Genomic DNA, 50,165 nt, shown 5'->3' with positions numbered 1-50,165 from the left:
TCAAAACCACTTGCCCTTGCAGGGAGCTTAAAACACACTCCGAAGTCGTGGTTTTTTACTTTTATATTTTTATTGTATTTCTAATGTAATGAAATTTTAATAATATATCCGATACATTACCAATTCTAATCACTATCTTTTACAGCATTTACTAAGGTTGCGTTGATAAAGAATGCTCCTTTGGTGGCAATAGTCTGTTCGGGGGCTATAGGTTTTACAGGGGCAATGGCAGTATACCCACTTTCGGAAGCTCCTTTTACTACCTCCACTTTCTCAAAAGAGGTTTCTTTATCCGAAGTTTGGGTTACCAGAAAAATGTAGGATTTACCAGCATCCTCTACGATAGCCTCGTTAGGTACAGCAGGGGTCGTTTGTTTGTCAAGACTGATAACCCCTGTTACGTTCATTCCGCTGATAAGCCCTTGTTTGTCTCCCTCTACGTGGCAATGTACAATGATGCTTTTGCTTTCGTTTTCAAACGAAGCCGCAATGTTATACACTTGGGCATCATATTCGCGAGAGGTGTTATTGGTAGGGTTGAAGTGCACTTGTTGTCCTACCTTAATGTAAGGCAAGTCACGCTCATACACTTGCAAGTGCAGGTGTAGCGAACTGTTGTCGATGATTTCCACAATAGGGGTGGAGGCATCTATATAAGCCCCTTTGTTAGTATATACCGCACTGATATTCCCACTAATAGGAGCCACTATCGCCAAAGTAGATTGCATTCCCTTATCGGTGAGTGTTTGAGGGTTTAAGCCCATTAGGCGTATTTGTTCTTCAAGCGAAGCTTTTTCGGTACGGAGAGTGCGTAGCTGAGTAGTAGCGGCTTGTAGGTTCTTACCAGTACCAGCATTCCCTTCATAGAGGGTTTGCTGACGGTCAAGTTCTTGTTTAGCAAGTTCTATCTGACCATTAACGGTGAGCAAGCGCTGTTGTTGTTGCAAGAATTCTGGGTTAGAAACAGTAGCGATTACTTGCCCTTTTTGCACATAACTGCCTATCTCTACCTTTACGCTCTTGATAATCCCCGCATATACAGTCGATACCTTCGCCTGATGGTCGGCAGGCACGCTCAGTATTCCATTGGCTTTGAGGGTAGCGGCAAGACCTTTTTCTTCTATATGTCCCAAACGAATATCTACAGTTTGGATTTGAGCTTGGGTAAGGGTGGTGAGGTTGCCTCCTTCTTCGTGGTGTTCTTCGCGCTCTTCGAGCTTTTGATTATTGGTAGTTGTAGGAGTGCCATTGCAGGCTGATAGACTAATTCCTATAAGGATAAAAGCGATTTTTATACCATATTTTTTCATTTGTTTTACTGGTTTAAAAGGGATTGTATTTCTATTACTTTTTGATTAAGCGCCTCGATACTCTCAAGGTATGCCAAGCGGGTATCTACGGCTGTCTGTAGGGTGTAAAGGTACTCCACATAGCTTATTTCACCTGCGCTATACCCTAACTGATTGGCTCGGATAATGCGCTCGGCTTCAGGTAGCGCTTCTTGTTTGTAAAACTGATATTTTTGCAAATTCAGTTGGTATTCCTCTTGCAGATTTATCCATTGAGTTTTAAGCTGTTTTTCTGTTTGTTGAGCTGCTTCTATAGCTGCTTCTTTCTGATATTTATAAGCTTTCACCTTGGCACGGGTAGCGGTAAAAATAGGAACTGAAAGCCCTATGGTGGCAAAGTGAAAACGTTTACTTCTATCAGTATAGGTCTCTACCCCTCCAATGGTTTGCATTCCTATAAGAGACTGATTGGTATAGCCCAATGTAAGGTCGGGCAGGGCTTGGGCACGCTCTAGACGTTTGTTGTGCTCAGCTATGTTTGCTTCTTGATAGCTGAGTTGTACCAAAGGGTGCTGAGAGAGTTGTACATCCGAAGGCTCACTGAGTAACAAAGGCTCATACACGGGCGACTTGGTAATGGTAAATGCTTCTTCTGTTTGCATTAACGTACGCAAGTTGCGATAGGTAGCTTGTTGTATAGTTTTGTTCTGTTGAAGTAACAAACTTATTTCTCCTTTCTTCACTTGGGCAGTGTTAATATCTATCTTCTTGGTATCCCCTGCTTTATAGCGTACTTCAGCAATGCGAATAAAATTATTGTAGAGACTATCAAGCTGCAAGAGCTGTTCCTCTTTAAAAGTCAAATATTGCAATTGCTGATATGCGTTGCGCACTTGCCGCTTCAGTTCATTCTGCTGAAGGGCTAATTGCCCTTGTTGTAATTGTGTCTCTGCTTGATAGAGCTTTTTGCGAGCAGCAAATACTGTAGGCAAAGGAATAGACTGGGATATACCTACTGAGAGATCTTTCTCGGGGCTGCTATACTGGCCAAACTGCCCTGTAAGTTCGGTTTTGGGAAGCTCCCAGGCGGTGCGCTCTTTGGCGGTAGCCTCTTGTAGTTTGAGTCGTTCCGCCTTGATAAGCCCATTGTTTTCGAGGGCTATTTGCTCTATTTCTTGTAGCGAGTAAGACTGCTGAGCGTGTAGCGCTATAGGACTGATAAGCAATAGGGCTATCGTGAGTACTTTAGCTGAAGGACGGCGCCAAGAAAAGGTACTATTGAAAGCGATGTAAAGCAACGGAAGCACGAAGAGGGTGAGGAAGGTAGCCGATACTAACCCCCCAATAACCACTGTAGCTAAGGGGCGTTGTACTTCTGCTCCTGCTCCTTGACTGAGTGCCATAGGTAGGAAACCTAAGCTCGCCACCATAGCCGTCATTAGCACAGGGCGTAAACGCATTTCGGCACCCGTAATCACGCGATGCAAAAGGTTGGTCATTCCTTCTTTTTTCAGCTGGTTGAAAGTGCCAATAAGCACTATACCGTTGAGCACTGCTACCCCAAAGAGCGCGATAAAACCAATACCCGCACTAATACTAAAAGGCATTCCCCGAAGAAGCAAGGCAAATACGCCCCCAATGGCACTCATCGGGATAGCGCTAAAGATGAGTAAGGATTGTTTTATAGAATGGAAAGCAAGGTATAACAAGAAAAATATTAAAAGTAGGGCTACAGGCACGGCTATGAGCAGTCGGTCGGTGGCTTGTTGTAGGTTCTCAAACTGACCGCCATAGGTAAAGTAATAGCCCGTAGGGAGCTTTACGCCCTTTAATTTTTGTTCTATATCACTCACCACACTCTGCACATCGCGCCCTTGCACGTTGAAGCCAATGACGATACGGCGCTTGCCTGCTTCACGGCTTACTTGTGCGGGGCCTAATTCATATTTGATAGTGGCCAATTGGCTCATCGGCACCTGCCCATTTTCGGTAGCTACCATCATATGCTGTACATCGTCAATTCCGGTACGATGGAGGCTATCGAGGCGTACCACAAGGTCGAACCTTCGTTCGTTCTCGAAGACAACCCCAGCCTTCTTACCAGCAAAGGCGGTACTGAGTACCTCATTGACCTCTTGCACCGAAAGTCCGTAGTTGGCCAAACGCACACGGTCGTAAGTAACATTGATTTGCGGAAGTCCGCTTACTTTTTCGACCTGTGGGGCGGTACCACCTTCTGTTTTCTGGATAAGTTGACTTACTCTTTGGGCGTAGTGGGCGAGGGTATCCATGTTTTCTCCAAAGATTTTTATCGTTACATCCTGTCTGACACCTGTCATCAATTCGTTGAAATGCATTTGTATAGGCTGGCTTTTCTCAAAGAAGACCCCAGGAATATCCTTGAGCCGCTCAATGATGGCATCTCCTAATTCCTCATAGGAGCGACCACTTTTCCATTGGTCTTGGCTCTTGAGTACGATCACAATATCGGAGGCTTCCAGCGGCATAGGGTCGGTAGGTATTTCGGCAGAACCTGTTTTGCCTATCACCATTTTCACCTCGTCGAACTCACGAATCAGGCGAGAGGCCTGCATGGAAGTCTCCAAGCTCTGCTTCAGGGAAGTGCCCGGTGGCAGAATACATTCAAAAACAAAATCGCCTTCTTGTAGTTGTGGAATAAACTCACCTCCCATACGGCTGAAAATGCCTACCGCAAGAACGAACAGTGCCACGGTACTGCCTATTATCCATCCCCTAAGGCGGATAGAACGGACAAAGAGCGGTTGGTAGTGACGGTAGAGCCAGCTTATCATTCGCTCGGCAAAACTGCGCTTGTCACTTACTGTTTTAGGTAGGAGCAAAGCGCTCATGGCAGGGATATAAGTCAGGGAAAGGATCAGGGCACCCAAAATAGCAAAGACGACGGTTTGTGCCATAGGGCGGAACATCTTGCCCTCTACTCCTACCAAGGTAAGAATGGGAATATACACCATCAGGATGATAATCTCTCCGAAGGCGGCACTACTGCGTATTTTGGAAGCGGAATGGAATACCTCCTCATCCATTTGTGCTTGGGTAAGTCGTTGGTGGTTCTTTCGGATCGCCAAGTGGTGCATCACTGCTTCTACCACGATAACCGATCCATCTACGATAATTCCGAAATCTATCGCTCCCAAGCTCATCAGGTTGGCACTTACTCCAAAGAGGTTCATCATTCCTAAGGCAAAGAGCAAGGAGAGCGGAATGGCCGTGGCAACAATCAGTCCGGCACGCAGGTTTCCTAAGAAAAGTACTAAGATGAAGATGACAATCAGCGCCCCCTCTAAGAGGTTTTTCTCTACTGTATGGATGGCGCGTTGTACCAAGTCCGTGCGGTCTAAGAATGGCTCTATCACTACATCTTCAGGTAGGGATTGCTGTATGGTGGGCAGTTTTTCTTTGATACGACTGACTACCTCGTGGCTGTTTTCGCCCTTGAGCATCATCACTACCCCACCTACGGCATCCACCTCGCCATTATAGGTAAGGGCACCATAGCGGAGGGCACTGCCCAAGCGTACCTCGGCTACATGCTTGATAAAGAGGGGAGGGGTGTGCTTGCCTACGGCTATATTGCCTATGTCTTCAAGGGAGCGAGCCATGCCTATTCCTCGGATAAAGTAGGCATTGGGGCGCTTGTCGATATAGGCACCTCCTGTATTTTGGTTGTTCTGCTCCAAAGCAGTGAAAATATCACTGACACTCACCCCCATGGCACGGAGGCGATCGGGGTCTATAACCACCTCATACTGCTTGAGTTCGCCTCCAAAGCTGTTGATTTCGGCTATTCCTTTGGTACCATAGAGTTGGCGAGCCACGATCCAGTCCTGCATGGTGCGGAGGTCTTTGGCGGAATATTTGTTTTTGCTCTGTTCCGTAGGGCGAATGATATACTGATATACCTCCCCCAGTCCGGTACTCACGGGTGAGAGTTCGGGCGAGCCTATGCCTTGAGGGATTTGCTCCTGTGCCTCCTTGAGCTTTTCATTGACTAGCTGGCGGGCAAAGTAGATGTCCATATCCTCGCTAAAGACGGCTGTGATGACCGAGAGGCCAAAGCGGGAAATACTGCGTGTTTCCTCCAGCCCAGGAATATTGGCGATGGCTTGCTCAATAGGAAAAGTAACCAGTTGCTCTACCTCTTGTGAGGCCAAAGTAGGGGTAGAGGTGATGATTTGTACTTGGTTGTTAGTAATATCTGGAACGGCATCAATGGGGAGCCTTGTAGCACTCCATACGCCCCAAAAAATAAGCATAAGGGTCATGAATCCTACAAATAGCTTATTTTTGATGCTAAATAGTATGATTTTGTCTAACATTTCTAATAAGAATTAATGATTAGTTAATGACTAATGATGGGTGAGATGACTAATGAACAATCACTTGAGATGAAGAAAGAAAAGACTATATCTTGGGAGGAGTCCAGATATTCCCATAGCAGTTCGAAGACCATACGGTCAGGGGATAGCTATAGGAGGGAATGGTTGCGGTGGCTTGAGCAATGGTTAAGGCCTCATAAGTAGTGGGCGTGCTGATTACCATTTGGCAGCAAGTGCAAATGCAGAAAGGTGAACAGCTATCCAAATGAAAATGAGAGTGTTCCCCAGTTGGGGCTGTTACAAATTCATAAGAAGCTGAAGACTCCTCACCTTCAAGCATATCCGTACAAGGCAGCCCAGTGAGTGCCAACAGATATAAGCTAAGTATGAAGGTGAAAAATCTCATATTGGGGGCAAAGATACATTTTTTTTCAATCTGACAAAATTTTTTTGATTTTGTCGCATTCTATTACATAATTAAAAATAACACATCTGACACATTACCAGCTCCACGCAGACGTGTAGCAACGCACGTCTGCGGGTGCAAAGGTAAATTTTTTTGGTTATCTTGTCAAGATGTTGTACCTTTGCACCCTGAAGTTACTGAGAAAATAGGTATAATCAAATGAAATAAGAGCTATTACTAAATCATTACCTAATCTTCTTGTAATTCCTGTATCTTCTTTATTTAAAATAGATTATAAAAGTAGTTTCAATTTTGGGGCAAACTTTGCAAAGTTAATATGAATATTAAATCTTCACTTTTAAACCTACAAACACGGTGCGAGGTAGCGAAGGACCATAGATGTAATCGGCATCGCGTTCAGCGCCTTTGTCGAAGTCTTTTTGATATTGGTTGAAAAGGTTTTTGATACCGCAACTTACTTCTAAGGGGAAGAAAGTTTGGAATTTAAACTCATAAGCGGTGTTCACGCCTACGTCCCACATTGCAGGAGTGGTCTCCAAACGCGTATCGGCTATATAACCTTTCAAGTGAGTGGTTTTCATACTACCTGTATATACGGTTACAAAGTTGATATCCCAATTAGGGCGTGGTTTATAGGTTGCCATCAGGTTGCCATACACATTAGGCGTGCGGAGAATTTCATCGGTGTAGACGTTTTCTTCGGGATTTTGCACACTATTGTATTTAGAACTTTGGATAGTGGTGGCAAGTTGTACCATAAATTTGGGATTAGGGCTGTACTTCACTTCTATATTTACTCCCTTCACTACGGCACCATCGGAATTGCGTTTCTCACGGATAGGCAATCCGTTTTCTAAACCTGCATCTTCGTAAGTAAAGCGGTCGTGCAAAGCCGTGTAAAACCCTTCTATCATTGCTACAAATTGGTGGTTGTCGTGAGCGTGGTTATACTCAAAAGAAGCGGTAAAGCTATCGGAGGTCTCTTTTTTAAGATCATCGGCGAGTTTTACGCGTCGTGCTTCACCTCCTTGCAATTCGCTGTGTACATCTTCTGAATAGAAGAAAGGCGCTCTAAATCCTCTTGAATACGAACCTCGAGCGATAAAGTTTTCATCGATATTATAAAGCACGCTCGCACGAGGGTTGAGTGCTGTAACACTTTTCTTCATTATATCGGAATTGACATTGTCGAATCGGACACCCCCGAGCACTTTGATTTTGGGAGAGATACGCCAATCGGCTTGAGTGAAGAGACCAAATGTATTCGCTTTTTGGTTTACGGCAAGCACATTAGGATTCTGACGCTTTTCGGCTATCTTGTCGTATTGATATTCGGTGCCCGATGTCCATTGCAAATTGCCGTTGCCCGTAGGCACATAAGCCGTATGCTGTCCGCCGAGTAACCATATATTCTCTTTGGTAACCCCATAGTTACCAGAAGAGGCTACTATATCAGTACCGTCGAAACTGCCGTAATAGTTATCAGCGCGAGTACGTTCGGCACTGGTATAGGCAGTAAACTTATGATTATAGGCAGGTGAGAAATACTCGAAATTAGCATTACCTCCTAACATTTGCGTACGAATACTTTCGGCAAGGTCGGCAAGGTGTTCGGGTTCGTCGAGTTTATTACCTCCGCGACGGTTTTCGTTGCTCACGTTCAGTTCGGCGGTGAGCTTATGACGGTCGGTGAAATCGTTAAAGAGTTTTGCACCAGCATTGAGATTGCGCAAACGAGTGATTTCGGTAAAATCATCGCCATTATCATCATAAGACTGACGTGTGCGTTGCATAGCGTGGAAAGAAATACCGCGCATATAGTTCTCACTCACAAGTGAACCGTTAAAAGAGCTTACCACATCGGCTGATTTACCGCCTATGAGGTTGCCCACAATACTTGCTTGTGCCTCGTTTTTGGTAGGGTTTTTAGTAATCACGTTGATAGTACCGGCAATGGCATTAGAGCCAAAGAGGGCAGAACCACCTCCACGGATTACCTCTATGCGCTCAATCATATTGGCAGGGATTTGGTCTAAGCCATACACACCATTAAGCGAGCCAAAGATAGGACGGCTATCGATGAGAATTTGGGAATAAGCACCCTCCAAACCGTTGATACGCACTTGGGAAGTACCACAGTTCTGACAGTTTACTTCGGTGCGCAAACCCGGTTGGAATACCAGACCTTCCATCAAGGTATGGGCTTTGACGTTTGCCAGTTCACGATTGGTAGTAACACTCACCAGTACAGGAGCATCCTTGCGGTTTTCTTTGGTTTTGGTAGCGGTTACGACTACTTCGTCTATACCGAGTACATCTTCTTTAAGAGCGACATCTTGAGTAAGGGTTTCTTCCTGAGTAATGACCACTTTATCGTTGTAAGGAATGTAGCCTAAGGAGCGAATTTTTAATCGGTATTCACCGGCTGGTAAGGAAATAGAATAATGACCGTTGCGGTCGGTGGTTGTCCATTTTTTTAAAGATTTACTTTCGAGTTGGACAGTTACGGCTTCTAAAGGTTCATTATCCACCGTGATAGTACCTTTGATAGTTCCGTTTTGAGAGAAACATAAAGTACTGAAAGCTATAGCAATAGCTGATAAAAAAGTTTTCATATAATATTAATTTGTTTAGAAAATTTGGTGCGAGCCACTCGGGCAATTTTCTTATTACCTTATTGAGGCAGGCACAATTACTTATTATTTCGGCGCAAAGGTAATTCATTTTTAGATAATGTGAAAATTTTTAAAGAAATATTTTTAGTTTTATTTAAAGTGTTTTATTAGAGTTCCGTAGTTATAAGGTTTTCAAAAGTCGTAGAAATGAAGAGGTACAAACAAAAAAAGCGACTCAAAAAGAGTCGCTTTTTTTTTTTTGTTAACTATTATTTGTTACTTGATACTATGGCAATAGCCTAAAACATAATCCTCTATAAAAATGAAGTGGACTTCGTATTTACCACGCCCTACGAGTATCTCGGTAGAGCTATCGGTAGGGAAGAAATCGCGTACTTTTACATCGTTGAGGGTGAGTTCAGGATTGCCGTGAATTTTGAAGCCTACTTCTTTAGCGCACCACGTCATTGTGAGTTTTTGTATGATACTTTCTAAAGAGAAAGAGGCTGCTCTAAAGTTCCATTGGGTGAACTTATGTGCTATAGCTACTATTTTTTGGCGTTTTTTCTCTATATCTACCCCTACTTTTCTATCGCTGATAATCACTGCTACTTTATTAAAGGAATGACTGATAGAAATTTGTTTTCCATCGCTAAGGAAAGGTTTTCCGTTAGGATCGTAGAACAGAGCAGTAGGTGTATAACCGATATTTTTGAGCAATACGCGTGTAGCAAGGAAGTTCTTTTTGCCTTTCTCATTGTGAATGGCATTCAAACTTTCTTGTTGTTGGGGTGTGAGTACGACCGCTTGCTGCAAATCAGTGAGCCTCTCCTCCACATCCCATAAGTAAAGTTTGGTCTTTACATCAATATCAAATGTTTTAATCAATGGCATTTTTGTTTTCTCTCATCTATTTTATACAAAGGTAGTAAAAAAAACTTCAATATAGACAAGTTCTATTTAGAGAGCAAAATGTCTGTTTTGTAATTTAACATAATAAATATGTTAATGAAAAAAGTTTTGGACTTAATTTTTAATGGTTTATTAGTATTTTGGCTATGGGAATATGTTAAAAACTCTTATTTTAAGTTATCAGAAGTTTAACATTGTAAAAATGAGAGTTTAACAAAAGTTTAACGGTGTAGAGCGCAAAAAAAGTCTTCACGAAAAAGAAAATCGTGAAGACTAAAAAATAAAATATAACTTTTAAAAAATAAAAATGATAGCAAATTCTTATTTATAAAGTACTTTTTTTACAGCTTTTACTACGTCTTCGGCGTTAGGTAAGAACTCTTTGAGCAATTCTGAAGAGAATGGCGCAGGAGTATCGGTGGTAGTAATACGTTGTACAGGAGCATCGAGGTAATCGAAAATGTGTTCTTGTACTTGGTAAGTAATTTCGGAAGAGACACTGCTAAAAGGCCAAGCTTCTTCTAAAATTACTAAGCGGTTTGTTTTTTTCACTGATGTGAAAATGGTATCGAAATCGAGTGGACGCACGGTACGCAAATCGATGATTTCACATTCGATGCCTTCTTTGGCTAAAATATCGGCTGCTTTGTGAGCTTCTTTGATGATTTTACCGAAAGATACAATAGTTACATCGCTACCAGCGCGTTTAATGTCGGCAACACCAAGAGGAATAGTGTATTCTTCTTCAGGTACTTCACCTTTATCACCGTACATTTGCTCAGACTCCATAAAGATTACAGGGTCGTTATCGCGGATAGCCGATTTGAGCAATCCTTTAGCATCATAAGGAGTTGAAGGAACTACTACTTTCAAACCAGGACAGTTAGCGTACCAATTCTCAAAAGCTTGAGAGTGGGTAGCAGCAAGCTGACCAGCAGAAGCGGTAGGACCGCGGAATACGATAGGAATATTAAATTGACCACCTGACATTTGCCGCATTTTAGCGGCATTGTTGATGATTTGGTCAATTGCTACCAACGAAAAGTTAAAGGTCATAAACTCAACGATTGGGCGGTTACCATTCATAGCTGCCCCTACTGAGATACCTGCAAAACCACCTTCGGCGATAGGGGTATCGATTATACGTTTAGGACCAAACTCATCGAGCATTCCTTTAGAGGCTTTGTAAGCACCGTTGTATTCGGCAACCTCTTCACCCATCAAATAAATAGACTCGTCGCGACGCATTTCTTCGCTCATCGCTTCGCAAACGGCTTCTCTAAATTGTATTGTTCTCATTTATATTATATTAAATAAGGTATATAACTAAAATTTTTCAGTTTGAAAGTACAAAAGTAGAAATAATTATTTAATTTCCCAATTTTTTTAAGTGATTATTTTTAGAGAAAATTTTTAAAATGTTGTTTATTAACGGTTTAAGTTTCTAATTTTTTTATACGAAAACTAAAGAATATCGGACTATTTGGAAGTGGCTAACAATCAATAACTAAAATTTGCTAATTTAGCAATTACGTTGTATCTTTGCCGTCTGAACACTTACTATCTAAAGTACTATGGCAAGAGAAATCAAAGCAACGCCCATACTTGAGGGGCAAGATGTAATAGAGTTCTACAAGAAATTAGCAGGGTTTAAAGAGAATTTTAAACGTTTAGGCATTACACGTGAGAGTATTGAGAAAGATGCTGCTAAATTAAGAGCTATTTTCAAGGAAAGTAGAGAAGAAAAATAAATAGAACAATGAATTTAGATAATTTATCTTTTTTAAGAGTTACTAAAGGATTTGTGTTTAAACCCTTTAATTGTGAAGATGATGATTTGAATGAGTTTCTTTTTGAAGAAGCTATTCCTTATCGAAAAGAATTACTCGCTACCACTTTTGTGATTGAAGATGACACCCGAACTTTAGATTATTATAGCTTACTAAATGATAGCTTACAACTTAAAGAGGAAATGTTTTCTTCAAAAAGTCAGTTAAAAAAGTTTTTAAGAGATTTAATACCTTATCCTAAAAGACACTTAAAAAATATTCCTTCTGTAAAAATAGGTCGCTTGGCTGTTGATAAATCTTGTAAAGGAAAAGGATTAGGAAAAATAATGATTCATACTATTATAAGTAATTGCCTTATGTTGAATGACAATCAAGCTTGTAGGCTTATCACTGTTGATGCCTACAAACAAGCTATTCCTTTCTATCAAAGAATGGGTTTTGAATTCCTATCAGATAATGACAAAGAGGACAGTACCCGATTGATGTTTCTTGATTTAGCAGACCTTGAAGAGTAAATAATATTAAAAGAATGAACAATAAAAAGTCATCAAAGATTATTAAAAATAAACCCTATCTTTGCAATACTTAACACCCCTAACATCAGAAATCTAACATACAACATATATGAGAAAAATACAAATGGTTGACCTTCAAGGTCAGTATGAAAGAATTAAAAATGAAGTACAAGCTTCTTTTGAAGAAGTACTCAACACCACCGCTTTTATCAACGGTCCCCAAGTACAAGCCTTCCAAAAAGAATTGGAAAACTATATGGGGGTAAAACACGTAATCCCTTGCGCCAACGGTACTGATGCCCTTCAAATAGCAATGATGGGGCTCGGTCTCAAAGAAGGCGATGAAGTTATCACTGCCGATTTTACCTTCGCTGCAACTGTGGAAGTGATTGCCCTACTGAAACTCACCCCTGTATTGGTAGATGTGTATGACGATACTTTTGACATCAACATCGAGGCTATTGAAAAAGCGATTACTCCCCGCACGAAAGCTATTGTACCCGTGCATTTGTTCGGTCAGCCAGCCAATATGGAAGCTATTATGGCTTTGGCTAAAAAACACAACCTCTTCGTGATTGAGGACAATGCGCAAGCCATTGGTGCCGATTATACTTTTGCTGACGGACACAAACAAAAAGTAGGCACTATCGGTCACGTGGGGGCAACATCTTTCTTCCCTTCTAAGAACCTCGGTTGCTATGGCGATGGAGGAGCTATCTTCACTAACGACGATGACCTCGCTTACACTCTTCGCGGTATCGTAAATCACGGTATGTACGTGCGTTATCACCACGATGTAGTAGGGGTAAACTCTCGCCTCGACTCTTTACAAGCAGCTGTGTTGCGCGCTAAACTCCCTCACCTGAACGATTATAATGCCCGTCGACGTGAAGCCGCTCGCAAATATACAGAAGCGCTGAAAGGCAATCCTCATATCATTACCCCTATAATCGCAAAAGGTAACGACCACGTGTTCCACCAATATACCCTCCGCATTACCAATGGCAAACGCGATGAACTCGCTAAGGTTTTTGGTGAAAACGGAGTGCCTTTTGGTATTTACTACCCTATACCATTGCACGCCCAAAAAGCCTATACCCGCAGCTCTTATAACGAAGCTGATTTTGGCGTTACCAATAAATTAGTACAAGAAGTCATCTCTCTGCCTATGCACACCGAGCTTGACGACGAGCAAATAGCGTTTATCACAGAATTGATAAAGAAAACAGTGTAATTGTAGGTCGTGGTACGACAAGCAGTTATTTGCGTCACACACTTTGCCAAAGTTCTTAACACCTACCCGTGCTACGGTCTTTGGCAAAGTTGAAGAATATAACAGAAAAGTAATCTTTTTATGGAAATCACTAATATCAACCAGTTAGACCCTCTATATGGAGTGTACTCGTATGCCGATTATCTATTGTGGAAATTTAAAGAGCGCGTAGAACTTTTTAAAGGAAAACTCTTCAAAATGTCTGCGCCTTCAGCGGTACATCAAGAAATATCAATGAAATTAGCAGGAGAACTCTATCAGTTTCTTAAAGGAAAAGACTGCAAAGTGTTTCACGCTCCTTTTGATGTGCGTTTGCTCAAAGAAGCACAAGAAGATAAAGATATTTATACGGTTGTGCAACCCGATATTTGTGTAGTATGTGACCCTGAAAAGATAGACAAACGCGGTTGTGAAGGTGCCCCCGATTTGGTGATTGAAATCCTTTCACCTGGCAACTCTAAAAAGGAAATGAAGTTCAAATATGCCCTTTATGAGGAAGCTAAAGTACCAGAATATTGGATTATTGACCCCGATCACCAAAATATTTTAGTTTATATACTGAAAGGTGATAAGTACCAAAATCCTATCAATGTAGTAGATGATTATATCCCTTCAGAGAAATTTCCTACTCTTAAACTACATACTAACGATATTTTTTAAACAACAACCTTATGGCAAAGACGGTATTGCAAATAGCTATTGATGAGGAAGACTTACCTATTTTTGAATCTCTTTTTGAAAAGTTTGAGGTAGAGAGTTCTGTTATAGAAGAAAAGACTAAACCTCTTTTTACGATTGCTGTAGAAGATATACAATCTGTTGCTTTAGAGCGATTAGGCAGAACACTCAGCGATGATGAATTACTCACAGCTAAAAAGGGGTTAGAATGGGGATTGCTTACAGATATTGATGCTGTTTATAGTGCTATTTTTGATGAAGTGATAGAAAATAAATAAGTTTTGCAAAGTCTAAGAACATTTTTATGGAAGCAAAATTGAATCAACTCAATGATAAACAATTAGAAGCTGTAGTAAGTGAAAGTAAACGCTTATTAGTACTCGCTGGAGCTGGCTCTGGAAAAACCAAAACTCTTTTAGAAAAATTATCCTATCTAATGAATATTAAAAGAGTAAAACCTGCTAACATCTTAGTGATTACTTTTACCAAAAATGCTACTAATGAAATGATTGACAGACTCATTTTTTCAAGTGAAGAAGGAGGCTTGTATCAATCTTTTATGAATAATACTAAGATTAGTGATGCCGAAAAAAATACCTATCGAGATAATTTTGTGAAAGCAAATAAAAGACTGTCCAACCTTTCTATAAGTACTTTTCACAGTTTCTGTTATAAGGTACTTCGCAAATATGGTGTAAGTGAGTTCGATAACCAATTTAAAGTTTTAAACGATAGTAAAAAAAGTAAAGGTGAAGATGATTTTGTTTATGAAAATACTCCTGAAACCGACTTTGAAATCGCAAGCAAAATTCTCAAAGAAAATTCTAACAATAGAGAATACTTATTAGACTTAAAACGCTATATCCTTGATTATTTTGTAGATAACGGCTATTTTCATTCCCATAAAAAAGAAGAGGGGTTTCACGAAGAACAAAAGTATTATACTTCACTCAACGGAACAAAAGTGCGGTCTAAATCTGAACGTTATATAGCCGATTGGCTCTATAGACACAATATAGATTTTGCATACGAACCGTATCTCAACTGTAAAGATTTCTATTTTCACCCTGATTTCTATATCCCGCAAGCCGATATTTACTTAGAGCACATCAGCAATATGAGTGCTGCTGTTAAAGAAAAAGATGAACAGTACAAAAAGGCTAACAAAACTCTTTTTAAAACATACGAAGAGGTTGAAGCTAAAGATACTACACTATTCAATTCGGCTTTAGATAAGATTGTTAAAAATAGATTACCTGCCAATTATCACAGTGATGTCGCTTTGAGTTTTGAAGAGGAATTCAATGCTTATCACAAAGAATTAAACGATTTTATCACTCAGTCCTTACGGGTAATTAAGATGATTAAAGCTGAAAATCTATCACCCGAAGAAGTGTTAGTTAAAGCTCTCACCGACCCACATCAGCGTATCAGAGATTTTTATAATTTGGTGATTCCGCTAATGGAAAAATATCAGGATTATTGTGTGAACAAATCATATCTCGATTTTGAAGATATGATTATTAAAACCATTGATTTGTTCAACCACCGACCCGAAATAGCTGAACAACATCAACAGATGTATAAATATATTTTGGTAGATGAATTTCAAGATGTAAACAACCTACAAGTAGAATTACTGAAAAAACTCTTAACTACCGATAATCAACTTTTTTGCGTAGGTGATGATTGGCAAAGTATCTATGCGTTCAGAGGGTCTAATGTAGATTATATCATCAACTTTGAAAAGTATTTCCCTAATGCCGAAGTAATTAAACTCAATCAGAATTACAGAAGCACTGAACATATTGTTGGAGCCAGCAATGAAGTGATAAAACACAATAAATTCAAAGTAGAAAAAGAAATTTTTGCAAATAAAAAATCGGAAACAAAAGTAAATATTTTTGCAGGTAGCAATGAAGATGAAAATATTGATTTTGTAGTGAGTGAAGTTAAAAAGCTTCTCAATAAGGGTTACAGAAAGGAAGATATACTATTTCTATATAGGCGTAGCAAAATGTTTAGCAATTACTTGAGCCGATTTAAAACCCAACGCGTTTTTGTACAGGCTAAAACGATGCACTCAGCAAAAGGATTAGAAGCCAAAGCTGTTTTTATCATAGGGCTCACTCAGGGTAAAGGAGGATTCCCTGATATTTGGTTAGAGGACAGAATTTTCCAAGTTGTAAAACCCACTCAACACGATTTGCTAATGGAAGAAGAAAGACGTCTTTTCTATGTAGCTATTACAAGAGCTAAAGACCAACTATACCTAATAACCGAAAAGAATAACGAATCGATGTTTTTAGAAGAAATTCCTGATAACTTTGTTGCGAAAACTATAATTTAATAAACTGAATAACTAATAACTAAAACAAAAATAATGAGTCAAAAAATTCCTTGGCAAGAACGCCCTGCGGGTTGTACCGATGTAATGTGGCGTTATTCTGAAAACCCTATTATCGGTAGGTATGATATCCCTACCTCTAACAGTATTTTTAACTCGGCTGTTGTGCCTTTTGGCGACGGCTATGCAGGGGTTTTCCGCTGCGACAACAAAGCAGTACAAATGAACATCTTTGCTGGCTTCAGTAAAGATGCTATTCACTGGGAAATCAACCACGAACCTATCGTGATGAAAGGTGGTAATACTGATTTCCTTCATTCTGAGTATAAGTACGACCCTCGCGTAACGTTTATCGAAGACCGCTATTGGGTAACTTGGTGTAATGGCTATTGTGGTCCTACTATCGGGATTGCTTATACTTTTGATTTCAAAGAGTTTTTCCAATGCGAGAATGCCTTTTTGCCTTTCAACCGCAACGGGGTACTCTTCCCTGAGAAAATCAATGGTAAATATGCAATGCTTAGCCGCCCAAGTGATAACGGACATACACCTTTCGGTGATATTTTCATCAGCTATAGTCCTGATATGAAATACTGGGGTGAACACCGCTGCGTGATGAAAGTAACGCCTTTTATAGAGAGCGCTTGGCAATGTACCAAAATAGGAGCAGGAGCTGTGCCTATCAAAACAAAAGACGGATGGCTATTGTTCTATCACGGGGTGATCAACACTTGCAATGGTTTCCGCTACTCTATGGGGGCTGCACTATTAGACCTCAACGATCCAAGCAAGGTAATCGCTCGTACACAGCCTTACCTCTTGGCGCCTGCCACTCTCTACGAAACTACCGGCGATGTGCCTAATGTAGTATTCCCTTGTGCTGCCTTACATTCTATCGAAGAAGACAAAGTAGCAGTGTACTACGGTGCTGCCGATACAGTAGTGGGCGTTGCTTTCGGACGTATTTCCGAAATCGTAAAATTCACTAAAGAAAATTCTTTATAAGTTATCAGGTGTTAGGGGTCAGGGGTCAGGGGTCAAAATCCTACCCTGAAACCTAACACCTATTCCCTGAAACCTGAAACAAAATGCCTTTAGCTTTATTTAATTCTATCACTTCGTGGTTTTTAAAACGCCGCATCGACCAAATACAAGAGTTTGTACTCGACCCTCATAGGGTACAAGAACGCGTGCTTTTAGAACTAATCAGCAATGCCAAAGATACTGAACTCGGCAAGCAATACAACTTCGCCGAAGTAAAAAACTACCAGCAATTTGTGCGTGAAACGCCTCTCACTACCTACGAGAACTTTGAGCCTTATGTTGAAAGAGCTCGGCGCGGTGAACGCAATGTGTTTTGGCATACACCCATCAAGTGGTTTGCTAAGAGCAGCGGGACTACCAATGCCAAAAGCAAATTTATACCCGTGAGTGAGGAGGCTCTGCAATTGTGTCATTATAAATCAGGGAAAGATATGCTTTGCTTATACCTGAACAACAACGAGGACTCGAACCTTTTCAAAGGAAAGAGTTTGCGACTTGGGGGTAGCAAGCAATTATACGAACAAAACGGCACCTATTTTGGCGATTTATCGGCAATTTTAATTGAAAACTTGCCTTTTTGGGCAGAATGGAGTTGTACTCCCAGCAACAAAGTATCACTGATGAGTGAATGGGAGAGCAAACTACAGGCAATTGTAAAAGAAGTAAAAACCGAAAATGTTACCAGCATTGCAGGAGTCCCCTCTTGGATGCTCGTATTGCTGAACCGCATTTTAGAAGATACCCAAAAACAACACCTATTAGAATTGTGGGAAAACTTAGAAGTGTATTTCCACGGTGGAGTGAGTTTCATTCCTTATCGCGAACAATATAAAAATATTATCCCCTCGGATACTTTCCGCTATTACGAAATATACAACGCTTCCGAAGGCTTTTTTGCTATTCAAGACCGCAATAATTCGGACGAGATGCTGCTAATGCTCGACTATGGTATTTTCTATGAATTTATCCCGATGGAGACCTTTGGCACTTCCCAACAAAAAGCTATTCCGCTGAGTGAAGTGGAGATAGGCAAGAACTACGCAATGGTGATTAGCACCAATGCAGGTTTGTGGCGATATATTATAGGTGATACCGTGCGATTTACCTCAGTAGCACCTTATCGCATCAAGATTACGGGGCGCACCAAGCACTTTATCAATGTATTTGGCGAAGAACTTATCGTTGAGAATGCCGAACGCGCTTTAGAAAAAGCCTGCGAACAAACTAATAGTCATTTGATAGATTATACTGTAGCGCCTATCTTTATGCAGGACAAGCTAAAAGGCGGACACGAGTGGGTGATAGAATTTGAGTCGGCTCCAGAGAGTTTAGAGCAATTCACCGAGATATTAGACCTCGAACTCCAGAAACTCAACTCCGATTACGAAGCCAAGCGTTACAACAATATGACCCTCAACAAGCCCAAAGTACACAGCGCACGCGCGGGACTTTTCCACGATTGGCTCAAGCATAAAGACAAACTCGGCGGGCAAAACAAAGTCCCCCGACTTTCTAACAGTAGAGAATACGTAGAAGAATTGCTAAAATTGCGTGATTTATGATAAATCACGCAATTTTTGCTTCGGGCTTCTACCGAATTTCTTCTTAAAGGCAGTAGAGAAATGCGATACATACTCATAGCCACAAGCAAATGCTATCTCACTGATATTCTTATCACTGTGGAGAAGTAGTTGCTGTGCTAACTCCATTTTATAATCGTATAAATAGCCGAAAACAGTAGTGCCAAATACTTCTTTAAAACCGTAGCATAATTTCTTTTCATTAGTACCTACAGCACGCGCTAACTCAGTTATAGTGGGTGTAGTGTTTAACTGAGCCGTAAGCAGATCGCGCACTTCGTACATCTTCTGTATATCGGTTGGGGTTTTACAATATTGGTGAGGTTGCGACTGTTGTTGCTCGTATTGTTGGAGTTGTAAAAGGAGAAGTTCCTGCACTTTCAGGTCGGTATAGGGGCCGGCAGCCTTGCCCAAGAGGGTTGCGTGTTGCAACTGACAAAGTGCTGTTTGTATCGCAAAGGTGGTAGGCAGGGAGTGGTCGGGGGATAGGATAAAATTACCCCCACGCTCATAGCGCTCATACCACGCCATAAAGATTTCGGGGTATTGAACAGCCATTTGCGCAAAATTTTCGGCACTAATCGCTACAGTAATCACCTCTATAGTATCATCTCTGTGCAAAAAGTCTTTCCCTAAACACTCTTCACACCCAAAAAATATATTATGTGTTCCTGCTTTGGCGGTAGCAATACGCTTGTCAATCTCTATTTGTATACCTTTATGGGTTTGGGTAACAAAATAAAGGCGCAGTGAGGGAATATCCATATACCCTTGAAAAGCAGTATCTTCTTTCATTTGTGCTTGCCAACGGTAATAGGTGTGATCGCCTAAGATCTGTTGCTCTAACTGGAATTCAGCTATTTGCTCACTTACTCCTCCATAGTACATTTGTATCTCTTCTTCATTAGTTACCAATGGTAATGTTACTTCATTTATCATAGCTATTCAGATATAAAACTTTGCTAAGGATATTAAACAATTGTCTTCTTTTTTACTGTACTTTTGCCTCCTGAAATTCATTTGTTTAGAACAAAAGTAAATAATATATTTCAAACTACCAAATTTTTAGGGGTCAGGTGTCAGGTATCAGGTATCAGGAGATAAGGGTTAGATACTGATAGTTAATGATTTAATGGATAAAAACCAATATTTATGTTATACAAAACTTTTCTTTTATTACTGCTCACTACTTCTTCTTTATGGGCTCAAAATACTGCTGAACTTTCGGGTAAAATTACCGATAAAGCCACCCAAAAACCACTCATAGGCGCCGATATCTACCTCAAAGAATTGAAGAAAGGCACTAATGCCGATGCACAAGGCAACTATTATCTAAAAGGCGTCCCCGAAGGCAATTACACTGTAATAGGTAGCTATCTCGGTTACCAAACGTTTAGCAAAAAAATCTATCTAAAAGGACAAGAGCGCTTGGATATCAGCCTTAAAGAACAAGCCGAGGAAATAAGCGGGGTAACCGTTTCGGGCAAGAGCATCGCTCACCAAAAGAAAGAAGAGAGTATGCCTGTAACGGTGATTGATATGAGCAATATGCGGGGCACAGTGAGCAATGTGCAGGACATTCTCGCCAAAACCGTGGGGGTAACCTTGCGCACCTCTGGAGGTGTGGGGAGCAGTTCACGCATTTCAGTACGTGGTTTGGAAGGCAAGCGCATTGGCTTTTTTATCGATGAATTGCCAATGAGCGAACAAACCGACTATTTAGATATCAACGATATTCCTATTGATATGATAGACCGCATCGAGATTTACAAAGGCGTGGTACCTGCCCGCTTTGGAGGTTCGTCTTTGGGTGGGGCTATCAATATTGTAATTCGCGAATACCCCGATAAATATGCCGACCTCAGCTATGGTTACGAGAGCTTCAACACTCACAAGGCGCAAGGGGTCTTCAAACGCAACCTTAAAGCACGCGGACTCGTTTTTGGTATCGGTGGGGGCTATACCACTTCCGATAATAACTATACTTTCGATTCGCCCTATCGCGAGGGTTTGCGCATCACCCGTAATCACGATAAATACCACAAATACATCGTTGGGGGGAGCTTTAAAGCTAAAAAATGGTGGTTTGACGAGGTGGAGTTAGAGCCCGTAGTGGTAAAGACTTACAAAGAAGTACAAGGTATAGAGTACGATATTCGCGAAGCCTATAGTGAGAGCCTTATGGCGGGCTTGGCTAACAAACTCAACAAAGATAATTTCCTTACCGAAGGGCTCAACTTTGATATGTTCAACGGATTGGTACTCACCAAAATGAACTTTATCGATAAAGCTACCCGCCGCTATGAATGGGACGGCACCTCCTACCCTACCCCATCGCGTTACGGAGGCGAGGTAGGCTACAACTTCCCTTCAGATTCCGATGACCAAAAACTATCGTTTATCAATAAAACCAACTTGGAGTATATCATCAATGAGCGTCATTCGTTCAACTTCAACAGTGTATTTTCCATAGCCAAAGGAACGCCAAAGGACGAGCTCAAAACTCTCAGCTTAGGCAAGCAAGTGAATTTCGATTCGCGTATGCACAGCTGGGTGAGCGGACTTACTTACGACTTGCGGTCACTTAACGATGTATTTCTCAACTCGCTTACTGTACGCTACTACCAATACACTATGCACACTCAAATGGCACCATTATTTGTGCCTGGTAAGTACGATGTTGATTTAGAAAAGAACAATTGGGGGGTGAACAACTCTATGCGCTACCGCTTTTTGCCTTCGCTAATGGGAAAACTCTCAGCAGGTTATGAAGTGCGTATCCCCTCAGAAAGTGAGCTTTTGGGCGACGGTATCGGTGTAGTGCCCAGTGCCGACCTCCTACCCGAACGCAATGCCAGTGCAAACCTCGGTTTATTGTTCGACCTCACGGGCAAACACCCTACCAATGCACAAATAGAAATGAACTTCTTCTATATGTATTTGCAGGATATGATACGCTACACCGCCGGACTTATAGGCGCACAATATCAGAATTTTGGCGAGATGCGCACCCTTGGGGTAGAGTTTGAAGCTAAAGCCGATGTACTCCCCTCGCTCTATGCCTACGTGAATACTACTTACCAAGACTTGCGCGACACCCGCGACTACGAGCCCGCCAGTACCGTGCCCAACCCCACTAAAAACAAGCGTATGCCTAACATCCCTTACCTAATGGCAAACGCCGGAATGGAATTTCACCGCGAAAACCTCTTTGGAGGTAGCGGTCAGAACACACGCCTTTTTGCCGATGTGGCTTTTGTAGAAGAATATTTCTATGATTTTGAATTGACCCAATTACAAAAACGCCGCATCCCACGAAGCACCACTATTGATATAGGCTTTGAACACAGCTTTTTGAATAACAAACTCTTTATATCGGGCAAATTGCGCAATGTAACGAACGAAAAGACCTTGTCGGAATTTAATCGTCCACTCCCTGGTATTAATGGGGGAGTGAAGATTAGAATGATATTTTAGATTATGAATAAAATCCCTGAAACAATGCTCATAACCCTATGGGCAAAAGCAACCGAACTAAAACAGCGCAATCCTTTGTTGCGCGATGAAAAAGCTGCTGAGATTATCAGCAAAATAGACTATGATTTCAGCAAGTTTAAGAAAGCTAAATTCTCTCAAGCAGGGGTATGCGTGCGCGCGAGCCTGATTGATGAAGAGACTCGCAAATTTATCGCTGCTCACCCCGATGCGGTAGTCATACAACTCGGTGCAGGACTCGATGCCCGTTACGAGCGTTTGGGGTGCCCAAAAGTAACCCATTGGTACGACCTCGACCTACCTGAAGTGATGCAATTACGCCGTCAGTTTTTTGAAGAGACGGAACAGAGGAGTTTTTTGGAAATGTCGCTTTTTGATAGAGAATGGATACCTATTGTAAAAGCACATCACAAACCCTTGCTCATTATCGTGGAGGGAGTGCTGATGTATTTCAGCCAGAGAGAAGTAAAAGATTTTATGATCAATCTCTGTGATGAAATAGACGAAGCTACCTTTTTGTTTGATATGCTCGCCTACGCCTTAGTAGGGCACGCCAAAAAACACGATACACTCGGCGCGATGGACAAAGACCAGCGTCCTGAATTTAAGTGGAGTGAAAAAGAAAGTGCTGTAATGGAAAGTTGGCATCCCAAAATCCATTTGGCTAAAGAGTACTATATGAGTGAGTATGACCAAGGTCGTTATCCTTTTATATTCAGAATGCTTTATAAAATTCCTTATTTTTATAAACGATTCAACCAGAGGGTTGTTAATTTGTCAATTTGCCAATGAGGTACGAGCCGTACAGGCAATTTGGTGCGAGCCGCACGGGCAATTTGTCGCAAACTTAAGACTAACAAAACTATGATAGAAAATCTCAAATATATTACAACTTTTCATCCTAAGCAGATTCTCAAAAGTGTGTTGTGGGAAATTGTACACAGCGGTTTTATCACAGCACCGTCGGGTATTTTGCTCATTATTGTATGGGAACTTTTCAAAGAACAACCTAACACTTCTCTCATCTGGTTGATGGTAGGGCTGATGTGCCTCTTGCTCTGTTTGCAGTTCTTTGTCGCCTCGCGCACTTTGGTCTCTTCTAATCTCTACGTATACGACATTGCTAAAGAATTGCGTATAAAGTTGGGCAATCACTTGCAAAAGCTCTCTTTGGGGTTCTTCAAAAAGCGTGACCCTGGAGAGATTGGCTCAGTAATTATGCAAGATGTTGCCTCATTCGAACATATTTTTAGTCACAGTTTTGGCAATCTGGCGGCTGCCCTTTTTGGTACCGTAATGCTATCGAGCTTCTTGTTTTATTGCGATTGGCGACTCACCCTCTGTTTATTAGCTGCCTTACCACTTATCATTCCTTTTTTAAAGCTCGGCACTTTCATCGTCGATAAATGGGGGTTGAGCAGAGCACAAGTGAAAGCCCGCAACGAGGTGTCGGCTAAGTTCTTAGAATATGTACAAGGCATCCGACATTTAAAATCCTATGGACTTACGGGCGACAATTATAGCACTCTCGAAAAAGCCTACGCCGACCTCCGCCAAAAGAGCATCCGTTTAGAGGCCATCCCAGGTCCTACGGTTACACTTTCGTTTATAGTGCTCGAAATTGCTTTTATACTGATGCTCGCCTTGGGCTTGTACTACCTCACACACGGAGAGATTACTGTACCTATACTAATGGTATTCCTCATTTTGGGGTATAATCTCTATAGTCCTATCAAAGTAGTATTGGTGGACTACTTGATGATTCGCTATATGAACGAGAGCCTCAGTAGGGTGATTGAAGTATTGCAAGAACCTACTATGGAAACTGATAAAAACGAGTTCCCTACCCATTTCGATATTGCTTTCCACGATGTGAGTTTCGCTTATCTACCGGATAAAACGACTCTCAGTCATCTGAATTTCACAGTGCCTGAGCACAATATGGTAGCTTTGGTAGGGCATTCAGGTTCGGGTAAAACCACTATTGCCTCACTCATCGCCCGCTTTTGGGATGTAACCAAAGGCAGTATCACCATCGGCGGAGTAGATATACGCCATATTCCGCAAGAACGTTTCTACGGACTTATCAGCGAGGTTTTTCAAGAGGTATACCTCTTTGATGATACTATTTACAACAACATCAAAATAGGCAATCCACACGCTACCGAAGCTGAGGTTATAGCCGCTGCCGAGCTTGCCCAAGTACTGTCGTTTGCGTGGGAACTGCCTCAAGGAATGCACACCCCCGTCGGTGAAGGGGGCAACCGACTCTCAGGAGGTGAGAAACAACGCATCAGTATTGCTCGTGCCTTGCTGAAAAACGCGCCCATCATCTTATTAGACGAAGCCACCGCCAGCCTCGACCCCGAAAACGAAATTTTTATTCAGCAGGCTATTCAAGAGCTTGTAAAAGATAAAACCGTGGTGGTGATTGCCCACAAGCTATCCACTATCAAAAATGCTGATAAGATACTCGTGTTAGAAAATGGCAAAATCGCCGAAGCTGGTACGCATAGCGAACTCTTAGCACAAAAAGGTATTTACCAGCGCCTTTGGACACTCCAACAGCAATCTGGAGGATGGAAATTGCCAAATTAGCAAATATGAAAATTAGCTTATTATGAAACGATTACTCCAAATAGCAGGACAACGCAAGACTTTACTCTTAGCCTCTTGCACCTTAGCCGTCATACACAGCGTGCTGAGCCTTGTACCTTATGCCTTAGTGTTTTACATTATTAAAGAACTCACCCAATCACAACCTAATTTCACCACTATCCAACAGTATGTGGTATATGCTATAGTGATGGTAATAGTGAGTATGGTAGCCTTTTTGCTTTCGGGTATTCTCTCGCATATCGCCGCTTTCAATATTCTCTATGGCTTGCGCAAAACTATTACTGAGAAAGTAGGCATCTTGCCTATGGGTTATCTTTCACACCGCAATTCGGGAGCTTTCAAGAAAATAATTTCAGACGATGTAGAACGTATCGAAACCTTTGTAGCTCACCAAATCCCCGATTTTGTAAAAGCCGTTGCCTTGCCTCTGCTCACCTTGGGCTATCTGTTTAGTGAAGACTGGCGGTTAGCACTCATCAGCTGTTTGCCGCTACTCGTATTGGTGGTGATAATGCCCCTGATGTTTGGCAGTAAAAACCAAAATCTCACCCAAAAATACCACCATTCACTCGAAGAGATGAGTGCAGGCATTGTGGAATATGTACGTGCTATGCCGGTGATGAAAATCTTCCAGCAATCAGCTGAAACTTTTGATAAGTACGGCAAAAAAGTGCTCACCTTTCATCGTTTTGTAAGCGACTGGATACGCCATAGTTCACCCCCTTTTGCTATCTTTATGAGCTTTGCCAGCAATGCGATGTTGCCCGTTTTAGCATTGGGTTTATACCTCTATTTTCACAATGGGCTCACCCTCGCCACCCTGCTCTTCTTCCTAATTCTGGGCACGGGTTATATGCGCCCCGTGTTTGCGATGAGCAATATGGCAATGCAACTACAACTCATCGAGCAAGGCGTACAGCAAATAGACAAAATACTCGAAGCTCCCGTCCTACCCGAAACACACACTCCACAAGAGCCCTCTCATTACGATATTCGTTTCGATAAAGTATCGTTTGCCTACGACGGCGAACATTACGTACTCAACGACATCAACTTTATTGCCAAAGAAGGCTCTATTACTGCTTTGGTAGGTCCTTCAGGTGCTGGCAAGAGCACGGTGGGGCAATTGTTGTCGCGTTTTTGGGATGTACAAGAAGGAAACATCAGCATTGGTGGAGTAGATATTCGTCAGTTATCTACTGAAAAGCTGATGCAGATGGTCTCTTTTGTATTTCAAGACAGCTTTATGTTTGCTCAAACAATGTACGAGAATATCCGTATGGGGATGAACAAAACCAAAGAAGAAGTGATTGCTGCTGCCCAAGCCGCTCAAATACACGACTTTATTATGAGCTTGCCCAAGGGCTACGACACTCTTTTCGGGCAACAAGGAGTACACCTCAGCGGAGGTGAACAACAGCGTTTTCAGTTGGCACGTGCTATCTTGAAAAATGCTCCTATTCTCGTTTTAGACGAAGCCACCGCCTTTGCCGACCCCGAGAACGAATACAAAATACAACAGGCATTTAGTGAGCTTATCAAGGGAAAAACCGTGCTTGTTATCGCTCACCGCCTTTCCACCATCACCACTGCCGACCAGATTATCGTTTTTGAAAAAGGTGAAATCAACGCCATAGGTACTCATAACGAGCTCTTGCAAAGTAGTGAACTCTACCAACGAATGTGGAACGCCCACAACAGAGCTAAAGAATGGAATATCTAACTAATAAATTAACCTATAAATATACATTACAATGAAAAAAGTAATCTTAACCCTCAGCAGCCTCGCTCTGCTCATTGTGTCTTGCAAAAAAGACGACAACAACAAACCTGCTCCTTCTAATGAAGGCGGTGGAAAGTATTTGGTGAAAACTACCTTTAAAAACCCCGACGGTAAAAGTGGTAGTTCTTACTTACAACTTACTAATGACCTCAATACCACTACTGTTTTAAACAACAAACAAGCTATACAAGTACCCTATATGTCGAGTGTAATGATATATGGCAATGAGGTATATTCATTAGATGCTATTGATGGTAGTTATGGTGTGAGAAAATTTATTTACAACCCTACTACCCAAAAACTTACCGAAAGTAAAAAATTCGATACCCCTGCACACTCTATGCCCTGCAACTTGATAAAGGTGAGCGATACCAAAGCCTATTTGCCTTTATACAACGTACCAAAGGTATTGATTATCAACCCACAAACAATGCAGAAAACAGGTGAAATAGACATTCAAAGGTACGCCCACAGCGACAGCAGTCCGGATGCAGGCTACGGAATAATACGCGATGGGTATTTCTACCTACCCCTATTGCAATTAGGACCTGATTATGCTCCTTTTGCCGACCATCTCCAAAGTGATGTACTCATCATCAATGTACAAACTGATAAGGTAGAAAAGGTAATATCAGAAACCACTACTCACTTGGCTATGCCTTCTCAACCCTCATATAAAACTTGTATTTTCGCCACCGAAAACAAAGATATATATATAATGTGTGCTGGTTATTTCGGGTTCAATCCCGCAAATACCCATTCAGGGTTTGTGTGCATACCTCAAAGTACTACTGTATCGGCTACCGAGTTTGATAGCAGTAAGAGTTGGGATATATCCAACACTACTATTGAAGGTACTACCTATAAACCTGCAACTATCTATAGTGTGGAATACTTAGGTAATGGCAAAGCAGTAGGTTTTGTAGGTGCTGCTGAACTGAATGTAAAAGACCCTTTCACCGATAAAAATGGAATTGCCGTATTGATAGACCTCAACGCTAAAACTATCAAGAAGATTGATGGTATCCCTTATACCGATAGCCATAGTGTGTTTATCGGTAGAAACAACAACGAAGTGATTTTTGGTGTATCGGGTACAGACAAAAGAGGTTTGTTTAGCTACAACCCTGCTACCGGTATCAGCAAGCAAGTGCTGAATACAGAGGGAGGCGCCGACTTCTTCTACGCATTTTAGTGCGAGCCTCATAGACAATTTATAACGTTGCAAACTTTGGCAAAGTTCTTGGACTTTGCCAAAGTTAATCATAAATTATATATGAAAAAAGGATTTATTTTAGGCTTAATAGCCTCACTTATTACCTTTTCCGGTGATATGTTATTGGGGTACATTCAGGTAGAAAACCCCGAAAAATCACTGATGAACTTTTCACTTACCTTACCCCTATCGCGCATTATGTGGGGAGGATTCTTAGGTGTAATTGGCATCCCTTTGCAATGCATAGGATATTGGCAAATTTACAAGTTGATGAAAGAAGGTAGTAAAACGCTCTCAAAACTTTACAATGTAGGTATCTGGGGGTGGTTAGTAATGGCAGCTTGTGGGGTGCACCTTAATTGTGCTGTGGTGATGCTTATCTACAAACAACTTTACTCCACCGATGCAATCTTAGCCCATAATGTAGCTACTACCTTTTCTAACAATGTATTAGTGCCTTGCTATTACATTTTTATCGTCTTTTTTCTACTGATGAACATCTCACAGTTCATAGCTTTTGTAAGGAAAAAGACTGTTTATCCTCGCATAGCAGCCCTTTTCAATATGTTTATAGGTATTGGCATCATTCATCTTATAGCCTATTTGTCGCCAGATTCGGCTATTAAAAACGGATTGAATGTATCGGCTATCAGCTTGGGTAATACCCTGATGTTTATAGGGTTGCTTCTTTTTAAAGGTCAGACAAGTCTAACAACTAATAATAATAACTAAAAACTAATTTTATGTATTCAAAAGTATTTTTAACAGCGTGCTCATTAGCATTGCTATTGGTCTCTTGCAAAAAAGACGACAACAACAATTCAGAATCGGCTATCATTTCTAAAAGTTCAGGAAAATACCTTTTAGAAACTTCAGTGAAGAACCCCGATGGTATGAGCGGTAGTTCGTATATACAGCTCTTTAATACCCTCTCAGGAAGTCTCAACAATAGCCAAGCTGAGCAAGTAGATTTTGGCTCTTCAGTACAAGTAGAAGGCAATGATGTATACCTCTTCGATACTATGAAAGGGGTAGGTGGTATAGTTCGCTGGACGTACGACCCTACTACCCAAAAACTTACCAAAGGAGCTACCCTTCCAGGAATTTCTAACTCAATGGTAGGTCACCTTGAGAAAGTAAGCGCTACCAAAGCCTACGTGCCTATGTATACCCAAGGTGTAGTGTGGATTATCAACCCACAAACAATGCAAAAAACAGGAGAAATCAATCTCGCCCAATACGCTCACGGCGACAGCAGTCCTGAGCCTGCTATGGGTATCCTCCGCGATGGCAAATACTATCTATGCCTCAACCAAATCGACCCTGGAGCAGGTTGGCAGCCTTATGCCAATTATCAGCAGTGTGACGTAGCGATCATCAACCCTCAAACTGATGTAGTAGAAAAAGTAGTCTCCGAAACCACTACCAAACTCACCTTCCCTACCCGCCCAATGGCGCAATGCAAAGGAATGCTCTTTACCAATGAAGCAGGTGATATTTATATCGCTACTGCAGGCTATTTTGGGTATTCTAAGGACAATACCAAATGCGGTTTTCTCTGCATTCCCAAAGGCAGTACTGAGTTTGATAGCAGCAAATCGTGGGACATCTCCACTACCACCATCGCAGGCACTACCTACAAGCCTGCCAGCGTGTATAACTGTCAGTATATAGGCAATGGTAAAGCAGTAGCTTATGTGGGTATAGTAGAACTCGGTGGGTCAAACCCCTACACCGCTAAAAATGCAATGGCTGTACTCATCGACCTCAGTGCTAAAACCATCAGTCAGATAAATGGTATACCTCTAACCGATGGGCATAGTATTTTCATCACCAAACACAATGGCAATATACTTTTCGGGGCTTTCGGCACTGATAAGATAGGACTTTTTGCCTATAACCCTACCACTGGAGCGGTAGAACAAGTACTCACCACCACTGGCAACCCTGCCTTTTTTCACGCATTTTAAATGAAAGAAGAGCCCGTTAGTGAAGTTACTAACGGGCTCTTCTTTTATAAACAAGCATTTTTATGCCTCCTCTTTCAAGGATTGCCAGCTTTGCTTTATTATTTAATATTCGCTTGAAAAGCTGCTTCTGTAATTCTCTTATAAACTTCTACAGTTTTTCTATTCTGCCAATTCTCCAAAGTATTAGTAGTAATAGTAAGTTGGTCGTTAGTTATTTCAAAAGTAGGCAGAGCTCTCTCTTTTCCGTCGTTTATCATAAAACTATTATTCCCTAATAAGGTATATGCCTTAGCTTCTACATTTCCATAACTACATTGCTGATTGTTATAAGTAAAGTTATACTCACGAAGCTTGTCGCGACCAAAAACCAACATCGAACGTTGTGTACATTCGTCTAAGGTAGTCGCTACTCCATTCACTGTTTTAGATACTATTTGCCAATACCCTACCAAAGGATTGTTTTGAGAAGGTTTATATTCCATTTTATTAATTTCCTCCAATTCACTTTGAGTAAGTTTTCTAAATACAGCTACCCCTTCATTATTGTTTTTATCTCTATATTTTAAGGTAAGTTTATTCCCGCTAATAGAAAAAGTATAGATATCTTCTCCTTTTTTTAGTGTGTTACCCGATACAGTATAGTTAGTAGGAGTGTTTTTTTCAAATGTACAGTTACCAGTATTATCGGTATCAAAATCATACGTTTGTTGCTGGGTGCCGTTGTATATTCGCACCTCTTTGCGATCACAAGCAGGTAATGGTATTTCTTTCCCATTAACAGATATAGATTCTAATTGCCACGCTCCAATAAGTGCTTGGGGGTCATTAGTGCTATCATCGTCCTTGCTATTGCAAGACGAAACCATTGTTGCAAGTGCTATAAAAGCACCTAATAAAATTTTTCTCATTGTATTTATGTTTTTAGTTTAAAACACAAAGATAGTAAAAAAAACAACAATACCAATCAAGAGTGAAAAAATAATTTATAACTTACAAATGAACAAATCATCCATTTGCTTAATTGACAAATTATTCTTACTTTTGTGCCCTAACTTAATTATCACTTAATAATGAAGAAATTTTTTATAAGTCTAATAGCAGGTATTGCTTTGGTAAGTTGTAACAAAAACGACGACAATAAAAAAGAAAATCCCCAAGAAAGTAATATCCTCCGTAAAATGACCACAAGAGATGCTGAGGGAAACAGCTCAGTAGCTTTATATACAGTAGAAAATGGAAGACTCACTACCATAACCCATCAAAAATATAGCAAAAACGACACCCCAAATGGTACTCCCGAGGTAAGTACTTTCTACTATGATAGCCATAATCGTATCATCAAAGCTGTAACTACAGGCTCTGAGGGGGGAGCTGACGATAAAACCGATAAATACAGCTATGACGATCAGGGAAACCTCGTTACATACGAAAAAATATTTACTGATAGTCACAGGTCTAAAGAGTTTTACGAATACAGCTATACAGGCAAACAGCTCACGAAAATATTTCAAAAAACCTACATAAAAGGAAGTATAAATGGGGTACCCCACACCAGAATAGATTGTTATGAAGAGACTTTCACTTATAGTAATGGAGGTAATACCATAGTACAACACAATAAAGGTTTTGAAATAGATGCTCAAGGGGCTGTGATAAGTAGAACTATCTACGAAGCTAACACTATTACCTATACACTTTCCAACGGCAATGTTGTAAAAACAGATAATAAAGATTCCGATGGTCGTTTGCATTACGTAGTAGAAAGCACTTACGACACTAAAAACAATCCTTTACAACATTTTGTTAGTATGTTAGCCCTATATCCCGAAGTTTTTAGTGAAAAAGCAAAGAATAATATCACTAAAATGACCACTACCATAAATGATAATGGTAAGACTCAAGTAACTACTGTTCGCTCTGAGTACAACTACAATACATCGGGCTATCCTATCAGTGCCAAAGTGTACACTAAAAATGATAATGAGACAGAAAAAGAATCAACAATAGTATATGAATACTAAGTGCATCAGTTACAAATAAAACAAAAAAGACTGCTAAAAAGCAGTCTTTTTTTATTTTTTACTATTTTGTTTGCCTAAATAATGGTCGAGGGCAACGGTCATCGAGGGGCTTTCGGGTGAAGGCGCTTTGATATCGATGATAAGGCCTGCTTCTTCAGCAGCTTTAAGGGTTGCATCGCCATAAACGGCTATTTTAGTTTTCTTTTGTGAGAAATCGGGGAAACTCTTAAAAAGGGCTTCTATACCTGCAGGTGAAAAGAAAGTGAGTATATCGTACTTATTTTCTTTCAGTGCCGAAATATCACAGTATACTGTGCGGTAAAACACCACACGTTCCCATTTGATTTTGATTTCGTCTAAGGCTGCAAAAGCCTCTGGTTTGGGCACATCCGAGCCTGGGAAGAGAAATTTCTCATCTTTGTATTTTTTGAGGATAGGCAAAAGATCGGCGAACTCTTTTTTACCTACATATATTTTGCGCTTGCGATAGGTGATGTACTTTTGCAGGTAGTAAGCGATGGCTTCCGATTGGCAAAAGTACTTCATTGTAATAGGCACTTTAAAGCGCATTTCTTCAGCTATGCGAAAATAATGGTCTACTGATTTCCGGCTGGTGAGAATAACGGCTGTAAAATTAGTAAGGTCAATCTTCTGCATTCTAATGTCCTTAGCGGTCATCCCTTCTACTTTGATAAAAGGCACAAAATCTACTTTCACATTGTGGTTTTGTATGATTTGTGCATACGGAGAGTTCTCAGCCTTTGGTTCTGGTTGCGAAACTAATATCGATTTTACCTTCATAAATGTTATTTCTTCACACTTCCTAAAAATACCTTGTTCCGTAAACGAGAAAGATATAGGGTGCTATTTCAAGGGTGCAAAGATACAAAATAAAATAGAATAAGTACGGTTTTATTTCTTTTTGATTGGATTTTATGATTTTAAGCCAACTTAATATATTGATAATCAGTAGTATCATCAACAATACTAAAAGAAGCAAAAACAAGTGTTTTTCGCTTGTAAAAGGTAGATAAACACCAAAAAAAAGGACGATTACCATCACAATTGCAGCGTACGACGAGTAGGCTACCCTGCTAAAAATGTAGTCTCTACTAAAATCGGAAAGATTGAAAAGACTGCTTATCCACCGCTGAAGGAGAAGTTTTACAATAAGGAATACAAATATGAAAAGCACTATTTCTAAGAACATAAACTTCTCGGCATAAAGTGTTGTTATTCCATAGTGTTTCAGGCATACGTATACAAAAAGCGCTAAACACAAACATTGTGTGAGGTAGAGTACTACTGTAAAGAGGTGAAGTTTGCGTTCCTTTTTGCCATAGATAATAATGTACTTATTGTTGAACAACAGTCGTTGATAGTCGGTAAAATGTTTAGGATAGAACACGCGCAGGAAGGCTACCAACCCAAAAATGAGCAGGAAGGCAGGGAATATCCAAGTGAGATAGGTGCGATGTATGAGCAGTGCGTCCAAAATTACTAAATGGGTTATTTAATGAGTTCTTCTTTGAGTTCTTCTTTAGGTTGTGTTTCTGTTTTGAGCTCGTTGTTAGAGGGGTTCATCGCTTTGATGAGGCTGTCGCGTTGCAACTGGATTCTCTTTTCTACTTTCTTTACAATGGTATCGTATTCTTTAGGAAAAGAAGCGTAGTACACCATATTTTGTGCCAGCGAAAGACTGTCGATTGCGTATTTTTTGTAGATGAACTGTTGTGGGTTGAACTGCAACGAGTCTAATTTTTGGGCTTGTGAAACTTTCATCGATTCTAATACTGCCAAATCGTAAAGCAAGTTTTCCATTTGTTTTTCGTCTAAAAACTTATCGGGTTTTGGCACGATGTTCTTTTTGCAGGCTGTTACCGTGAGCAGTAAAGCGAATATATAAATAATTTTCTTCATAGTTTGTTTTATTATCTGTTGAAAGTGATGCGTTGCCCCTGAGGGGTAGCTATTACCTTACCATTGTGATACACCTGTTTGCCGTTTACGAAGGTGCTCACTACAGCCGAGTGAAATTGTTGTCCTTCCAGCGGACTCCAGCCACATTTATACAGCAGGTTGTTTTTCTGTACTGTCCATTGGGTATCCATATCCACTAACACAAGGTCGGCGAAATAACCTTCACGCAAGAACCCGCGGTCTTTTACCTGAAAAAGAATAGCGGGATTATGACACATTTTTTCTACTATTTTTTTGATAGAAATGCTACCTTTATGAGCTTTCTCGAGCATTGCCACGAGCGAGTGCTGTACCAAAGGTGCCCCTGAGGGGATATTAGTATAGCCTTTGCGTTGTTTTTCTTCCAACGTGTGCGGTGCGTGATCAGTAGCAATCACATCCAGACGGTCGTCCAAGAGGGCTTGCCACAGCGCAGTGCGGTCATCAGCCGTTTTTACCGCCGGATTCCATTTGATGAAAGCCCCGCGAGTAGTATAATCATCTTCCGAAAACCACAAATGATGCACGCATACCTCAGCGGTGATTTTCTTATCTTTTAGCGGAATATCATTGCGGAAGAGGTCGGTTTCGGCAGCCGTAGAGAGGTGGAACACGTGCAGGCGTGCGGCGGTTTTTTCAGCCAAATCAATGGCGCGTGAAGAGGATAGATAGCAGGCTTCAGCACTTCGGATATGAGGGTGCAGGTCTATAGGGATATCCTCGCCATACAAGGCTTGATAGTGGGCTAAATTCTTGCGAATAGTCGCTTCATCTTCACAATGAGCGGCAATTACTAAATCTACATTATTAAAAATAGCTTCTATGGTTTTCTCGTTGTCTACGAGCATATTCCCCGTAGATGAGCCTAAGAAGAGCTTCACCCCTGCACAAGCGTTTTTATCTAAGCGTTTCAGTTCTTCGAGGTTGTCGTTTGTACCCCCCAAGAAAAAAGAATAGTTAGCATAAGAGGATTGTTTGGCAATCGCAAATTTCTCTTCCAAAAGCGGAATCGTTACGGTTTGAGGTACGGTGTTAGGTTGCTCAAAAAAGGTAGTTACACCGCCGGCTACCGCAGCTCGACTTTCGGTAGCGATAGTAGCTTTATGAGTAAGCCCAGGTTCGCGGAAGTGCACTTGGTCGTCAATCACCCCAGGGAGGAGGTATTTACCTTCGGCTTCTATCACCTCATAATTCCCTTTAGGAGTAATGTGGGTACCTATTTGGGCAATGCGCTCTCCCTCAATCAAGAGGTCGCCTTGAAAGAGGGTGTTTTCGTTTACAATAATGGCATTTTTGATTAATGTCTTCATCTCATTAATAATTTATTTGATACCTATCCCCTATTTCCTATCTTCTATCCCCTGAACACAAGGTGTTTATATACTCCACCTGCGAGTTCTTGATGATTTACATATTCAAACCCTAAACGGGAGTAAAGGCGTTCGGCTTGTGGATTTTGCACATCCACGAGTAAGCCTATGGGCTGAGTAGCCACCTTTTTGAGGTGCGTGATAAGTTTGGAGCCTATACCTTTGCCTTGAGCTGTGGGCAATACGCTGAGGGTATCTATATAAAGTTCACCTTCATTGGTCTCATCTTCGAGCACAATATCTATACCATAGCTACTGCGAATGAGTGCCAACACAGGAGCGCGCAAGCGGTGCAAATGCGCTCCATCATAAGCAATCACCGACCCTATTACTGCGCCCTCTTCTTCATATACCCAAGCATTTTTATAGGAATATTGATTATCTTCTTGTTCAAAGAGCTTTTGTAGTAGGGCAATAGCCTCTTCTTTATGGTCTTTGCCTATCATTTTATACACGATTTCCTCCATTGCTTGAAACATTAAGGGGGCGACAGCAGAGGCATCGGTGGGGGTTGCGGGTCGTATCATCCGTTTAGAAATATAAGTTTTTGAATTAAGTTTTCTCCCAAGCGCTCGTTGAGGTTCTCAATAATTTTGGTTTTGCCATAACTCAATTCGTTGCTAAGTGCAGGGGAGCTCAAGTGCACATATAGGGTGTTGCCTTTGAGCTCTACCGAGGTAGTATAGCGCGCTATTGCAGAGCCCATCAGTTCATTCCAAAGGGTTGGCAACGAGGCTTTTTGCAAACCGTAATTGAGGTGGTTTTGCTTTACAATAAGCTTGATAACCTCCGAGAGGGTGTGAGTATTTCCGTCCATAATTTTAATTCTTTAATTACTTATTTTGGTTGTTTTTCTTCCATTAGTCAAACATCAATTTTTTCATTTCTTCCCTATTCATTTGTATTTTTTCACCAGCTCTTGCACGATCTATTTTAGCAAAAAAAGCCTCCTTAGTCATCAAAGTTTCGTCCTTTTCTTCTTTAATAACCTTGGTTGTAGCTTTCAAACTGTTTAAAATTCTTTCGATAAATGGAAAGTCTACAGCTTGTATTTCTGATTGGAATGTAATTGTGGTTGCTCCCATAGTTTCAATATTTTTTGCAAATGTACAAATTAATTATCAATTATCAATTATTTACCTGACCTATTACTTGTTAGCTATCACTAAAGAAAGAGGTTGCCTAAAGTTTAGACAACCTCTTTACAATTATAAAGCCAGCAGTACTCAAAGCTGGATTTTGTTAGTTACATTCTGTTTTAAACTCTGCTCTGGTTCCTTGTTTTCTCCATCCTGCAGGAATATTAGCTAATTGTTCAGCGCTTACTTTTATACATTGTAAGGAATTAGCTCCGTTCAATTGCATATACGTAAGTTTTGTGTTTTTTGAAAGGTCTAAACTCGTTAGAGAATTGTTCTCATTTAGGTATAAACCTTTGAGTTCGGTAAGTTTAGAAATATCTAAAGAAGTGAGTTTGGAATTATTGCAATACATATTAGTAAGACTTGTATTAAGAGTAACACCTTTAAAATCAGAACCTCCACAAGCAAAGGTTTTGATATGCTCATTTTGAGAAATATCAATACTAATAATACCTTTTTCTCCAGAAAATTCCATTTTTGTAAATTTTCCATAAATAGAAACTGTATTAGAGCTACCTATTCCTACAAAAAGGTTTCCTGCTTTTACACTGGGATATAGAACTTCTAACAAAGCCTCACCTTCATCTTTTACACCATTGTTATTCCGGTCAAACCACACCTCAGGAATATCATTCTCTGCAATTGCAACGCTTAACATAAAGGAATCACCTTCAGCCTTGTTAGTAACAAAAGTTACTTTAGGTGTTATGGTAGCAGTTCCTTTTAGCGGAATGGTAACAGTTCCTGCATTGCTTTTAATCACTAAGTTAGCTGTTTTATTTCCATTAGTTTTAGGAGAAAGGGTAACGGTAAATTCGTATTTTTTACCTACTCCTATAGTAATGGGCGAAGCGGAGGTTGTAAACTCATCGGCATTAGCACCTGTGAATTCCACTGATGTAATAGTAACATCGGTTGTACCTGTGTTAGTGATAGTGAAGGTTTTAGAAGTAGTACCATTCACAAAATCGCCTTTAGGGGCAGTTACTTCCACCTTAGGGGTTGGTGGTTGTTGCGGATTGTCGTCATTCTTTTTACAAGAAACGAAAGTAGCGAATGCTAATGAAAATAGCATTACTGAAAAACTGAATCTTTTTTTCATAAAACTGAATTTTAAATTTTATTGGCAAATATACAAAATAATTGCCAATTGACAATGAACAACTTGTTTTTGTTAGTTACAATCTATTTATTTGTCACTTTAGTTATATTTGTAACAACCTATCCTCTTTTTGCGCTTTTTGGCATACTTTTAGTACGTTAGCCCGCATAAGCATTGGTACATTAGAAAATCTTTTGTACTTTTGCGCCCTTATAAAATATAAATTAATAGCACATTATTATGAAAAAAATTGTAGCAATAGCGGCTTTATTAGCCACTACCATCGCCTTTGGTCAGGCTCAGAAAAAGAATGGTTGGGAGCGTGCCAAACTCAATGGAAAAGTAAAAACATATACCCAAACAGGTATCCAAGTTACTGAAGAAGGACAAGAAATTCCTATGAATTCTGAACTTTTTACTCAGTTTGACAAAAAAGGAACTCCCGTGAAAATGTACTCTAAACAAAATGGTATGACCATCAATTTTGTGGATGTGTACGACAAAGAAGGACTTTTGTTAGAATCGGCTTCTCACGATGATTCTAATACTCTCCTTTCTAAAAACGTATATGAATACGACGAGCACGGTAACCTTACCAAACACGATGTTGAAACTCCTGATGGTAATATCTTTATGAGTCGTATCAATGCTTATAACGGTCAAGACCAGTTGATAGAACGCACCGAATGTATGGCTGGATTGTGCGATGAGAAAATCACCTATACCTACCTTCCTAACGGAAAAGTAGCTGAAGAATCTAAATACAGCAAAAAAGAATTATCAAGTAAAACTGTATATACTTACGATGCTAAAGGTAATACCATTGAAAAACAAGTATTTGACAAAGATAATAACCTAAAACAGCGCATTACTTCAGTTTTTGACGACAACAACAACGAAACAGAAGTAAAATACTTTGATAAAGATGGTAATGTTACCAAAACAGAATCGTACACACTTGTGTATGACAAGAAGAAAAACTGGATAAAGAAAACAATGTCGGTTGATGGTAAACCTACGATGATTTTACTTCAGAAGCTAAAATATTATTAATAGATAGCAAAAAAAGCTGCTCTAAAACGGAGCAGCTTTTTTTGTAAATTTCATTTACTTATTTAAGAATGTATTTAAATGATTTTAAGCGAGAATATACTATAAATTCTTTAGAAGAATTGAATGAACTTCTTCTGAAAAGATACACTCATAATGCTAACTACTTCATTTTAACTTTTCAAGATGAAGGGTTTCCACAACTTACAGCTTTTGTAAAAGCAAATGAGGCTGTACTCTATTATTTAGATACTACTGAAAGTTTCATTTCAGAAAGTACTACCAAGACTGATACAACTGCAATATTCTATGAAAATGAATACTCTCAAATTTTCCTACCGAAAGCAAATATACTTCCTATAACTGATTTTTACAAAGCTGCTGAATTATTTTTTATTACCAAAAGTAAACCTATAAATATAACTTGGACAGCATTGTAGGATAATAATTCTAAAAAAATGGCGTATAATCAAAAATAATTGATTATTTTTGCAATCAAAATAGTATCAATATGGAAACAACTACATTAAAAAAAACAATTTCATTAAGAGTAACACCTGTGCTATATGAGCATATAAAACAGATGTCTATGAAAGAGAATAGAAGTATTAACAACTACATAGAAACTGCTCTTTTAAGCTTCTCTAACTTCGATGAACATATACAAACATATTCAGATGAAACAGGAAATAAAATTATTAAAGCCCTTGAAGAACACAAAGCTGGTGAAACAATAAAAATAACTCCTGAAACATTATGGACGATATAGAAAAAGACTATGAAATTGAAATTTCGAAAGAGGCAAAAAAAGAACTTGAACTTATAAAAAAATCAGCAACTTCTACTGTGAAAAGTAAGTTACAACGTATTCTTGAAGAGCTTCAGAAACACCCTACAGAAGGAATAGGAGTAGAGTGGCTAAAAGGGAAAGGAGGTATGGGATATAGTCGAGAACTTAGTAAGAAAGATAGAGTTGTATACATAGTTTTAGAGGAGGAAAAAACTGTAGTTATATCGCAATTTCTCAACCACTATAAAGATAAATAGATTCTTAAAATATGGAAGTTGTATTAAAACAAGAAAAACAAACTGTACAACAACAGTTGTGGGATATTATAGTAGAAGTATCGTGGGGAGAAATATCTGAACAATACTTCAAAAAAAGTAGGTCTTGGTTATCTAAAAAGATGAATGGCAAAGGTTTTAATGGTGGAGAAGGTGGTTTTTCTTCTGATGAAATTGAAACTTTGCGAGGTGCTTTAGTAGATCTATCCGACCGTATTAAACGTGCTGCTTATAACTTACAGTAAATGTATAACATAATTATTTATCTTATAAAAGCAATCCTCCCGCTGATTGCCCTCTTCAATAAAAAAATACGTCTCTTTGTAAGCGGACGTAAAATTGTATGGACAACTCTTAATGAAAAATTAGATAAAAATGCGCGTTATGTGTGGTTACACGCGGCTTCCTTAGGTGAGTTTGAACAAGGATTGCCCGTAGCCAAAGCCCTTAGAGCACAAGGTTACAAAATACTCATTACTTTTTTCTCGCCCTCAGGTTATGAGGTGCGCAAAAACACCCCCGATGCCGATATAGTGGTCTATCTTCCTCTCGATACGCGCGCAAATGCTCGTAAGTTTGTACAACTCGTAAATCCTGTAATGGCTATCTTTGTGAAATACGAGTTTTGGGTGAACTACCTCAATGAACTTAAAAAAGCGCAAGTGCCTACTTATTTGCTCTCCGGTATTTTTAGAAAAAACCAAATTTTCTTTAAGCCTTACGGCAGAATGATGCGAAAAGCGCTGCACTGTTTTACGCATTTCTTTGTACAGAACGACCTTTCTAAAACCCTGCTCAACAGTTTAGGTTTTACCAATGTAACGGTGAGTGGTGACACTCGTTTTGACCGTGTAGCCGAAATAGCCGAGAGAGACAACCATCTCGATTTTATAGAACAATTCAACGGGGATGCTTTGTGCGTGGTATTTGGTAGCTCTTGGCCTGCCGATGAAGAGGTTTATTTGCAGTATCTCAACACTTGCAAAGCTAACGTGAAATTCATTATTGCCCCTCACAATATCCACCCCACTGAGATAGCTGTACTGAGAGATAACAAGCAGAAATTAGACCGCAAAGTTGCCCTTTTCAGTGAGAAAGATACTCTTAATCTCTCTGATTATGAGGTACTCATTCTCGATACTATCGGTATGCTTACCAAGGTATACAGTTATGCCGATATAGCTTATGTAGGTGGAGGTATGGGAACTTCGGGATTACACAATGTGTTAGAACCAGCCGTTTTTGGTATTCCAGTGATTATTGGTAAGAACTATGAAAAATTCAATGAAGCGAAAGAATTAGTCGCTTTAGGAGGGGTATTATCTGTTGATAGTAGAGAAGCATTTGCTGAGGTGATGAATAGCCTTGTAAATTCGGATGAAAGACGACAGATAGTAGGAAATATCAATCGTGATTATATAGCAACAAAAAAAGGCGCTACAAGCACCTTTTTAAAGGGAATATAAAATAATTAAATTCTATTATCATCTATAAATGTTGCTAAATCAAGGAACATTAAACGCGTTGCTTCACCTTCATCTAAGTTTGAAAGAAATTCAAATCCTATTTTTTGATAAAAAGATACTGCTTGTGCATAGGCATCGACTGTAACAAGACGACAAGCTTGGTCTTCATTTAATTCTATGCAATAATTTATGATAGTATCAATTATAATTCTACCTAATCCTTTCCCTTTAAAACTTTTATCAATAGCTAAACGTCCTATTTTTACAGAAGGAATACTTTTTAAATATCGCTTTGGATGAGGTAATATTTTTTTGAATTTATTATATTGGTTTTTAGAAGTAAAAAGTGTTTCCTCTACTCGAAAACTATCACTTAAAAGGCTATAATACCCTAAAGTACGTTCTTTATTTTCTATAAGGAATTGCCTTTTCAAACAAAAATTCATTTAAATCATTGTCCTCACAATCAAAAGGTTTTATATGATAACCTTTTTTAAGTCGAAGAAAATTTAATCCTTGTAAAATATTACTATCTAATTCCATTCTCTACATCATCTTTAAATATTGATTTTAAAAGCATTGCATTTTTTCGAACACTCTCTCTAGTAATACCTTTTTCAGCTAAACTCTGTTTAAAATTAGCCATTTTTTTCCAGAATTCTACAGCTTCTTCACCTCTTAATGTAGGAGTTGGTTTTATTTCTCTTGCCATAATCTTTTCTGTTCATTGTTAATTTGTTGCAAAATTATAAATTATCTTTTGATTAGCAATCTTTCTAAATAAAAACTTTGCCAAAGTGCTATAACATAAAAGCTATAAATACTTTGGCAAAGTATAATTTATAATCTTATTGCTTGTGAGGCTCGTACTACTCAGATTGTGCTTGAATTACAGCAAGCGTAGCCAAATTCACCATTTCATCAACAGTAGAACCGAGTGTAGTAACGTGAATAGGTTTGGTAAGACCTAATATTACGGGGCCTATGGTATCTAAGTGTTGGGTTTCTTTGAGGAGTTTATAACTGATGTTTGCTGCCTCAAGGTTAGGGAAGATGAGCACATTAGCCCCTTTGCCGTTGTTGAGTTTTGAGAACGGATAGTTCTTAGCTATCTTATCGGGATTGAGGGCAAAATCGGCTTGGATTTCTCCATCTACTACTAAATCAGGGTGATGTTTGTGCAAATAAGCTACCGCCTCACGTACTTTGAGACTGCTTTCGGATACTGCCGATCCAAAGTTAGAATACGACAACATCGCTACTGAAGGTTCTAAACCAAACGATTTTACTGCTTTTGCCGTTAGTAAAGCGATGTTAGCTAACTCTTCGGCAGTAGGGTTGATATTGATAGTCGCATCGGATAGGAAAATAGGTCCTTGCTTGCTGAACATAATGCTGGCAGCAGCGATGCGGCGCACTCCTTCTTCTTTTTTAATAATCTCTAAAACAGGGCGAATAGCTTTTGGATAAGCGTGTGAATAACCTGTAATCATCGCATCGGCTTGACCAGTTTCTACGAGCATCGTACCAAAATAGTTGCGTTCACGCATTAGTCGTTCAGCTACTTCATAAGTGATACCACGGCGTTCACGCAATTTCCAATAGTGTTGTACAAACTTCTCACGGCGTGCGCGCTCGGCATCGCTCTTAGGGTCGATTACATCTACACGACCGTTAAATCCTATTTCGTATTTAAGGGCTTTGATGAGTTCTTTATTGCCTAAAAGCACTGGAATACCAATGCCGTCCTCATAGATGCGTTGTGCTGCTTTGAGCACTTCTAATTGGTCGGCTTCAGCGAATACGATGCGTTTAGGAGCGCGTTTGGCACGGTCTTGCAAGAGACGTATTTCTTTGCTTCCTACGCCTATTCTATCCATTAATTCACCTTTGTAGGCTTCCCAATCGGTGATAGGTTTCTGTGCCACTCCCGATGCTATAGCTGCTTTGGCGATAGCAGGGGGTACTTCGTAAATCAAGCGAGGGTCAAACGGTTTAGGAATGATATAGTTGCGACCGAAAGTAAGGTTCTCGCCGCCATATACAAGACTCACTTTTTGAGGTACAGGTTTTTTAGCCAATTCGGCAATGGCGCGTACCGCAGCGAGTTTCATTTCTTCATTGATTTTGGTAGCTCGAACATCTAACGCTCCGCGGAAGATATAAGGGAAACCGAGTACGTTGTTCACTTGGTTAGGGAAGTCGGAACGACCCGTTGCCATAATGATATCTTTACGTGTTTTGATAGCCAAATCATAATCGATTTCAGGGGTAGGGTTTGCCATTGCAAATACAATTGCATCCTTGTTCATAGAGAGCAACATCTCTGGGGTGAGCACATCGCCTTTAGAAAGACCGATGAACACATCAGAGCCTTTTACGGCTTCTTCGAGGGTGTGGAGATTGCGGTCGGTAGCGAACTCAGCTTTTTGTTCGGTGAGATTAGGGGAATCTTTGCGAATTACTCCTTTGCTATCGCACATTACGATATTTTTAGGGTCGGCACCTAAAGCTACATAGAGGCGTGTACAAGAGATAGCAGCAGCACCTGCACCATTTACTACTATTTGTGCTTTGGCGATGTCCTTACCTACGATTTCCAAGGCATTGATGAGGGCAGCAGCCGAAATGATAGCTGTACCGTGCTGGTCGTCGTGCATTACAGGGATATCCAATTCTTCTTTTAGGCGTCGTTCAATTTCAAAAGCTTCAGGAGCTTTGATATCCTCGAGGTTAATACCCCCAAAAGTAGGTGCAATTGCTTTTACGGTTTCTATGAATTTATCTACATCGGTGGCATCTATTTCGATGTCGAACACATCGATACCCGCAAAGATTTTGAAGAGCAAACCTTTACCTTCCATTACAGGTTTAGAGGCATCGGCGCCTATATCGCCTAAGCCAAGAACCGCAGTTCCATTAGAAATTACGGCTACCAGATTGCTTTTGGCTGTATATTTATAGGCGTTACTTTTATCGTCGGCGATAGCCAAGCAAGGTTCGGCTACCCCAGGTGAATAAGCCAACGCGAGATCGTGTTGTGTAGCGTGTTTTTTAGTAGGTACGATAGCGATTTTCCCAGGTTGAGGGAACTCGTGATAGTGTAATGCTTCTTCTTTTTTTCTTTGATCCATTTGTTTTAGGTAAGAGGTAAGAAGTAAGAGGTATTACCTAATTACTTGTTACCTATTATTGTTTATAAGTGCAAAATTATAAAATAATTACGAATTATGAAGTACGAATGACGAAAAATTAGGAATTACCTCATCGGCGGCGCAAAGTACTTGCTCCTCTCCTACCCCTATGACTCTCATTCCAGCGGCTTTAGCAGCTTGTACGCCTGCAGGGGCATCTTCAAACACACAACACTGAGCAGGAGGCAGTTGCAAAAGTTCAGCAGCTTTGAGAAAGACTTCGGGGTTGGGTTTGGCTTGAGTTACCATAGTGCCATCAACAATAGCATCGAACAGCGGCAAAATGCCTGTGCGCTCTAATACTAAACGCGCGTTCTTACTGGCAGAGCCCAAAGCGATTTTCTTTCCTTTGTTTTTCAGCGAATGCAGAAAATCGGCTACACCTACGAGCAGTTCACTGCTATCGATATGGGCGATATACTGCAAATAGAGTTCGTTTTTGCGGAGAGCTAAGGCTTGGAACTCATTTTCAGGCAGTGTTTTACCTGCCCACTGAAGTATTTTGTGCAGAGAGACTTCCCTACCTATGCCTTTGAGTTGCTCGTTATGTGTGGGAGTGAGCTCAAAGCCAAATTCTTGAGCGATAGTTTTCCACGCGAGGTAATGGTACTTGGCGGTATCTACGAGCACGCCATCTAAATCAAAAATATATCCTTCCATTGAAAAGTGAATAGTACAAAGAAAAACCGCTATAAGGGGGACTTATAACGGTTTTCCGAAGTATGTTAGTTTTAAATTTTATTGAATAGGGTAAGGTTTGTAACCATTACTTATTAAACCTCTGAAATAAGATGCTATTTCTGTACCCCAACTACTTGCATAGGTATCAATACTACCTGCAGGAACGTAAAGCACACGTCGACTGCTATTAGTTGCACGGAAAGAAGTACCTACTGCAGGAGGAGTAGTGGCTCTACAAGTTACTTTTACTAAATTTGTTATATCAAAAGCACCTTTTTCTATTTTTTCTACAGAAGCAGGTAAATCGATTTCTGTTAATTTAGTATTTCTAAAAGCACTTTTACCTATTACTTTTACTCTTGTCATTGTAACAGTAGTTAAGTTAACACAACCATGAAAAGCATCTTCATCTATTTCTTCTACATTTTTCAAATCAACGCTTGTAATATCTTTATCTTTAAAAGCTTCTCTTCCTATTTTTTTAGCATCAGCAGGTATATCAACGTGAGGAGGTAATACAGCTCCTGGTTTTACAGTAAGGACACCATCGGCATCTACAATGAAATAGCTAGTAGGTACTGAAGCTTTTACAGTAAAGTTAAGTTTCAATATTTGTCCGTCGCCGTTGATAAGATTCACACTGCCTGTACCTACGCTTTTAGCGGTTACTTTGATACCAGACACTGCTTTACCAATAGGTCGATTTACTCGATCATAAACAGTTTCAAGTGAAAATACAGCTGTTACACTGCCATTAGTAGTCATTTGTACTCTATCAAAACGGCCATTAGTAGTACCATCATCAGTAGTAGTAGTGGTATAAACTCCTTGTAAGTTGATATTGTAAGTACTATTTAAGCTCAACTCGGTAGGGGCGCTTATTGCTTTGAAAGGTATAATTACATAAGCAGGTACTTTAACCTCTTGATTTTTATCTACATCTTTAAAAGTAATTTCGTGGTGCAAACCTTCACCTTTTCCTCTTACTTGGAAGTTGCCTAACTCATCGGCGAAAGCTGTATTTCCTACTGACATAGTATAGTTGCCAGATCCTTCTTTGATACGACTTCTAAGATTGGTTACTTCATTCTTTTTGAGGAAGATAGTACTTGCATCTACTTTAAAGCCATTTTTATTTTCTACGTTTTCTTTAAACACGTGTACATTGAGTACAGCTTTTTGCGAGCGATTACCATTTTTAACTTCTACTGTAGTATCTCCTTCTTTTACTCCTTTTACACTTATGAAGAGGTAGTTACCTGTTCTTCCTGCGATAGCTACTTGAGTATTATTAGATTTAATATCGGTCACTCCAGAACCAGAAGGAACAAAGAGTTTTACTTGAGCTGTTTTATCTACAGCTACTGTTAGATTTGAGTCTGTAAATCTTATGACATTGTCGTCGTCACCTCCACTGTCTTTTTTACAACCAGTGAGTGCAGTTGCAGCTAACGTTGCTGCCATTAATGTTAAAAATGTAGTTTTCATTGCTAAATTTTTTGTATTATTATACTTTCATTTCAATTTCGGGACAAAGGTAGTACTTTTTATAGAAAAATGCAAATCATTGAGAGATAAAGAAGTAAGTTTTTTTGTGATGAATGTAACAAATTATTTTAAATTATTGATAATCAATATTTAATGTATAAAATAAACAAGAGGTAATAGATAAGAGCTGTGATAACTCTATCTATTACCTCATTATTTTGTTATTTAACAAAAGCTATACTTCTTCTTGGTCTTTCAAGTGTTGAATGTATTGAGCTTTTTGGATTTCGGTTCTTCTGCGTACAGATGGTTTGGTGAAATGTTGTCTTTCACGTAGTTCACGTACTACACCAGTGCGGTCGAATTTGCGTTTGTAACGTTTTAAAGCTTTATCGATGCTTTCTCCGTCTTTTAAAGGGATTATTAACATAGTGATTACACCTCCTTTCAATTTTCAGGGCGCAAAAGTACAAAGTAATTTTCTAATTTGCAAATTTGTCAATTAGAAAATTAGTAAATTTTGAAATAGACATCTCTTCATCATCAGATTCAAAAAAGCGATATTCGGGTGAAATACTTTTATAAACTTCCTGTAGCTGAGGTGAATAGGTGAGGGCTTTTCCAAAAGAAAGGGCAATGTTATGAGCGATGCATTCTTCGGCGACTTTTAGATTTTTGCGAAAACCGTGGAGTATCCAGAGCTGTTTGGTTTTAGTGATTTTTCGCAAGTGAAGGACTTCGGAATAGGCTTTTACACAATGGATGATGAGCGGAAGCTCTAAGGTTTCGGCTAAGTAAATGTGTTTTAAAAAGATTTCTTGCTGCAGGGGTAGGGGAGTGGTGATGTTTTTGTCGAGCCCACATTCGCCAATAGCCCAGCAGTTGGGATGTTTTGCCAAAGGTACCAAGGCTTCCCATTGCAGTTTCCAATTCTCTACATACCAAGGATGTATGCCTACCGAGAAGGGTTCGGTAGTATTGGCTGTAAGAGGGTATTGGTTACGAATCACTAAAGTATCAGCTGTGGAATGCTGAGTATGAGAGTGAATGTCTAAGTACATTTTCAGGTGTCAGGGTTTAGAGGGGGCGGCGAAAAGTTGTGTCCAATAGTCGCCACTATGAGCTGCACCTACTTCGGTTACATTGGGGTTCATTATATTAGCGCAATGTCCTGGGCTGCTGAGCCAACTTTTCATCACTTCTTCTTCATTTTGTTGCCCCATAGCTACATTCTCAGCCCAAGTAGTCCACTTGTAGCCTGCTTTACTGAGGCGATTACCAGGGGTTTCACCGTTTTTGCCATAGTGAGTCATTGTATTACGGCGACGCATATCGTCGCTATGGGCTTTAGCTACTTTTTCGAGGGTAGTGTTCCACTTGAGGGGTGGTACTGCCTTGTAGTAGGTATTGCCACAGTTACAACCTTTTTGGCGCTGCTGGTTGATGAGGGCGAGCATCTCGTTAGTGCTCAAGCCCGTGTTGTTATCACTATCCTGTGATTTACTACATTGTAGCGATAGGATTGCTAAGAGTAAAAGGAGTTTTTTCATAAATATAAGTAATAAGTGTTCTGACAGTTTTAATCATTAATAGCTAACTTTTTTATTTTTCTCTGGTAGGTTTGTAGGTAATTGCGTTGGAGTTTCTCAGGGAGGAAAGAACGCTGGATTAGGACTATAACCTTGTCGATTTGAGAGGTGAGTAGGGTTAGGGTTTTGGTGATGAGTTTTTCGGGGAGCCCCACTTCTTTACCCAAGAGCAAAAACTGTTCCCTTATTTTTTGTTGGTTGAAAGGGGAGGGGAGTAGTCCGCTTTTTAGGGCAAAAGGGTGATCGTCTATATGGATGGCTGTATTGAGCAAATCATAAGCGGGAGACAATCTAAAATCGCCTTGTGGAGACTGTATCAGCGAGAAGTTCTTCAGGTGAGCATCGCCATTAGAAAACAAATAGTTAAAAACAATGAGAGTAAACAGTTTAAGACTTTCTACTTGCCACGCAGCTACATTTTTTTTCAATATATTGAACAAATCGAGGTAAGTACCCGTATATTTATAGTCGGTACCGTGGGTTTGAACAGTTTTTCCTAATAGAGAAGCAAAGTCTTCTACTGCATATTTTTCGCCATTAGGGGCAATATCAAAACGTTTGGTGATGTATGCGGGTGTGCCATCGGCAAAGAAGATAAGGGCATTTTCAGCGGTTTCTATACCGAATACCTGTTGAGCGATTTGCATAGTGAGGTGTTCATTGGCAGGAGCAAAGGCTTCATTTTTAGGCATCTCACTGATAGGCTTTAAAATATAAGTACTTTGTTCACCTTTTTGGTTTATTCTAAGAGTAGTATTCTCCAGAGTCATTAAAAACTTTCTTTGATAACCTGAAATTGAAAGAGAGTACAGAGGTTTATAACTGTTTTTTTCTTCTGTTTTTAGTGAAAAAGACAATAGATGAGATACTTGCTTCCCGTTGAACAAACGGCGCAAAGCTAAAGGTGAATATGTGTGATAACCTTCAGAAAGTAATGAAGGACATACATTTAATGTTTTCATTGTTAAATTGGTTTTACAGTAATTGCTCCGATGCTATCGTACTGAGCAGCTACCATTAATAATCCAAAGTCATCATCGCTATCAATTTTTGAATCTATACAAATGCGTTCTCTATTTTTTCCTTCAGGGAGCATATTAAAGAAAAAAGCAAAAAGATAGGGAGAATGATATTCTTGTTGTGTTTTTAAAAAACTAAAACTGATAGGAGGTTTTTGACTATCAGCAAACCAATGGTCGTGATATCTAAAAGTAAAACAGCCATCGTTGTGCTGAGTGAGAATACCAGCTGGTTCTCTTTTATAAAAAATTTCTGCTTGTCTCATTGAGTCATATCTTTAATGGTTAGATTCAATTCTAAACCGAGTACCTCTAGTATTTTTTGTAAGTTTTTTAGGGTAATATTTCCTTTACCACTCTCAAAATGTTTCAGAGTACGCAAACCTATCCCCGAGAGTAAAGCAACCTCTTCTTGATTGACATTCAGTACTTTTCGTCGTTTTTTAACAGTTTGTATTAATTCTTGAAAGTTCATTATATGGCACTTTTTATGCAAAAGTAGTAAAAATAATAGTAATATACAATCAAAAGTGCTATTTATGGTACTTTTAATTAGATTTTTTCTTCTATGTGCTCTCTTATCTTGTTCAGTGAATGGGAGATTTTCAGGAATATTACTTACTGAAAGTTAGTAATATTTGTAAAGATATGTTGTAACTCAGGATTGAAGATATTATTGGGCAAGGTAAGATATTGCCATTAGTTGAGGTGAACACTTTCAAGTGCTCGTTTGTAAGCGTAGGTTGAAAGCTAACTATAGGTTACAAACGAGCACAACAAGAAAAAGAGAGTTACTAATTTTTTCATTAGAAAATTTCTCTTTCTGAGAAATGGAAATGGCTTTCGATAGCGGCGTTTTCATCACTATCCGAGCCGTGAACAGCGTTTTCGGTTAGTGAAGTTGCGTATTTCTTTCGCAAAGTACCCTCGGCAGCGTTTTCGGGGTTGGTACTCCCTAAGAGTTCACGGAAATTAGCTACAGCATTATCTTTCTCAAGGATAGCTGCTACTATAGGTCCACGGGTCATAAAGTTGAGCAGACTCTCAAAAAAAGGTTTGCCTTTGTGTACGGCATAGAATTGTTCGGCATCACGGCGGGTGAGCTGGG

General features: G+C 39.9%; 49 protein-coding genes and 1 pseudogene. 22 read left to right on the top strand and 28 right to left on the bottom strand.

From position 1 onward, the window contains the following. Positions 1-125: 125 nt before the first annotated feature. The 6 genes from HMPREF9073_RS06050 to HMPREF9073_RS06030 all read right to left on the bottom strand — a co-directional run bounded on the left by HMPREF9073_RS06050 (position 126) and on the right by HMPREF9073_RS06030 (position 10,900). A complete protein-coding gene (locus HMPREF9073_RS06050; RefSeq protein ID WP_009750739.1) occupies positions 126-1,310 on the bottom strand; it encodes an efflux RND transporter periplasmic adaptor subunit in 1,185 nt (394 codons plus the stop codon). Between the two features lie 5 nt (positions 1,311-1,315). Further along, positions 1,316-5,647, bottom strand: a complete 4,332-nt coding sequence (locus HMPREF9073_RS06045; RefSeq protein WP_009750738.1) for a CusA/CzcA family heavy metal efflux RND transporter — start codon at positions 5,645-5,647, stop codon at positions 1,316-1,318. An 85-nt stretch (positions 5,648-5,732) separates the two neighbouring features. After that, complete coding sequence (locus HMPREF9073_RS16565) at positions 5,733-6,053, bottom strand: DUF6660 family protein (RefSeq protein WP_009750737.1); 321 nt, start codon at positions 6,051-6,053, stop codon at positions 5,733-5,735. 344 nt (positions 6,054-6,397) lie between these two features. Further along, a complete protein-coding gene (locus HMPREF9073_RS06040) occupies positions 6,398-8,689 on the bottom strand; it encodes a TonB-dependent receptor (protein WP_009750736.1) in 2,292 nt (763 codons plus the stop codon). 276 nt (positions 8,690-8,965) lie between these two features. Next, complete coding sequence (locus HMPREF9073_RS06035) at positions 8,966-9,583, bottom strand: 4'-phosphopantetheinyl transferase superfamily protein (RefSeq protein WP_009750735.1); 618 nt, start codon at positions 9,581-9,583, stop codon at positions 8,966-8,968. 339 nt (positions 9,584-9,922) lie between these two features. Further along, a complete protein-coding gene (locus HMPREF9073_RS06030) occupies positions 9,923-10,900 on the bottom strand; it encodes a pyruvate dehydrogenase complex E1 component subunit beta (RefSeq protein WP_009750734.1) in 978 nt (325 codons plus the stop codon). A 275-nt stretch (positions 10,901-11,175) separates the two neighbouring features. Between HMPREF9073_RS06030 and HMPREF9073_RS15900 the strand changes: the two genes are divergently transcribed. From HMPREF9073_RS15900 to HMPREF9073_RS05995, 8 genes are all read left to right on the top strand, one after another. Continuing rightward, positions 11,176-11,352: a hypothetical protein gene (locus HMPREF9073_RS15900; RefSeq protein WP_009750733.1), complete on the top strand. Its 177-nt coding sequence runs from the start codon at positions 11,176-11,178 to the stop codon at positions 11,350-11,352. Between the two features lie 8 nt (positions 11,353-11,360). After that, a complete protein-coding gene (locus HMPREF9073_RS06025; protein ID WP_009750732.1) occupies positions 11,361-11,906 on the top strand; it encodes a GNAT family N-acetyltransferase in 546 nt (181 codons plus the stop codon). Between the two features lie 109 nt (positions 11,907-12,015). Further along, complete coding sequence (locus tag HMPREF9073_RS06020; protein ID WP_009750731.1) at positions 12,016-13,140, top strand: DegT/DnrJ/EryC1/StrS aminotransferase family protein; 1,125 nt, start codon at positions 12,016-12,018, stop codon at positions 13,138-13,140. A 120-nt stretch (positions 13,141-13,260) separates the two neighbouring features. Continuing rightward, positions 13,261-13,839 carry a Uma2 family endonuclease gene (locus tag HMPREF9073_RS06015; protein WP_009750730.1) on the top strand — a complete coding sequence of 193 codons (579 nt, stop codon included), beginning with the start codon at positions 13,261-13,263 and terminating at the stop codon, positions 13,837-13,839. Positions 13,840-13,850: 11 nt separating this feature from the next. After that, complete coding sequence (locus tag HMPREF9073_RS06010) at positions 13,851-14,135, top strand: hypothetical protein (RefSeq protein ID WP_009750729.1); 285 nt, start codon at positions 13,851-13,853, stop codon at positions 14,133-14,135. Positions 14,136-14,161: 26 nt separating this feature from the next. Then, positions 14,162-16,207 (top strand): UvrD-helicase domain-containing protein, encoded by a 2,046-nt coding sequence (locus tag HMPREF9073_RS06005; RefSeq protein WP_009750728.1) that lies wholly within the window; start codon positions 14,162-14,164, stop codon positions 16,205-16,207. Between the two features lie 33 nt (positions 16,208-16,240). Next, positions 16,241-17,209, top strand: coding sequence for a glycoside hydrolase family 130 protein (locus HMPREF9073_RS06000; RefSeq protein WP_009750727.1), 969 nt, complete (start codon positions 16,241-16,243; stop codon positions 17,207-17,209). Between the two features lie 83 nt (positions 17,210-17,292). Beyond that, positions 17,293-18,810, top strand: a complete 1,518-nt coding sequence (locus HMPREF9073_RS05995) for a GH3 auxin-responsive promoter family protein (RefSeq protein WP_009750726.1) — start codon at positions 17,293-17,295, stop codon at positions 18,808-18,810. Here the strand turns inward: HMPREF9073_RS05995 and HMPREF9073_RS05990 are convergent. Next, positions 18,805-19,767: an AraC family transcriptional regulator gene (locus HMPREF9073_RS05990; RefSeq protein ID WP_009750725.1), complete on the bottom strand. Its 963-nt coding sequence runs from the start codon at positions 19,765-19,767 to the stop codon at positions 18,805-18,807. The two genes, HMPREF9073_RS05995 and HMPREF9073_RS05990, sit on opposite strands and share 6 nt — an antisense overlap. 213 nt (positions 19,768-19,980) lie before the next feature. Between HMPREF9073_RS05990 and HMPREF9073_RS05985 the strand changes: the two genes are divergently transcribed. The 7 genes from HMPREF9073_RS05985 to HMPREF9073_RS05955 all read left to right on the top strand — a co-directional run bounded on the left by HMPREF9073_RS05985 (position 19,981) and on the right by HMPREF9073_RS05955 (position 29,911). Then, positions 19,981-22,305, top strand: a complete 2,325-nt coding sequence (locus HMPREF9073_RS05985; RefSeq protein ID WP_009750724.1) for a TonB-dependent receptor — start codon at positions 19,981-19,983, stop codon at positions 22,303-22,305. Between the two features lie 3 nt (positions 22,306-22,308). Then, on the top strand, positions 22,309-23,115 hold the full coding sequence (locus HMPREF9073_RS05980) for a class I SAM-dependent methyltransferase (protein ID WP_009750723.1): 807 nt from the start codon (positions 22,309-22,311) through the stop codon (positions 23,113-23,115). A 72-nt stretch (positions 23,116-23,187) separates the two neighbouring features. Continuing rightward, positions 23,188-24,921: an ABC transporter ATP-binding protein gene (locus HMPREF9073_RS05975; RefSeq protein ID WP_009750722.1), complete on the top strand. Its 1,734-nt coding sequence runs from the start codon at positions 23,188-23,190 to the stop codon at positions 24,919-24,921. A gap of 22 nt (positions 24,922-24,943) precedes the next feature. Further along, a complete protein-coding gene (locus HMPREF9073_RS05970) occupies positions 24,944-26,665 on the top strand; it encodes an ABC transporter ATP-binding protein (RefSeq protein ID WP_009750721.1) in 1,722 nt (573 codons plus the stop codon). A gap of 31 nt (positions 26,666-26,696) precedes the next feature. Further along, positions 26,697-27,920, top strand: a complete 1,224-nt coding sequence (locus HMPREF9073_RS05965) for a hypothetical protein (RefSeq protein ID WP_009750720.1) — start codon at positions 26,697-26,699, stop codon at positions 27,918-27,920. An 81-nt stretch (positions 27,921-28,001) separates the two neighbouring features. Next, a complete protein-coding gene (locus HMPREF9073_RS05960; RefSeq protein ID WP_034555506.1) occupies positions 28,002-28,673 on the top strand; it encodes a DUF6796 family protein in 672 nt (223 codons plus the stop codon). 11 nt (positions 28,674-28,684) lie between these two features. Then, the gene (locus tag HMPREF9073_RS05955; protein ID WP_009750718.1) at positions 28,685-29,911 is read left to right on the top strand and encodes a hypothetical protein; all 1,227 of its coding nucleotides are present in this window, start codon (positions 28,685-28,687) and stop codon (positions 29,909-29,911) included. Positions 29,912-30,009: 98 nt separating this feature from the next. Here HMPREF9073_RS05955 and HMPREF9073_RS05950 read toward each other — a convergent pair whose 3' ends face one another. Further along, the gene (locus HMPREF9073_RS05950) at positions 30,010-30,819 is read right to left on the bottom strand and encodes a lipocalin family protein (RefSeq protein WP_009750717.1); all 810 of its coding nucleotides are present in this window, start codon (positions 30,817-30,819) and stop codon (positions 30,010-30,012) included. A gap of 162 nt (positions 30,820-30,981) precedes the next feature. Here HMPREF9073_RS05950 and HMPREF9073_RS05945 point away from each other — a divergent pair, with 162 nt between their 5' ends. Beyond that, on the top strand, positions 30,982-31,932 hold the full coding sequence (locus tag HMPREF9073_RS05945; protein WP_009750716.1) for a hypothetical protein: 951 nt from the start codon (positions 30,982-30,984) through the stop codon (positions 31,930-31,932). 51 nt (positions 31,933-31,983) lie between these two features. Here HMPREF9073_RS05945 and HMPREF9073_RS05940 read toward each other — a convergent pair whose 3' ends face one another. From HMPREF9073_RS05940 to HMPREF9073_RS05905, 8 genes are all read right to left on the bottom strand, one after another. Then, positions 31,984-32,733 (bottom strand): uroporphyrinogen-III synthase, encoded by a 750-nt coding sequence (locus HMPREF9073_RS05940; RefSeq protein ID WP_009750715.1) that lies wholly within the window; start codon positions 32,731-32,733, stop codon positions 31,984-31,986. A 22-nt stretch (positions 32,734-32,755) separates the two neighbouring features. Further along, positions 32,756-33,427 (bottom strand): DUF4271 domain-containing protein, encoded by a 672-nt coding sequence (locus HMPREF9073_RS05935; protein WP_034555505.1) that lies wholly within the window; start codon positions 33,425-33,427, stop codon positions 32,756-32,758. Positions 33,428-33,441: 14 nt separating this feature from the next. Then, positions 33,442-33,852, bottom strand: a complete 411-nt coding sequence (locus HMPREF9073_RS05930) for a DUF4296 domain-containing protein (RefSeq protein ID WP_009750712.1) — start codon at positions 33,850-33,852, stop codon at positions 33,442-33,444. Between the two features lie 11 nt (positions 33,853-33,863). After that, the gene (locus HMPREF9073_RS05925) at positions 33,864-35,201 is read right to left on the bottom strand and encodes a dihydroorotase (RefSeq protein ID WP_009750711.1); all 1,338 of its coding nucleotides are present in this window, start codon (positions 35,199-35,201) and stop codon (positions 33,864-33,866) included. A gap of 44 nt (positions 35,202-35,245) precedes the next feature. Continuing rightward, on the bottom strand, positions 35,246-35,788 hold the full coding sequence (locus HMPREF9073_RS05920; protein WP_009413102.1) for a GNAT family N-acetyltransferase: 543 nt from the start codon (positions 35,786-35,788) through the stop codon (positions 35,246-35,248). Further along, on the bottom strand, positions 35,785-36,078 hold the full coding sequence (locus HMPREF9073_RS05915; RefSeq protein WP_009413101.1) for a DUF721 domain-containing protein: 294 nt from the start codon (positions 36,076-36,078) through the stop codon (positions 35,785-35,787). Before HMPREF9073_RS05915 ends, HMPREF9073_RS05920 begins: the two co-directional genes overlap by 4 nt. Before the next feature lie 43 nt (positions 36,079-36,121). Next, positions 36,122-36,346, bottom strand: coding sequence for a hypothetical protein (locus HMPREF9073_RS05910; RefSeq protein ID WP_009413100.1), 225 nt, complete (start codon positions 36,344-36,346; stop codon positions 36,122-36,124). A 157-nt stretch (positions 36,347-36,503) separates the two neighbouring features. Further along, complete coding sequence (locus tag HMPREF9073_RS05905) at positions 36,504-37,505, bottom strand: choice-of-anchor D domain-containing protein (RefSeq protein ID WP_009413099.1); 1,002 nt, start codon at positions 37,503-37,505, stop codon at positions 36,504-36,506. A 240-nt stretch (positions 37,506-37,745) separates the two neighbouring features. Here HMPREF9073_RS05905 and HMPREF9073_RS05900 point away from each other — a divergent pair, with 240 nt between their 5' ends. The 6 genes from HMPREF9073_RS05900 (at position 37,746) to HMPREF9073_RS05875 (ending at position 41,086) form a co-directional block, all read left to right on the top strand. Then, positions 37,746-38,558 (top strand): hypothetical protein, encoded by an 813-nt coding sequence (locus HMPREF9073_RS05900; protein WP_009413098.1) that lies wholly within the window; start codon positions 37,746-37,748, stop codon positions 38,556-38,558. A 68-nt stretch (positions 38,559-38,626) separates the two neighbouring features. Then, entirely contained in the window at positions 38,627-38,995 is a 369-nt protein-coding gene (locus HMPREF9073_RS05895) for a hypothetical protein (protein ID WP_009413097.1), read from the top strand. A 71-nt stretch (positions 38,996-39,066) separates the two neighbouring features. After that, positions 39,067-39,324 carry a hypothetical protein gene (locus HMPREF9073_RS05890; protein ID WP_009413096.1) on the top strand — a complete coding sequence of 86 codons (258 nt, stop codon included), beginning with the start codon at positions 39,067-39,069 and terminating at the stop codon, positions 39,322-39,324. Beyond that, positions 39,312-39,602, top strand: coding sequence for a type II toxin-antitoxin system YoeB family toxin (locus HMPREF9073_RS05885; RefSeq protein WP_009413095.1), 291 nt, complete (start codon positions 39,312-39,314; stop codon positions 39,600-39,602). Before HMPREF9073_RS05890 ends, HMPREF9073_RS05885 begins: the two co-directional genes overlap by 13 nt. A gap of 11 nt (positions 39,603-39,613) precedes the next feature. Then, positions 39,614-39,865, top strand: a complete 252-nt coding sequence (locus HMPREF9073_RS15895) for a DUF5053 domain-containing protein (protein WP_009413094.1) — start codon at positions 39,614-39,616, stop codon at positions 39,863-39,865. Beyond that, positions 39,866-41,086 carry a 3-deoxy-D-manno-octulosonic acid transferase gene (locus tag HMPREF9073_RS05875; protein WP_009413093.1) on the top strand — a complete coding sequence of 407 codons (1,221 nt, stop codon included), beginning with the start codon at positions 39,866-39,868 and terminating at the stop codon, positions 41,084-41,086. Between the two features lie 5 nt (positions 41,087-41,091). Here the strand turns inward: HMPREF9073_RS05875 and HMPREF9073_RS05870 are convergent. The 12 genes and pseudogenes from HMPREF9073_RS05870 to HMPREF9073_RS05815 all read right to left on the bottom strand — a co-directional run. Beyond that, a pseudogene (locus HMPREF9073_RS05870) lies at positions 41,092-41,629 on the bottom strand (GNAT family N-acetyltransferase). After that, positions 41,616-41,798, bottom strand: coding sequence for a hypothetical protein (locus tag HMPREF9073_RS05865; RefSeq protein WP_009413090.1), 183 nt, complete (start codon positions 41,796-41,798; stop codon positions 41,616-41,618). Before HMPREF9073_RS05865 ends, HMPREF9073_RS05870 begins: the two are co-directional and overlap by 14 nt. Before the next feature lie 157 nt (positions 41,799-41,955). Next, a complete protein-coding gene (locus HMPREF9073_RS05860; protein ID WP_009413089.1) occupies positions 41,956-44,220 on the bottom strand; it encodes an NADP-dependent malic enzyme in 2,265 nt (754 codons plus the stop codon). 87 nt (positions 44,221-44,307) lie between these two features. Continuing rightward, a complete protein-coding gene (pgmB, locus tag HMPREF9073_RS05855) occupies positions 44,308-44,940 on the bottom strand; it encodes a beta-phosphoglucomutase (RefSeq protein WP_009413088.1) in 633 nt (210 codons plus the stop codon). A 78-nt stretch (positions 44,941-45,018) separates the two neighbouring features. Then, positions 45,019-46,425, bottom strand: a complete 1,407-nt coding sequence (locus tag HMPREF9073_RS05850; RefSeq protein WP_009413087.1) for a leucine-rich repeat domain-containing protein — start codon at positions 46,423-46,425, stop codon at positions 45,019-45,021. 259 nt (positions 46,426-46,684) lie between these two features. Continuing rightward, positions 46,685-46,879: a 30S ribosomal protein S21 gene (gene rpsU, locus HMPREF9073_RS05845; RefSeq protein ID WP_009413086.1), complete on the bottom strand. Its 195-nt coding sequence runs from the start codon at positions 46,877-46,879 to the stop codon at positions 46,685-46,687. 52 nt (positions 46,880-46,931) lie between these two features. Beyond that, complete coding sequence (locus HMPREF9073_RS05840; RefSeq protein ID WP_009413085.1) at positions 46,932-47,510, bottom strand: TatD family hydrolase; 579 nt, start codon at positions 47,508-47,510, stop codon at positions 46,932-46,934. A 9-nt stretch (positions 47,511-47,519) separates the two neighbouring features. Further along, complete coding sequence (locus tag HMPREF9073_RS05835) at positions 47,520-47,999, bottom strand: CAP domain-containing protein (RefSeq protein ID WP_009413084.1); 480 nt, start codon at positions 47,997-47,999, stop codon at positions 47,520-47,522. Between the two features lie 29 nt (positions 48,000-48,028). Beyond that, the gene (locus HMPREF9073_RS05830) at positions 48,029-49,000 is read right to left on the bottom strand and encodes a type II toxin-antitoxin system HipA family toxin (protein ID WP_083866079.1); all 972 of its coding nucleotides are present in this window, start codon (positions 48,998-49,000) and stop codon (positions 48,029-48,031) included. A 2-nt stretch (positions 49,001-49,002) separates the two neighbouring features. After that, a complete protein-coding gene (locus tag HMPREF9073_RS05825) occupies positions 49,003-49,323 on the bottom strand; it encodes a HipA N-terminal domain-containing protein (RefSeq protein WP_009413082.1) in 321 nt (106 codons plus the stop codon). After that, on the bottom strand, positions 49,320-49,532 hold the full coding sequence (locus tag HMPREF9073_RS05820) for a helix-turn-helix domain-containing protein (protein WP_009413081.1): 213 nt from the start codon (positions 49,530-49,532) through the stop codon (positions 49,320-49,322). Before HMPREF9073_RS05820 ends, HMPREF9073_RS05825 begins: the two co-directional genes overlap by 4 nt. A gap of 331 nt (positions 49,533-49,863) precedes the next feature. Then, on the bottom strand, positions 49,864-50,165 hold a 302-nt coding region (locus HMPREF9073_RS05815; protein ID WP_009413080.1), incomplete at its 5' end, for a nucleoside-diphosphate kinase.

This window comes from Capnocytophaga sp. oral taxon 326 str. F0382 (assembly GCF_000318295.1).
In the GTDB taxonomy this organism is placed as follows: Bacteria; Bacteroidota; Bacteroidia; order Flavobacteriales; family Flavobacteriaceae; genus Capnocytophaga; species Capnocytophaga periodontitidis.
The sequence above is the reverse complement of the archived record's forward strand: the minus strand, read 5'-3'. Positions and strand labels throughout refer to the sequence as shown.

Coding starts and splice junctions, on each gene's coding strand:
- HMPREF9073_RS06050 (WP_009750739.1), bottom strand. CDS start 1,310: ATGAAAAAATATGGTATAAAAATCGCTTTTATCCTTATAGGAATTAGT.
- HMPREF9073_RS06045 (WP_009750738.1), bottom strand. CDS start 5,647: ATGTTAGACAAAATCATACTATTTAGCATCAAAAATAAGCTATTTGTA.
- HMPREF9073_RS16565 (WP_009750737.1), bottom strand. CDS start 6,053: ATGAGATTTTTCACCTTCATACTTAGCTTATATCTGTTGGCACTCACT.
- HMPREF9073_RS06040 (WP_009750736.1), bottom strand. CDS start 8,689: ATGAAAACTTTTTTATCAGCTATTGCTATAGCTTTCAGTACTTTATGT.
- HMPREF9073_RS06035 (WP_009750735.1), bottom strand. CDS start 9,583: ATGCCATTGATTAAAACATTTGATATTGATGTAAAGACCAAACTTTAC.
- HMPREF9073_RS06030 (WP_009750734.1), bottom strand. CDS start 10,900: ATGAGAACAATACAATTTAGAGAAGCCGTTTGCGAAGCGATGAGCGAA.
- HMPREF9073_RS15900 (WP_009750733.1), top strand. CDS start 11,176: ATGGCAAGAGAAATCAAAGCAACGCCCATACTTGAGGGGCAAGATGTA.
- HMPREF9073_RS06025 (WP_009750732.1), top strand. CDS start 11,361: ATGAATTTAGATAATTTATCTTTTTTAAGAGTTACTAAAGGATTTGTG.
- HMPREF9073_RS06020 (WP_009750731.1), top strand. CDS start 12,016: ATGAGAAAAATACAAATGGTTGACCTTCAAGGTCAGTATGAAAGAATT.
- HMPREF9073_RS06015 (WP_009750730.1), top strand. CDS start 13,261: ATGGAAATCACTAATATCAACCAGTTAGACCCTCTATATGGAGTGTAC.
- HMPREF9073_RS06010 (WP_009750729.1), top strand. CDS start 13,851: ATGGCAAAGACGGTATTGCAAATAGCTATTGATGAGGAAGACTTACCT.
- HMPREF9073_RS06005 (WP_009750728.1), top strand. CDS start 14,162: ATGGAAGCAAAATTGAATCAACTCAATGATAAACAATTAGAAGCTGTA.
- HMPREF9073_RS06000 (WP_009750727.1), top strand. CDS start 16,241: ATGAGTCAAAAAATTCCTTGGCAAGAACGCCCTGCGGGTTGTACCGAT.
- HMPREF9073_RS05995 (WP_009750726.1), top strand. CDS start 17,293: ATGCCTTTAGCTTTATTTAATTCTATCACTTCGTGGTTTTTAAAACGC.
- HMPREF9073_RS05990 (WP_009750725.1), bottom strand. CDS start 19,767: ATGATAAATGAAGTAACATTACCATTGGTAACTAATGAAGAAGAGATA.
- HMPREF9073_RS05985 (WP_009750724.1), top strand. CDS start 19,981: ATGTTATACAAAACTTTTCTTTTATTACTGCTCACTACTTCTTCTTTA.
- HMPREF9073_RS05980 (WP_009750723.1), top strand. CDS start 22,309: ATGAATAAAATCCCTGAAACAATGCTCATAACCCTATGGGCAAAAGCA.
- HMPREF9073_RS05975 (WP_009750722.1), top strand. CDS start 23,188: ATGATAGAAAATCTCAAATATATTACAACTTTTCATCCTAAGCAGATT.
- HMPREF9073_RS05970 (WP_009750721.1), top strand. CDS start 24,944: ATGAAACGATTACTCCAAATAGCAGGACAACGCAAGACTTTACTCTTA.
- HMPREF9073_RS05965 (WP_009750720.1), top strand. CDS start 26,697: ATGAAAAAAGTAATCTTAACCCTCAGCAGCCTCGCTCTGCTCATTGTG.
- HMPREF9073_RS05960 (WP_034555506.1), top strand. CDS start 28,002: ATGAAAAAAGGATTTATTTTAGGCTTAATAGCCTCACTTATTACCTTT.
- HMPREF9073_RS05955 (WP_009750718.1), top strand. CDS start 28,685: ATGTATTCAAAAGTATTTTTAACAGCGTGCTCATTAGCATTGCTATTG.
- HMPREF9073_RS05950 (WP_009750717.1), bottom strand. CDS start 30,819: ATGAGAAAAATTTTATTAGGTGCTTTTATAGCACTTGCAACAATGGTT.
- HMPREF9073_RS05945 (WP_009750716.1), top strand. CDS start 30,982: ATGAAGAAATTTTTTATAAGTCTAATAGCAGGTATTGCTTTGGTAAGT.
- HMPREF9073_RS05940 (WP_009750715.1), bottom strand. CDS start 32,733: ATGAAGGTAAAATCGATATTAGTTTCGCAACCAGAACCAAAGGCTGAG.
- HMPREF9073_RS05930 (WP_009750712.1), bottom strand. CDS start 33,852: ATGAAGAAAATTATTTATATATTCGCTTTACTGCTCACGGTAACAGCC.
- HMPREF9073_RS05925 (WP_009750711.1), bottom strand. CDS start 35,201: ATGAAGACATTAATCAAAAATGCCATTATTGTAAACGAAAACACCCTC.
- HMPREF9073_RS05920 (WP_009413102.1), bottom strand. CDS start 35,788: ATGATACGACCCGCAACCCCCACCGATGCCTCTGCTGTCGCCCCCTTA.
- HMPREF9073_RS05915 (WP_009413101.1), bottom strand. CDS start 36,078: ATGGACGGAAATACTCACACCCTCTCGGAGGTTATCAAGCTTATTGTA.
- HMPREF9073_RS05910 (WP_009413100.1), bottom strand. CDS start 36,346: ATGGGAGCAACCACAATTACATTCCAATCAGAAATACAAGCTGTAGAC.
- HMPREF9073_RS05905 (WP_009413099.1), bottom strand. CDS start 37,505: ATGAAAAAAAGATTCAGTTTTTCAGTAATGCTATTTTCATTAGCATTC.
- HMPREF9073_RS05900 (WP_009413098.1), top strand. CDS start 37,746: ATGAAAAAAATTGTAGCAATAGCGGCTTTATTAGCCACTACCATCGCC.
- HMPREF9073_RS05895 (WP_009413097.1), top strand. CDS start 38,627: ATGTATTTAAATGATTTTAAGCGAGAATATACTATAAATTCTTTAGAA.
- HMPREF9073_RS05890 (WP_009413096.1), top strand. CDS start 39,067: ATGGAAACAACTACATTAAAAAAAACAATTTCATTAAGAGTAACACCT.
- HMPREF9073_RS05885 (WP_009413095.1), top strand. CDS start 39,312: ATGGACGATATAGAAAAAGACTATGAAATTGAAATTTCGAAAGAGGCA.
- HMPREF9073_RS15895 (WP_009413094.1), top strand. CDS start 39,614: ATGGAAGTTGTATTAAAACAAGAAAAACAAACTGTACAACAACAGTTG.
- HMPREF9073_RS05875 (WP_009413093.1), top strand. CDS start 39,866: ATGTATAACATAATTATTTATCTTATAAAAGCAATCCTCCCGCTGATT.
- HMPREF9073_RS05865 (WP_009413090.1), bottom strand. CDS start 41,798: ATGGCAAGAGAAATAAAACCAACTCCTACATTAAGAGGTGAAGAAGCT.
- HMPREF9073_RS05860 (WP_009413089.1), bottom strand. CDS start 44,220: ATGGATCAAAGAAAAAAAGAAGAAGCATTACACTATCACGAGTTCCCT.
- pgmB (WP_009413088.1), bottom strand. CDS start 44,940: ATGGAAGGATATATTTTTGATTTAGATGGCGTGCTCGTAGATACCGCC.
- HMPREF9073_RS05850 (WP_009413087.1), bottom strand. CDS start 46,425: ATGGCAGCAACGTTAGCTGCAACTGCACTCACTGGTTGTAAAAAAGAC.
- rpsU (WP_009413086.1), bottom strand. CDS start 46,879: ATGTTAATAATCCCTTTAAAAGACGGAGAAAGCATCGATAAAGCTTTA.
- HMPREF9073_RS05840 (WP_009413085.1), bottom strand. CDS start 47,510: ATGTACTTAGACATTCACTCTCATACTCAGCATTCCACAGCTGATACT.
- HMPREF9073_RS05835 (WP_009413084.1), bottom strand. CDS start 47,999: ATGAAAAAACTCCTTTTACTCTTAGCAATCCTATCGCTACAATGTAGT.
- HMPREF9073_RS05830 (WP_083866079.1), bottom strand. CDS start 49,000: ATGAAAACATTAAATGTATGTCCTTCATTACTTTCTGAAGGTTATCAC.
- HMPREF9073_RS05825 (WP_009413082.1), bottom strand. CDS start 49,323: ATGAGACAAGCAGAAATTTTTTATAAAAGAGAACCAGCTGGTATTCTC.
- HMPREF9073_RS05820 (WP_009413081.1), bottom strand. CDS start 49,532: ATGAACTTTCAAGAATTAATACAAACTGTTAAAAAACGACGAAAAGTA.